The sequence below is a fragment of the Streptomyces sp. NPDC002588 genome, assembly GCF_040295925.1.
In the GTDB taxonomy this organism is placed as follows: Bacteria; Actinomycetota; Actinomycetes; order Streptomycetales; family Streptomycetaceae; genus Streptomyces.
The window spans coordinates 1-57,671 of sequence record NZ_JBEOWF010000006.1; the positions used below are offsets into that span (position 1 = coordinate 1).

Consider the following 57,671-nt stretch of genomic DNA (forward strand, 5'->3'; position numbering starts at 1 on the left):
GCCGCCGAGACGGTGGCGGCGAGCCACCCCGGGCTGAACGTCCTGGTCAACAACGCCGGCATCATGCTGCGGGAGAACCTCCTCGACCCGGCCGCGCTCCCGGTCGCCGAGGACCACGTCACGGTCAACCTGCTCGGCACGATCCGGATGACGTACGCCTTCCTGCCGCTGCTGATCGGCAAGGCCGACGCGGCCGTCATGAACGTCACCTCCGCGCTGGCCTTCGTACCGATGCCGGGCACCCCCACCTACAACGCGACCAAGGCCGCGCTGCACTCCTTCTCCGAGAGCCTGCGTGTGCAGCTCGCCGGTGCCGGCGCCGGCGTCCAGGTGATCGAGGTGGCCCCGCCGGGCGTGCGCACGACCCTGCTGGGGCAGCAGGACTCGGAGAGGTCCATGCCGCTGGACGACTTCCTCACCGAGACCCTGGACCTGCTGCGCGAGCAGCCCGACGCGAAGGAACTCGTCGTCGAGCGCGCCCGGTTCGTGCGCGACGCGGAGGCCAACGGCTCCTACGACCAGGTTCTGGCGATGCTCAGCGGCGTCTGAGCGACGCCCCCAGCCACTCGTTCCTCCCCGCGACACGGAGATCGGAAGAGCCGAGATGAAACTCACGAACGAAGACGCCCTCGAAATTTCCCGGGTGCTGGCTCTGTGGGGCCACATCATGGACGATCGCGAGCTGGACCGCCTGGGCGAGGTCCTCACCGAGGACGCGGTCTGGGACGCAAGCGCCTTCGGCCTCCAGCCGGCCGTCGGACTGGACGCGGTCACCGCTGTCCTGGGTGCCGAGGGGCACGCGCGGGCCCACCACACGACGAACATCGTCGTGTCGGACGGCCCGGGCGACGAGGCTCATGTCCGGTCCAAGGGCCTGGGCGTCGTGGACGGCGGTACCGTCATCAGCGCCGTGTACATGGACGACCTGCGGCACACCGCCGACGGCTGGCGCATTTCCAAGCGGGTCATACGCGTGAACTGAAGGGTCTGCGAAGACCCGGTCGTCGCGTCTGCGCCGGTCTTGCCACCCCGTACCGGGCCCCGTTACCTTGCGGCGGGGTTTCTGGCCAGGTACGCGGTGCGGTCCGGCGCATCGATGTCCCGCGCACGGAACGGACATCGGGTGACAGGTCGAGGCAAGGGCCGGCAGGAAGCGCAGTACGGTCTGCTGACGAGCATCGCCGCCGAGGCGGGGGTCTCGCTCAGCACCGTGTCCAAGGTGGTGCACCGGCGCCGGGACGTGGGCGAGGCGACCCGGGAACGGGTCGAGGAACTGCTCGCGCGCTGCGGCTACGTCCGCCCGTGGGAGCGGGATCCCGCGACGCCACGGCAGATCATCGTCGTCTTCCGCGACCTGTCCGGCCCGTACACGCTGGAGGTCGCCCGGGGCATCGTGGACGCGGCCGGGGAACTCGGCATCGACGTGGTCACCGGGACGACGAGCCGGCGCTCGATCTCCGGGTGGCTGGAGGAGTGCGTCGCGCTCGGCGCGGCGGGCATCGTGATCGTCATCTCGATGCTGGCCGAGGAGGACCAGCGGCGCATCGTCGAGCAGCGGCTGCCGGTGGTGCTGATCGACCCGCTCAGCGCGCCGTCGGAGGACATCCCCAGCATCGGGGTGACGAACTGGAGCGGGGCGCGGGAGGCCGTCCAGCATCTGCTGGGGCTGGGGCACACCCGTGTCGGCATGGTCGCGGGCCGCTCGCACTCCCTCGCCGGCGCGGCGCGCGTGCACGGCTACCGGGCCGCGATCGAGGAGGCCGGGATCGCCTACGACGCGGCGATCGTGCGCTCGACCGACTTCGACTTCGCCGAGGCGCTCGCCGCCAGCCTGCAGATCCTGCGGGCCGGCGACCCGCCCACGGCCGTATTCGCGGCCAGCGACGCGCAGGCGCTCGGCGTGCTGGAGGCCGCCCGGCAGCTGGGGCTCTCGGTACCGGAGGACCTGGCGGTGATGTCCTTCGACGACACGCTGGTGGCGGCCATGGCCTGCCCGCCGCTGAGCGCGGTGCGCCAGCCCTTCGAGGAACTGGGGCGGGAGGCGACCCGGGTGCTCATGGATCTCGCCCAGGGCCGCCCGCCCGCGTCCCCGCGGATCGAGCTGGCGACGGAACTCGTCCTGCGGACCTCGACTTCCGTCCGTCGCCGAGTCAATACCCCGTAACCCGCCGCCCTGCGAAACCCTTTCGCAATGTGCCGGTGACAGTGCGGTGTCCCCTGCGAATACTGGCTTCCTCCCCGCACCTCCCTTTTCAAAGGAACGCCGTTGAAACGATCCTGGGCGCGAAAGGCTTTCGCTTCGGCGACGGCCTTCGGCATAGGCGTGGCATTCGCCGTCGCCTCCGCGACAACTGCGTCGGCATATCAGCCGAGTACCGCGAATCTGTATACGGCGACCAACACCGCCGCGTGCAACAAGAGCCCCTGCGTGCTCTACCCGAAGTCGGCCCAGCTGCCGGACGGCCGGATCGTGGCCACGTTCGAGGACAGCGAGAGCGCTCCGGTGGGCCAGACGATGCCGGTCTACAAGAGCGACGACGACGGCACGACCTGGTCCAAGCTCGCCGACGTCAAGGCCCCCGCCTATCTCTCCGGCGACTCCGCGTACGCGAAGTACACGAGCAACTGGACCAACCCGTACCTCTACGTCCTCCCGCAGGACGTCGGCTCGCTGAGCGCGGGGACGCTGCTGCTCGCGAGCATCGTCTCGGGCGACGACTACTACTACGAGGAGCAGAAGGCCGCGAACTCCAGCTGGACGCCGTCCGGTGACGGTGACCGCAAGGACGTGGCGCTCGCCCTGTACGCCAGTACGGACGACGGCGCCACCTGGAGCTTCGAGAACATCATCGCGGCCGGCGGCTGGCAGGGCGGCAGCGCGGGCAGCGTCGGCCGCGTCTCGACCGCCAACACCGCCGCCCAGGTCGACCCCGTGTGGGAACCCCACCTGCTCGCCCACAACGGCACGCTCATCGCCTACTACTCCGACGAGAGCGACTACACCGGATACGACACCACCACCGGCGCCCCGGCCCTCGACCCGGACAACGACACGGCCACGGACTCCAAGGGCCAGGTCCTCCTCCACCGCACCTGGGACGGCGGCAGCGGCACCACCTGGAGCAGCCCGGTCGTGGACGTCCCCGGCGCCACGGTGAGCATGGGCAGCGGCAAGACGGAGATCGGCGGCGGCCGTCCGGGCATGACGACGATCGCCCCGACGACCGACGGCAAGTGGCTCATGACGTACGAGTACTGGGGCGGCGGGACGAACGTCCGCTATCGGATCTCCGACGACCCGACGAAGTTCTTCTCGGCCACCGACGCCGCGATCACCTCGCTGCCGGTGCCCTCGGGCGGCAACACGCTGTCGACCGGCGGCAGCCCGGTCCTCCTCCCGATGCCGGACGGCCGGATCGTGTACAACGCGGCCGGCAGCGGCAGTGTGTGGGTGAACGAGTCCGGGCTGAGCACCGGCACCTGGAAGCAGTACCAGACACCGATCGCCGCCGGGTACAGCCGCAACCTGCAGTACGTCGACGGCACGGGTCGGGTCCTGATCCTCCAGGCGTCCTGGAGCGGCGGCAGCGTCGGCCCCGTCAAGTACGCCGAGGTCGACCTCGGCCGCTCCGACGGCGCCTACTACAGCCTCGTCAACCGGCTGACCGGCCAGGTCCTGAGCACCGCCTCCGCGAAGACGCAGGACGCGAACCTCACCGGGAACACCCCCGACCTCGTCCTGAGCGCGGCGGACTCCACCGCCATCACCCAACGCTGGCACCTGGCGGCCAAGGGCAGCGACGTGACGCTGCTCAACAAGGCGGGGGGCCGCGCGGTCGCCATCTGGACCGGCACCGCGACGGCCGGGCAGAAGCTGGCCCAGTGGGTCGACGACGGTGCCACCGACAAGGAGTGGACGCAGGTCTCGTCGTCGACGAGCGGGTACTACAAGCTCCGCTCGGTCCGTAACACCAGCCTGTACATGACCGGAGCGACCGCGGGCGGCTCCGTCACCCTGGCGGCGTCGGCCGACGACGGCTCACAGGACTGGCTGCTGGTCCAGGACCCCCTTCCCACGGACTCGGCCTTCACCCTGAAGGGCACGTACTCCGGCCGCTGCCTCGACGTCCCGAACGGCCAGACGGGCGTCCAGGTCCAGATCTACGACTGCTCGGGCAACGCCAACCAGACCATCACACAGACCGCGGCCGGCGAACTGCGGGTCTCCGGCAAGTGCCTGGCGGCCAACGGCGACGGCACCACCGCGGGCACCAAGCTGATCCTGTGGGCCTGCAACGGGAAGACCAGCCAGCAGTGGGCGTTCCGGGTCGACGGCACCATCGTCAACCGCTCCAACGGCCTGGTCGTCGACGTGACCAACTGGGGCAAGTCCAACGGCTCGAAGGTCCAGCTGTGGACGGGCCTGGGCAACGCGACCCAGACCTGGACCCGGAGCCAGTAGCACCGGATCGACGAGAGGGCGGCGCCACCGGATCGAACCGACCGGTGGCGCCGCCCTCTCGTACCCGTCTCCCGTGGCTCACTCCCGCTCGACGGTCACGGGCACGCGGTGCTGCCGTACGACGGTCGCGTCCCGCTCCGTACCGACGAGCCGGACGGCGGCCCGCGCCGGAGTGTCCAGGCTGGAGGAGCCCGCCTCGAGCAGGATCTCGCCGGGCTCGACGACACGGCGGCCGTCCAGGCCGGTGAAGGCCAGGCGGTCGGTGTGGACGTGGAAACGGACCACGGCCTGCTCGCCGGGGGCGAGGTCGACCTTGACGAAGCCGAGCAGGAAACGCACCGGCCGGGTCACCTGGGCGACGGGATCGACGGCGTACAGCTGGACGGTCTCGGCGCCCGCGAGCGTCCCGGTGTTCCGCACCCGTACGCGCACCGTGAACTCCCCGTCCGTCGGCACCGGTTCGCGGTCGACACCCAGCGGGTCGACGGCGAAGGTGGTGTACGACAGCCCGTGACCGAAGGGGAACGCGGGCGTCGGGTCGAGGTTGGAGAGGAAGCTCTGCCGGTCGCCGAGCGGCGGGTGGAGGTAGGTGTAGGGCTGCCCGCCCGGCGTGGTGGGGATCTGCACCGGCAGCTTTCCGCTGAAGTTGGCTCCGCCGGACAGGAGTCGGGCCACGGCCCGGCCGCCCTCCTCGCCCGGCAGGAAGACCTGCACCATGGCCGCGGCGGTGGACGCGAACCGGCCCACGGCGTACGGCCGGCCGCTGCTGACGATCAGCACGACCGGCCTCCCGGTCGCCAGGACCGCCTCGACCAGCTCCTCCTGGACGCCCGGCAGCCGCAGATCCTCGACGTCGCAGCCCTCGCCCGAGGTGCCGATGCCGAACATGCCCGCCTTGTCGCCGACGACCAGGACCGTGAGATCGGCGGCGGCGCAGGCTTCCACCGCGGCCGGGATCCCGGTGCGGTCCTCGTCCCGGATCGGACACCCGGACGCGAACTCCCATTGTACGGACGGGAGTTCTTCGGCCAGAGCGGTGCGCAGCGAGACCGCCTCGACACCGTTGCCGAGGTCGTCGCGGTCGGCGAGAACGTGGTTGGGGAAGCTGTAGCAGCCGAACATGGTGCGGACGTCGTCGGCGCACGGGCCGATCAGTGCGATCCGGCCGCCGGACGGGAGGGGCAGGGTCCCGTCGTTCGACAGCAGGACGGCGCTCGCCCGGGCCACGGCATGGGCCAGTCGGCGGTTGTCCGGCTTGTCCAGGTCGAGTTCGCCCGCGCGCAGGGCCGGAGGCCGCGGGTCCCAGCCGGGGTCCAGGAGCCCGAGTCCGACCTTCTGCCGCAGTACCCTGCGTACCGCGCGATCGACCGACTCCTCGTCGACCAGCCCCTGTTGTACGGCGTGGACCAGGGCGTCGCCGAAGCCCCGCTGGTCGGGCAGCTCGACGTCCATCCCGGCGCGCAGGGCGAGCGCCCCGGCGTCGGGCAGGTCGACCGCCACCCGGTGGGCGTTGACCAGGAAGGGCAGCGACCAGTAGTCGGAGACGACGGTGCCTTCGAAACCCCATGCCTCGCGCAGGACTTCGGTCAGCAGCCACCGGCTGGCGGCGGGTGCCTCGCCGTCGATCTCGGCGTACGAGTTCATGACCGAACCGACGCCCGCGGCGACGAGCCGCTCGAAGGGCGGCAGGATGACGTCGAGGAGTTCGCGGCGCCCGGCGTGGACGGGGGCGTGGTTGCGGCCGCCCATGGAGGCGGAGTACCCGGCGAAGTGCTTGAGGGTGGCGTACACCCCGGCGCTCTGCAGACCGGTGACGTACGCCTCACCCATCTCGCCCACCAGGTACGGGTCCTCGCCGTAGGTCTCCTCGCAGCGGCCCCAGCGGTAGTCGCGGATCACGTCGACGACGGGGGCGAGGCCCTGGTGGACGCCGGCCTCGGCCAGGTCGGCGCCGATGGCCGCGCCGACCCGCCGGATCAGTTCCGGGTCGAACGTGGCCGCCATGGCGAGCGAGGTGGGGTAGATCGTCGCGCCGTAGGCGGTGAAACCGGTCAGGCACTCGTCGTGCGCCATGGCCGGGATGCCGAGCCTGCTCTGCCGGACGATCTGCCGCTGGCGTTCGGCCAGGGCGCGGGAGTGTTCCAGGGCGGGCCGGGGCAGGGTGCCGTACGGGCGGGTGAGCTGGCCGAGACCGTGCCGGGCGGTCTCGGTGAGGTCGCCGACGCGGTCGAAGATGCTGGTGCCCGGCGCCACCTCGGGGCCGGCCGGTTCGACGTCCTCCCAGGCGCTGCTGAGCTGCGCCGCCTTCTCCGGGAGGGTGAGCCGGGCGAGCAGGGCCTCGACCCGTTCGGGGGCCGGCCGGGCGGGGTCGGTCCAGGGTCGGTCGTCCTCGTGCTGGGGGACGCCGCCGTGGTCGGGCATGGTGGTCGTCATTCACGACTCCTCGGGGAGTTGTGCGGGCACGCCGACGGGGCCGGGCACCCGGCCCGGCCGTCGTCGGGGTGAACTGCCCGGTGGTATGGGCTACTTGGAGAAGCCGGCGGTGAGACCGGCGACGAGCTGGCGCCTGGCCAGGATGAACAGCGCGAGCATCGGCAGGGTGGAGAGCACCACCGCGGCCATGGTGGCCGGTACGTCGATGCCGAACTGGCCCCGGTAGAGGGTCAGCGCCAGCGGCAGCACGGCCTTGTCGCCGCTCTGGGTGAGGATGAGCGGGAAGAGGAAGCCGTTCCAGACCTGCAGTCCGTCGTAGACGGCGACCGTCATCAGGGCCGGGCGGGCCAGGGGCGCCGCGAGCGAGAAGAGCATGCGCCAGTCGCCGGCGCCGTCGACGACCATCGCCTCGAACAGCGAGCGGGGCACGTCGCGCAGGAAGCTCACCAGGATCATCACGGTGATCGGCAGCGCGAACGCGGCCGAGGGGAGGACGATCGCGAGCAGGCTGTCGTACAGCCGCATCCTGATGATCAGCAGGTAGACCGGAATGATCACCGCCTGCAGCGGGATCGCCAGGCCCAGCAGGTACAGCCGGAACGACAAGCGGGACAGGCGGCTTCCCGCGCCCCGGACGATCGCGAAGGCGGCCATCAGGGCGACGGTGACGGTCAGGGCGACCGTCGCCGCGGTCACGATCACGCTGTTGAGCAGGTAGGCCGTGAAGTCGCTCGCCAGGACCGTCCGGTAGTTGCCGAGCGTCGGGTGGCCGGGCAGGGCCAGTGGGCTGTCGGCGGTGAAGTCGGCGCGGCCGCGCAGGCTCGTCACCACCAGCCAGTACACGGGTACGACGACGATCGCGGCCCACAGGAGCGTGGCGCCGCCGGTGAGGGCGCGACGCAGCAGTCCCGGCAGGGGGTTCGGCCGGACGGGCCCGGGCGGTGTCGCTCCGCGTGTGCGGACCCGTGCCTGCCCGGCGGGGGTGGGCGTCCTGGTCACGGTGGTGCTCACATGCCCTCCTGCCGGCTGTCCATCCGGGTGAAACCGGACAGTCGGGTGGTCAGCAGCGACAGGCCGAGGCCGAAGACCACCAGGAGGGTGGCGACGGCGCTGGCCCGGCCCATGTCATGGGCCTGGAATCCGGTGATGTACATGGCGAGGGGGAGAACGCGGGTGGCGGTGCCGGGGCCGCCGGTGCCACCCGACAGGACGAAGATCAGGTCGAAGTAGGTCAGCGATCCGACGAGCATGAGCGTGCTGGACGTGACCATCGTGTACTTCAGCTGCGGCAGGGTGATGTGCAGGAAGCGGGCCGCCGGTCCGGCGCCGTCGAGGGCGGCCGCCTCGTACAGGGCGGTGGGGATCTGCCGTATTCCGGCCTGGTAGAGCAGGGCGTGGAACGGCACGAACTGCCAGGCGATCACGGAGATCACCGTGTACAGCGCCAGGTCCGGCGAGCCGAGCAGCGGCTTGGCCAGCCAGTGCAGGCCGGGTGTGGCGCCGATGCCGAAGGACGGGTCGAGCAGCGCCTGCCAGGTCAGGCCGATGGCCACCGCCGACAGCAGGAGGGGGAGGAAGAACAGCACCGCCAGCAGCGCCCGCACCCTCCCCCTCGGCGCCTGGAAGACACCGAGGGCGAGCGCGATCGGCGTCTGGACCAGCCAGCTCACCGCCATCACCTTGACGGTGAGTCCCAGTGCCTGCCAGGTGGCGCCGTCGGTCAGGACCTCGCCCCAGTTGGCGAAGCCGGCCCAGCCGACGGAGCCGAGGCCGTCCCAGCGGGCGAGGCTGAGGGCCAGCACGCCGACGAGGGGGACGAGACCGAACAGGCCGAAGAGCAGCAGGGCGGGGGCGGCCATGAGGAGGCCGGTGCCTCCTCTCCGGCGCGCGGGGGCGGTGAGCGTCACGACGACGCCTTGCTCATGTTCGTCCCGAACTCGGCGGGCGAGATCTGGCGCAGGAACGATTTGTCGGTGTTGGTCAGCAGCGGGTCGGCCTGGTCGGACGGCAGGGCCTGGTCCCAGGAGAGCTGGAAGCCCGGCGCGTTCTGCACCAGGTCGTAGACGAAGGTGAGCCACTCCTTGTCGGACGACGACTTCACCGCCGCCAGCTTGGACTCCAGGCCCTTGACCGGCGGCACGCTCCCGGCGGCGAGGTAGGCGTCGGTCTGGGAGGCGTTCAGGACGTAGTCCTTGAAGTAGGTGAGTGCGGCGCTCTTGTTCTTGGTCGCCGAGTTCAGCGACAGGAAGTTCGAGGGGTTGCCGACGATGCTGCCCGCGCTGCCCGCGCCGCCGGGCAGCGTCGGGAACGCGGTGTAGCCCAGGTCGCCGTTCTTCAGGAAGTCGGGCGCGGCCTTGGCGATGTTGGCGTACTCCCAGGTGCCCATCACCTCCATCGCCGCCTTGCCCGTGTAGAGCAGGGCCGTGGAGGCGCCCTGGTCGTAGCTGACGGAGGAGGCGTTGTCCCCGAAGGCGCCGGCCTTCGACAGGTCCTGGAGGTACTGGTTGGCCTTGGTGACCGACGCGTCCTTCCACGCCGAGGCGTCTCCGGAGGCGATCTTCGTGAACACCTCGGAGCCGCCCTGGCGGTCGAGCAGGTACTCCAGGTACATCAGCGTCGGCCACTTGGAGTTCGCGGCGAGGGACAGCGGGACGACGCTCTTGGCCTTCAGCTTCTTCACGGCCGCCAGCAGGTCGTCGTACGTCTTCGGCGGCTCGACGCCGGCGTCGGCCAGCACCTTCTTGTTGTAGTAGAGGACGACCGGGGCGAGGCCGTTGGCGGGCACGCCGTAGGCCTTGCCGCCGAAGGTGGCGCTCTGCATCACGCTCGGGGTGAACCGGTCCGTGTCCGCGTCGGTCTGCGTCAGCGCGTCGACCTTGCCGGCCTTGACGTAGTCGTTCAGCGCTCCGCCGCCCCAGCTGAAGAAGATGTCCGGGGCCTGGTTCGCGCCGAACGCGACGCGCAGCTTCTGCTTGTAGTCGTCGTTGGCGAACAGCCGCAGGGTGATCTTCGCGTCCGGGTGGTCCTTGTTGTACGCGTCGACGGAACTCTTGAGGATCGTCTGGTCGTTGAGCGCCCACATCGTCAGGCCCTTCCCGGACGACGCGGACGATCCGGACGGCCCCGAAGTCCCGCACGCGGCAAGGCCCATGGCCGCGGTGAGGGTGACGGCGGCCGCGACGAGACGTCGCGTTCTCGGGCTTCCGGGGTTTCCGTTGACCGGGACTCTCCGCATGGTGTGCCTCTCTTGTTTCCACATGCCGTCGGTGGGCCAGGCAGATCGGAGACCGGTACGAAAGGCTTTCGGGTGCCCTGCTGCCGACGGCCTGCCTGCTGGCGGGGACACTCGCACGGAATTCACATCCGGAACAAGGACCGGAAATGTCTCGGTTACGAAAGACTTTCGCCGACCCTTGCGGGCATCCACCTCACAGGGCAGCCCCAGGTCGGTGACCTGGGGCTGTCGCGCCCCTCCGGGCGAGCGGCGGTTCGGCGGGACCCTTCACGTCAGGAGCCGGCGGTCGCGTGCGGGAAGGCGACCACGGCCGCGATCTTCTCCGGGCGACCGGTGCGGCCGAGTGATATGGCATCGATCAACCCCGCTGCCCGTCCTTCCGGGACGGAAAAGAGTTCACCTCGCCTGAATTCTCGGCGGAAATACGCGCGTCAGGGAACCGGCGGAACACCGGCGGGACCGGCTTCTGTTTTCGAACAATGCGGCGGCGGGAATTCCCCCGAGATTCCTGCGGCGGATGCCGCTCGGGCAAGTGCGCTCTCCGCGGATTTCCTCACGAGCCCGCCCGCACGGTCAGTTCTCCGTTCCCGCGGCCCAGAGCACGGTGTCGCCGGACTTGATCAGGACGTTTCCGTCGGCCTGGAACACCAGGACCGCTCCTTGGTGGCCGTTTGTCCGTGAGGACCACAGGGGCTGCCCGCCGCTGTTGTAGACGACCAGGTTGCCGTCCGTCTGGAAGCGCGCGGAATTGCCCTCGCCCCGGGTCATCGCGGCCCAGCGGGCCTTGTGGTTCTCGTCGTAGATCACCAGGTTGCCGTCCTGCTGCATGATCAGACTCCGGTCCCCGGCCACCACGGACTCCCCGGTGGCCAGCTCGAACGTGGCCTCGATGACCTTGAGTTCCGCGTCCGGCTGCTGGGCCTCCGGGCTGTTGCCGGCTTCTTGGGACTGCTCGGTCTCCTGCGGCTCCTGGGCCGAGGCGGACGGCGTCTTCCCCGCGGTCGCCGAGGCGGCCGAGCCGGACGGCTGTGTCTGCGTGGACGGGGAGGACTCGGCGGAGGAACGCTGTGTACCGAAGTGGACGGTGGCCACCACGGCCACCGCGACCGCGGCCGCCGCGATGGCCGCGGTCAGCGGCCAGGCGGGCCGGCGGCTCCGGGCGGGCTCGGCCGGGGAGGCGGGGAGAGTGCCGGACCTCAGGGTCTCCGGGGCCGCTTCCTGGCCGGCGAGGACCGCGGTGGCTTCGTGCGCGAGGTCGACCAGGGTGCGCGCCGACTGCTCGGTCTCGGCGAGTTCTCCGGCGAGAACCGTGGGGCACTCCTCAGGCCAACGCCCGATCCGGCCGCCCACCTGCTCCAGCCATCCGCTCAGCCGGGCCGCCGTCGGGCGCCCGGCCGGGTCCTTGGCCAGACAAGCGGTGAGCAGCGGCACCAGCTCCGGGGGGACGCCCGTGAGGTCGGGTTCCTCGTGGACCACTCGGTACAGCAGGGTGGCCGCGGGGATCTGTTCCCCCGCGCGCGAGAAGGGGCCGCGTCCGGTCGCGGCGTAGACCAGCACGGCGGCCAGTGAGAACACGTCGGCGGGTTCGGCGGCGACACCGCCGACGGCCTGGTCCGGCGCGAGAAAGCCGGGGGAGCCCACGGAGACACCGATGCGGGTGTGCCGGCTGTCGTCGGCGGCCCGGGCGACACCGAAGTCGATCAGCCGTGGACGGTCGCGTGCCAGCAGGACGTTCCCGGGTTTGATGTCCCGGTGCGCGAGGTCGGCCTGGTGCACGGCCTGCACGGCGCCGCACAGTTCGGCGGCGAGTGAGAGCACCGCTGTCTGCGGCAGCGGGCCATGGGCCGCGACCCATTCGGCGAGCGACGGCGCGGGCACGTACTCGGTGGCCAGCCACTGCGGGCGCCGGCCCGGGGCGCTGTAGTCCACGAGGGTCACGGTCCACGGCGAACGGACCCGGTCGCTGTTGCGTATCTCGCGGGCGAACCGCTCCTCGAACCCCGGCTCGGAGCTGAGATCGTCGCGGATCGTCTTCAGTGCGAGCAGCCGACCCGAACCCGTGCGGGACAAGAACACCTGCCCCATGCCGCCCGCGCCGAGCCGGCCGAGCAACGGATAGCCGCCTATGGACGTCGGGTCCGAAGGCCGAAGGTTATTCATGACGACTGTTCCCCGGAGGTTCGCATCAGCGCTTGAACTGCTCGCCGTGCCGTGGCTTGCGTGGTGGTGGGCAGGGTGGTCCGCAGCTCGCAAGTATGCCGGACGAGTACGTCCCTCGCCTTTCTTTCCGACGTGTCGGAGCCTGCCGGAACTGTGCCCGGCAGGGAAATTCCCAGAACCGTCGACGCGGAACGCAAAAACCCGGCAGACATTGCAAAACCGGCGGATATCCGCACCGCAACGGGAACATGCCGGACGGCCGCCGCCCTGCTCCGGGCACGGTGTTCCGGGGCCTGGCGCGGCAGAACGACTGCCCGTCACCCACATCGGCACAGGGGCGGTTCGGGAGTGGCCCGGGGGACGAGACCGTGTGAACCATATGTGGGGATTCGCTGCGCGATGTCGGTGCCATGGTGCATGGTGATTATCGGTGCACAGCAGGCGGCGGAGCCGTGTGATCCGCTCAGGTGAAGGCTGCCCGAGGGACCGGGCGCCGCACTCGCCACACCGTCCGCACGGACGGCACCTTCGCTTATCGGTCGCGTGCCCGACAGCCCTCATGGGCCGGCATGCCCACCAGCCTTCAGGGAGGCCTGACCCATGCCGATCGAGGAACTGAGCGGCGCCGTCCAGTACGTGATGGATCTCTTAGGCATCTTCGCCTTCGCCCTCTCAGGAGCGTTCCTCGCGGTACGCAAGGACTTCGACATCTTCGGGACGGTCATCCTCAGCGAGACGGCGGGCCTCGGCGGCGGACTCTTCCGTGACCTGGTGCTCGGGGTCACCCCCGTCGCCTTCACCGATCTCGGCTACTTCTTCACCCCCTGCGCCGCCGCGGCGATCGTGTACTTCGGCCACCGGCTGCGCCATGACGACACGGTGCACGACGGCAGGCTGTTCGACATCTCCGACGCGGCGGCGCTCGGACTCTTCAGCGTCACCGGCACGATCAAGGCGCTCTCCCACGGCTTCAACTCTCCCGCCGCCGTCACGCTCGGCAGCGCCAGCGCCGTCGGCGGCGGCGTGCTCGCCCATCTCCTCGCCCTCGAACAGCCGGCGCTGCTCCGCTGGAACCGCGACCTGTACGCGCTGCCCGCCCTCGCCGGCGCGACCTCGGCCGTCCTGCTCCACGCCACCGGACTGCTGAACGTCGGCACCGCCATAGGCACCTCGCTGTTCGCCTTCGGACTGCGGCTCCTCGCCATCCGCTACAACTGGCGAACCCCGCGTTCCCACTTCTGGCGCCATCCGTTCGCGGGTATGCGGCAACAGCCGCCGACGGCGAAACCGGCCCCGCACCGCGCACCGGCCATGGACGCCGATACGGTCACGCTGCCCTCCCTCACGGCCGATACGCCCACGCCGCCCCCCTCAGCGCCCGGCACGGTCACCCTGCCGGGCATCGACGCGGGGCCGTTCACCCCGCGCAGGGGCCAAGTCGGTCAGTAGACCGTGGGTCAGGAGAGGGGTACGGGGGTGAAGCGGGACGCCACGTGGAGGTCGGATTCCATCAGGCTCGCGGTGGCGGCCAGTTCGGGGAGGATGTCGCGGACGCACTCCTCGGCCGTCCTGCGCGCCGCGTGCGTGGCGACGCCGACCGCCGCGACGACCCGGCCCGTGCGGTCGTGGACGGGTACCGCGATCGAGCGCAGGCCCTGTTCCAACTCCTCGTCGACGAGGGCGTGATCCCCGCCGAGGCGCAGCACCCGTCCCGTCGCCGTGAGCCGCGCCGGGCGCCGGCTGCCCACCGTCACGTCCACGCTCATCAGGTGCTGCGCGGCCACCCCCGCCGTGTACTGGATCTCGTCGCCCTCCTCGGTGAGGACCGCCAGGGCCGTCGACTCGTGGACCCGCTGCGCCAGCGCCGCCAGGTGCGGGCCGGCGATGCGGGGGAGGGTCGTACGGGACAGGGGAGGGAAGCCGAGGGAGAGGATCCGGGGGGTGGGGGCGAAGGTGCGGGGCGGGGCGCCGGGGGTGACCAGGCCCAGGTGTTCGTAGGTGATCAGGGCTCGGCGGGCCGTCGCGCGGGCCAGGCCCGTCGCCTTCGCGACATCCGTCAGGGTCAGCTCGGACCGGCCCTCCCCGAACGCCGTGAGGACGGTGAGCCCGCGCGCCAGGGACTCGACGAAGCCGCGGCCCAGTTCCTGTTTCGACGCGCCCGTCCAGAGGGCGAGGCCCGCGGGCGGCGGCCCGGGGGCGGGGGTGGGGGCGTGCCGCAGGTCCGACTCCATCGTCCTCACCGCCGCCCGCAACCGGGGCAGCAGGGTGTCGCGCAGATCCGCCGCCGTGTGGCGGCTGGTGTGGCTGACGACGTTCGCCACACAGGCGACACGGCCCGTGGCCGGGTCCCGTACCGGGACCGAGACCGCGACGAGGCCCGGCTCGATCAGCTGGTCGTCCAGGGACCAGCCCTCCGCCGCCGCGTGCCGGGTGCGTCGTACGAAGTCCTCGTCGTCCTCGTCCGGGGTCCGGTGCGGGGCGGGCGGTATGGCGGGGAAGGTGCGGGACTGCGGGTCCGCGGCGCGGCGGGCACGCCACGCGGCCCAGTCCGTCTCCGTCCAGTCCGCGGCGAACAGGGGGCCCGGCGCGGTGCGTTCGGCCGGCAGCAGGTCGCCGATGCGGAAGCTCAGGGACATCGCGCGGCGGCGGGTCGCCTGGTGGATGAAGCGGATGCCGTCGCGGTCGGCGACCGCCAGGGACACCGACTCGTCCAGTTCGTCGGCGAGCGCGTCCGCCCGTGCGCCCAGCAGGGACGGCAGGCGCAGGGCGGCCAGGTAGGCGTTGCCCAGTTCCATCACCCGAGGGGTCAGGGCCGCGTCCCGGCCGTCCAGGCGGACGTATCCCATGCGGGCGAGGGTCGCGGTGACCCGGTCCACGGTGGAGCGGGCCAGGCCGGTGGCCCGTTCCAGTTCGCTCAGCCGCATCGCCCCGCCGGCCCCGGTCAGCTGCCGCAGCACGGCCACCCCGCGCATCAGCGGGACGACGGCCTCCTCGGGAGCGGCCGTCTCCCCTTCGGGGGTGGTGGTCATCTTCGCGGGCATCGGTTCTCCGGTACGGCGGTCTCCGGTACGGCGATCTGGGCAGCCCTACGGTAATCCGGACCCCCGGTCGTTCGGACGCGTGGGCGGCTGCTCAGCCCCGGGTGACCCGCACCCGGTACTCCTCCTGCGGGTCCTTCCCCGTCACCGAGATCCGGATCTTCCGCTTCGGATCCTTGAAGGTCTCGCCGGGGACGAACGCGGCGTCGGAGAGTTCCGCGTGGACGTTCGGGCTGCGGGTGCAGCCCCCGCTGTCCTTGCGGGAGTCGTACAGCGTCATCGGCCCCATGCCGGTGTCGACGTCCGCGTCCACCCGGTACACGAGCACGCCCGGCCGGCACACCGTCTCGTCGTTGCCGCCGCGGGCGCGCAGTTCGACGGCGTAACCGGTACGGCCGTCGAGGGGGACGAAGACGAGCTTCGGGCCGCCGGACCGCCACAGCGGGGTGAGCGGGTACTCCGTCGTTCCCCGCGCCGCCGCGCAGGAGATCTGGGAGGGGTCCAGCCAGCCCAGTTTCCACTTGTGCCAGCCGAGCAGGTCGTTGTTGGCTCCCCAGTCCTCGCTCATGATGTCCCAGTGGCCGACCGCGCCGCCGCCGTCCTGGGTGTAGAGGTCGGGCAGGCCGAAGACATGGCCGTTCTCGTGCGGCAGGACGCGGTAGCCGGTGCGGCCGTAGGAGCCGGAACCGTCGTCCTGGCGGGAGTAGACGAAGGACGCGTTGGCGACCGACACCCCGTCGGCGACCGGGGCCTCGGTGTTCCCGGCGAAGGTGACGGACAGCACCGTGTCCAGCGCGGAGGGGCCCGCGTTCGGGGTCACCAGCACGTTCAGCAGGTCGTACGCGCGGAAGTCCACCGTCGGGTCGGCGGCGGCCACGATGTCCTTGACGAGGGCGCGGTAGCCGGGGTCGAAGGGTGCGCCGCGGTCTATGCGGTACGCCCGGAACGACTTCGGCATGTGCAGCCAGCGCCGGACGGGCGTGTCGGAGCGGTAGTCGAGACGGCCGTACGACGCCGTGCGGAACCATTCCTCGGTCTGCGGGAAGAACTCGCGGTAGCGGGCGAGCGCGCTGCCCCGGCCCGGGGTGCCCGGGAAGTCGATCATCAGGGTGAGGGCGCGGACGGTGCCGGTCGAACGGACGTATCCGCCGGGCGTCGGGAAGCCCTCGGACATCTGGACGGCCGGGCCGCCGCTGATCATGCAGGGGGCGAGGGCGGAGGAGCGGCCCAGGAAGACCGGGCCGGCGCCCGCCCTCGCCGGTCCTGGGGCGGGGGCGAGGCGGCCGTTGCCGGCCGACGTGCTGACCACGAGGGTCAGCGCGGTCATGGAGACGAGGGCGGCGAGGCGGCGCGGGCGTATCCGGCGGCGGAGCGGCTCGCCCGCGCGGGCCGGGGCGGCGGGGCGCACGGGCTGCGGCTGCATGCGAGACCTTTCGCTCCGGGCAGCCGCCGGCAACCGGCTGCACCCCTGCGATCACCCTGTGCCGGGGTGCGGACGGACGCGCGCTGGAAGCGACCGATCGGGGATTACCGGGCGGTACGGGAGGCTCCGTTTACCGCGGCCTCGCGCGTGACTCAGGTCACATGGGAAAACTTTCGGGTTCGGGAAATATCCGGGGACCGTTTCCCCGTTTAGCCAGGTGTCCGAGCGAAACGGGGACAGCTTCCCCGGATCGCCGCAGTCCTTCGACAAGGAGTACGACCGTGCAGACCGCGATCGCCGCAGAGCGCAAGGCGCCCCGGCCGCGCGCCGACGCCCTGCGCAACCGCGAGCGGATCGTCACCGCCGCCCGCGAGATGTTCACCGAGCTCGGCCCCGACGTGCCGCTCGACGACATCGCCCGCCGGGCCGGCGTCGGCAACGCCACGGTCTACCGTCACTTCCCCGACCGCGACGCGCTGGTCCGCGAGGTCGTCTGCTCGGTCATGGACCGTACGGTCCAGGCCGGTCAGGCCGCCCTCGCCGAGACCGGCGACGCCTTCGCGGCGCTGGAGCACTTCGTGCACGCCTCCGCCGACGAGCGGGTCGGCGCGCTGTGCCCGATGGTCTCCAGCACCTTCGACCGGCACCACCCCGACCTGGAGGACGCCCGCAAGCGCGCCGAAAAGATCATCGAAGAGGTCATGGACCGCGCCAGGGCGGCCGGACAACTGCGGTCCGACGTCGGCGTGGGTGACCTGATGATCGCGGTGGCCCAGCTCAGCCGGCCCCCGGCCGGCACCGGATGCCTGAACGCCGACCGCTTCGTCCACCGCCATCTCCAACTGTTCCTGGACGGACTGCGGGCCCCGGCCTCCTCCGTCCTGCCCGGCACGGCCATGACGATGGAGGACCTGCGCCAGGCCTGAGCGATTAGACGGCAGTACCTCAGCAGTCCATACGTGTGCTCGACACGTCACCTGTGCTCGGCACGTCCTTTTCCCTTACGAAGTTCCGACGAAGTCCCGAAGTGGGTACCCCCATGTCTCAGACAGTTCCGGCAACTCCGGACGCCAACCGCTGGAAAGCCCTGGCGTTCATCGCCATAGCCCAGCTGATGGTCGTCCTCGACGCCACCATCGTGAACATCGCGATGCCCTCCGCCCAGCAGGACCTGGGCATCTCCGACGGCAACCGGCAGTGGATCGTCACCGCCTACGCCCTCGCCTTCGGCGGTCTGCTGCTCTTCGGCGGCCGCATCGCCGACCTGTGGGGCCGCAAGCGCGCCTTCGTCACCGGTCTCGGCGGCTTCGCCGCGGCCTCCGCGCTCGGCGGCGCGGCCACCAACGAGGCGATGATGTTCGGCGCCCGCGCACTCCAGGGCGCCTTCGGCGCGCTCCTCGCGCCCGCCGCGCTCTCCCTGCTCGCCGTGATGTTCACCGACGCCAAGGAGCGCGCCAAGGCGTTCGGCATCTACGGCGCGATCGCCGGCGGCGGCGGCGCCGTCGGCCTGATCCTCGGCGGTTTCCTCACCGAGTACCTGGACTGGCGCTGGACGTTCTTCGTGAACATCCCGTTCGCGATCGTCGCCGCGGCCGGCGCGTACTTCGTCATCCGTGAGCCCGAGGGCGGCCGCAACCGCTCCTCCCTCGACATCCCGGGCGTCGTCCTCTCCACCCTGGGCCTGGTCTCCCTGGTCTACGGCTTCACCCGCGCCGAGGCGGACGGCTGGAGCGACTCCCTGACCGTCGGCATGTTCGTCGCGTCCGCCGTCCTGCTCGCCGCCTTCGTGATCGTCGAGTCCAAGGTCAAGGCGCCGCTGCTGCCGCTGCGCGTCCTCACCGACCGCAACCGGGGCGGTGTCTACCTCTCGCTCGGCCTGGCGGTCATCGCGATGTTCGGCCTGTTCCTCTTCCTGACCTACTACCTGCAGGTCGTGAAGGGCTACTCGCCGGTCAAGACCGGCTTCGCGTTCCTCCCGATGATCGCGGGCATGATCACCGGTTCCACCCAGATCGGCGCCCGTCTGATGACCCGGGTCCCGGCCCGGCTGCTGATGGGCCCCGGCTTCCTGGTCGCCGCGCTCGGCATGCTGGTGCTGACCCGCCTGGAGATCGGTTCGTCGTACGCGGCCCTGCTGCTGCCCGCGATGCTGCTGCTCGGCCTCGGCATGGGTACGGCGTTCATGCCGGCCATGTCGCTGGCCACGTACGGCATCGAGCCCCGTGACGCCGGTGTCGCCTCCGCGATGGTCAACACCTCGCAGCAGGTGGGCGGCGCGATCGGCACCGCCCTGCTGAACACGGTCGCCGCGTCCGCGACCACGTCGTACATCAAGGACCACATCGCCGGTGCCGCCGGCAAGCCCCAGCAGCAGCTGGTGCAGCTGGAGGGCATGGTGCACGGCTACACGATCGCCATCTGGTTCGCCGTCGGCATCCTGGTCACCGCCGCCACGATCGCCCTGACGCTCATCAACGCCGGCAAGCCGGACATGGGCGGCTCGGTCGCGGGCGCGGAAGAGGGCGCCGAGGAAGCCGTACACGTGCCGGTGGTCGCCCACTGACGCGCGTAGCGCCGGCTGTCTAGCGCAGCCAGGGAAGGTCGGCACCCGCTTCGTTGGGCTCGAGTCCCTCGGCGACGATCTGCATGATCTCGCCGAGGGACTTCTGCTGTTCCGGGCTGAGCCGGTCGAACACCGCGTTGCGCACGGCGGTGACATGGCCGGGCGCCGCCCGCCTGAGTACGTCCAGGCCCTGGTCGGTGAGGACCGCGAACTGCCCGCGCTTGTCCGAGTCGCAGTCCTCGCGGCGCACCCAGCCGTTCTTCTCCAGCCGGGCGATGGCGTGCGAGAGCCGGGAGCGGGTGATCTTCGCGTACATGGCCAGCTCGGTCATCCGCAGCCGGCGGCGGGGCGAATCGGCGAGCTTGACCAGGAGACCGTAATAGATGTGGGGCATGCCCGCGTCGCGCTGGAGCTGTCGGTCCATGTGGTCCTCGAGGAGGGTGGTGGCGTGCACGTAGGAGCGCCAGACGCGCTGCTCCTCGTCGGTGAGCCACCGGGGCGCTTCAGCGGATGTGGATGCCGTATTCATGTACTCCACTGTAAAGGTCTGCTCCTTGAATCTTGAACTAGTCGGGAATATGCTCTTGGACGTTGACGTTTTAGATTTCAAGCAACCTGGTTCCGGACACCACGGTCCCGGGCAAACCGGCCCGCGGCAACACCGTTGCGGGAAACAAGGCCCTCAAAGGCAAGGTTCCGCGAACCCAGGTCCCCAGAAACAAGGTCCCGGAGGGAGTCGTCGTCATGTCCGCCGCCACTCAGGAGCGCATGCCCGCCCTGTATCTCAGCCATGGCGCCCCGCCGCTCGCGGACGACCCGATCTGGCCCGGAGAGCTCGCGGCCTGGTCCGCCGGCCTGCCCCGCCCCAAGGCGATCCTGATGGTCTCCGCCCACTGGGAGGAGGCCCCCCTCGCCCTCGGCGCAGTCGACCCGGTCCCCCTCGTCTACGACTTCTGGGGCTTCCCCGAGCACTACTACCGGGTGACGTACGACGCCCCGGGCGCGCCCGGGCTCGCGGAGAGCGTACGCAAGCTGCTGCGCGCTCCCGGGACCCCCGTCCAGGACATCCCCGACCGGGGCCTGGACCACGGCGCGTACGTACCGCTCGTCGAGATGTTCCCCGCCGCCGACATCCCGGTCCTGCAGATCTCGATGCCGACCCTCGACCCGGTCCGCCTCATGGAGATCGGCCGCAAACTCGCGCCCCTGCGCGACGAGGGCGTCCTCATCGTCGGCTCCGGCTTCTTCACCCACAACCTGGCCGCCCTGCGGCAGGTCGGGATTCCCCGCTGGTCCGTGGAGTTCGACGACTGGGGGCGGCGCGCCATGGAGTCCCGCGACTGGGACTCCCTCCTGGACTTCCTCCACAAGGCCCCGGCCGGCCGCTACGCCCACCCGCGCACGGAGCACTTCGCCCCGCTGTTCGTGACCATGGGCGCCGCCGAGGTCTCCGGCGAACTGGACGCGCAGAAGTCGGTGATCGACGGGTTCTGGATGGGGCTGGCCAAGCGGTCGGTGCAGTTCGGCTGACCGTCGGGTCGCCCTGGAGCTGCCCCGGAGTTCCCCTAGAGTTCCTTCTCGTACCAGGCCACGTCCCAGTAGCGGCCGAACTTGCGGCCCACCTCGCGATAGGTGCCGACATGCCGGAAACCGAAGCGTTCGTGCAGGCGCGCGGACGCTTCGTTCGGCTGGGCGATCCCCGCGTACGCGCGGTGCAGGTCCTCGCCCGCCAGCGCCTCGAAGAGCGCCTTGTAGAGCAGCGTGCCGATGCCGCGGCGCCCGGCCCGCGGCGACACGTACACCGTCACCTCGACCGACGTGGAGTAGGCCGCCTTCGGCCGGTAGGGGCTGGATGTGGCGTACCCCAGAATCTCCTGTGAGTCCGTGTCCACGGCAACCTTCAGTCGGTACGGTCCGTCTTCAGGGTGGGAGAGCAGCCACGAGCGGCGCTCCTCGGAAGTGAAGACCGCGGTATCGAATGTGATGGACGTCTCACGTACGTAGTGGTTGTAGAGGTCCGTGAGGGCTTCGAGGTCTGCCTCGATTCCTGGCCTGACCTGCACCTCGCTACGTTCCGGCGACATCATGACTCCCCGTGTGGCCTGACGGTGGCCGGACAGGGTACTGCATGATCAGAAAATTCGAGGCACGGGTTGGGAATTCTGTCCTGATTCCAGTCGTTGTTTCCATCGGATGCAGGGCACCCGAGCAGAGTCCCGAAAACAGTCCGGGGACGACGTGAGCGAGTGCCTGGTGTCCAAGGACCACCCGCTGACCCCACCATCGCAAGGGAGCACGCATGGCAACCCGTGCCGTCGCCCGTCGTAAGTCCGCCACCGGCGAGACGGCCGACGCGGCAAGCAGTGTTCGCGTCCACGGCGGCGAGATCGCCGACCGCGATCTGGTCGGCATGTACCTCGATGAGATCGCGCGCACACCGCTGCTCGACGCCGCCAAGGAGGTCGAGCTGTCACAGATCATCGAAGCGGGTGTGTTCGCTCGGCAGGTCCTCGACGGGTACGAGGAGTCGAAGGCCCGAGCCACCCGGGAGGAGCTCGAGGCCCTCGTCGCCGAGAGCGAGCGGGCCAAGGACGTCTTCATCCGCTCCAACCTCCGGCTGGTCGTCGCGGTCGCCCGCCGATACCCCCGCAGCGGCCTGCCCCTTCTCGACCTGATCCAGGAGGGCAACGCGGGCCTGGTCAGGGCGGTCGAGAAGTTCGACTACCGCAAGGGCTTCAAGTTCTCGACGTACGCCACCTGGTGGATCCGCCAGGCCATCACCCGGTCCATCGCCGACCAGTCGCGCACCATCCGCCTGCCCGTCCACCTCGTGGAGGAGCTCGGCCGGATCCGCCGCGTCCAGCGCGAGTTCAACCGGGAGCACGGCCGCGACCCCGAGCCCGCCGAGATCGCCGCGGAGCTCGCCTCCACCCCGGAGCGCGTCATCGACGTCCTGGACTGGGCCCGTGACCCGGTCTCCCTGAACATGTCGGTGGACGACGAGGGTGAGACCCAGTTCGGTGACCTCCTGGAGGACACGTCGGCGGTGTCGCCGGAGCAGTCGGTCCTCACCCTGCTGCGCAGCGAGGAACTCGACGGCCTCATCGACCGCCTCGACCCGCGCACGGCGTCCATCATCAAGATGCGCTACGGCATCGAGGACGGCCGCGAGCGCACCCTGACCGAGGTCGGCAAGCAGCACGGCCTGACGCGCGAGCGCATCCGCCAGATCGAGAAGCACGCCCTGCTGGAGCTGAAGAAGCTCGCACGGGACACCGGCTTCGAGGCGGCGGCCTAGGGTGTGACAGGTCCTGAGCCCTGCCGGGTCACCACCCGGGCGTACCGGTTCCGCCCGCGTACGCCGGGTGGCCGGCCCGGCGCGAACATGGCGGTACAACGCTGCTTCAAAGGAGGGACCCGGGGGAACAAGTCTTCAGGGCACGGGAGTTCGGACCGCTACGACCCGGACCGCCGTCGAGACGAACCGACCCTGAAGCCCCGCACTTCCCAGGACCACGTTCCAGTACCAGGTTCCAAGACCACGTCCCGACGCAGCCATCCCCCCGGCGCCGGGACTTTCCCCGAGCCGGGCTTCGGTGCCTCTCCCCCCAGGCGCCGGAGCCCGGCTCGCTTTTTCGCGCCGATGGGGGTGGGCGGGGCACCCCGTACCTGAACCACGGGGTGGCCCGCCCGAATGGCAGATTGTGCCACATGGGCATAGCCTGCCGTGGTGAGCAGCTCCACCCCCGCCGCGGCCTCCCTGACCGAGCGGCGCAAGGCGGCGACCCGGATGGAGATCGCCAGAGCGGCCGCCGGCCTCTTCGCCGCCCGTGGCCCGAGGGCCACCCGCGCCGAGGACATCGCGCAGGCCGCGGGCATCGCCCCCCGCACCTTCTACCGCTATTTCGCCACCAAGGAGGAGGCCGTCGCCCCCCTCTACGCGGCGGGCGCCCAGCGCTGGACGGAAGCGGTACGCGAGGCTCCGCCGGAACTTCCCGTCCCCGCGGCCCTGGAGCGCGCCGTGCACCACACCCTCGTTCCCGGCGAAGGCGTCTCGGCGGCGTCCTGGCAGTGGGTGCGCACCCTGATCCGCATGGCGGGGACGAACCCCGGCCTGGGCAAGGTCTGGGCGGAGGTCTGCCAGGCGTCGGAGGAGACCCTGGCGGAGGTACTGGCGGCACGGCTCTCGCGGGGTGACGGCCCACGGGAGGGTGTCCCGTCCGACAACGTTTCCCATGACTCCGGCAGCGGCGGTGGTGGCGGTTGTGGTGGCGGAAACGAGTCTCGTGGGATCACCCCGCACCAGCGCTTCGCCGCCGCCGTCGCGAGCGCCGCGGTCCGGGTGGCGATGGAGAGCTGGGCCGCGGCGGAGACGCCGGCCGCCGGGCCCGACGGCCCCGCGGAACTGGCGCTGCGCAATCTGCGGGCGCTGCGGGGGTTCGCCTGGGAGGACGACCGGAACCGGGGTGGCCGACAGTAGGGCGAGGGCCGGACCGACGGTTGGCAGGGCGCGCGGGTGTGTTTCGCAGGCGCGCATGTGCGTTTCCGCGGCCCGCGTGCGTACCCGCGTTTCAGTGGACGCCCCCACCATCCGCCGCCCGCCCCAGCCGCTCCCCCAACTCCCTTACGCACTCGACCAGTTCCACCGGTCCCCGGACCGAGAAGTCGGACCCCACCGTCGCCAGCCGCATCGCCAGCCACTCCACGGGGCCGCTGGTCGACCCGCGCAGCCGGCAGCCGCCCCCGTCCTGCTCGACCGTCTGCGCCAGCCACACCGGGAGCCGGGTGGCGACGGACTCCGGTGAGTCCGCGAAGACGACGTCGTACTCGTACTCCGCTGTGTCCGGGCGCCACTGGATCGACCGCCGGAGGTATTCCGCCGCGTCGCCCGCCGGCAACTCCCGCGGAGCGAACCGCGCCCCCGTGGCGAACGGCTCCCGCACCCGGTCCACGCGGAAGGTGCGCCAGTCGGCCCGGTCGAGGTCGTACGCCACCAGGTACCAGCGCCGCCCCGTCGACACCAGCCGGTACGGCTCGGTCAGCCGCCGGGACTCCGTGCCGTCCTTCGCCCGGTAGGCGAACCGCAGCCGCTCCCGCCCGGCCACCGTGGACGCCATCACGGTCAGTGTCTCGGGAGCGATGCTCGCGCCGTCCCCGCTGGTCAGCGGCATGGTCGCGGCCTGGAGGGTGGAGACACGATGCCGTAGCCGGGCCGGCAGTACCTGCTCCAGCTTGGCCAGCGCCCGCACCGACGCCTCGTCCACCCCCTCGAGCGCGTGCCCGGCCCCCGCCCGCAGTCCGACCGCGATCGCCACGGCCTCCTCGTCGTCCAGCACGAGCGGCGGCATCGCCTTGCCCGCGACCAGCCGGTACCCGCCGTCCGAGCCCTTGGAGGCCTGCACGGGATAGCCCAGTTCGCGCAGCCGGTCGATGTCCCGGCGCACCGTGCGCCGGGACACTCCGAGCCGGTCGGCGAGCTCGCCGCCGGGCCATTCCCGGGGCGTCTGGAGGAGGGAGAGGAGCTGGAGCAGCCGAGCCGGGGTGTCCGTCGTCATACGTTCGAGGATGCCGCACCACTAGGACGTGATCTGACCTAATGAGGTCCTACCGTCACACCATGACCTCAACCGAACCGCTTGCGGACAGCACGGACCGGACGGCCGAGGCGGCGGACCGCCGTCGTTGGTTCGCCCTCGCGATCGTGATGACCGCTGCCTTCATGGACCTCGTCGACGTCACCATCGTCAACATCGCGATCCCGTCCATCCAGAAGGACGCGGGCGCATCCGTCAGCCAGATCCAGTGGATCACCGCCGGTTACGCCCTCGCCTTCGCCGCCGGGCTGATCACCGGCGGCCGGCTCGGCGACATCCACGGACGCAAGCGGCTGTTCCTCATAGGCATCGGCGGCTTCACCGTGGCCTCCGCGCTGTGCGGATTCGCCGCGGACCCGGAGATGCTCGTCGCCTCCCGCATCCTGCAGGGCGGTATGGCGGCGATGATGGTGCCCCAGGTGCTGTCGATCGTGCACGCCACCTTCCCGGCACACGAACGCGGCAAGGTGTTCGGCCTGTTCGGTGCGATCGTGGGCCTCGGCGCCGTCACCGGTCCGCTGCTGGGCGCACTGCTGACGGAGTGGAACCTCTTCGGGCTCGAGTGGCGGCCGATCTTCCTGATCAACCTGCCCTTCGGCATCGCCGGCCTGATCCTCGGCAGCCGTTTCATCACGGAGTCCAGGGCGCCCAAGGCCGTGCGGCTGGACCTGGTCGGCGTCGCGCTGGTGACCCTGGGACTGCTGATGCTGCTCTACCCGCTCACCCGGGGCCGTGAGCTGGGCTGGCCGCTGTGGGGGTACGTGTCGATGGCGGGCGCGTTCGGAGTCTTCGGGGCGCTCGTCGCGTACGAACGGCGCAAGAGCGCGCGGGACGGCTCGCCGCTGATCGAACTCTCCCTCTTCCGAGTGCGGAGCTTCGCCGCGGGGATCCTCATCCAGACCGTCTTCGGCCTCGCGCTCGGCATCTTCTTCCTGGTCTGGACGCTGTATCTGCAGGTCGGCCTGGGCTGGAGCCTGCTGCGGGCAGGCCTCACCGGCGTCCCGTTCTCGCTCGCCGTCTCCACGGCCGCCGGACTGTCCGTGCAGAAGCTGGTGCCGCGCTTCGGCCGCAAGGTGCTGCAGGCGGGTGCGCTGACCATGGCCGTGGGCGTCCTGCTCTACATCTGGGAGTCCGAGCGCTACGGCCTCGGCATCGCTCCCTGGCAGATGGCGCTCCCGCTGGTCGTGATGGGAGTCGGCATGGGCCTGATCGTCGCCCCCCTGACGGACGCCGTGCTGTCGGGAGTGCCGCGCGAGCACGCGGGTTCCGCGTCCGGGCTCATCAACACCGTGCAGCAGATGGGTAATGCGCTCGGTCTCGGCCTGGTCTCCGTGGTCTTCTTCGGCGTGATCCCGGACCGGCCGGCCAGCACCGAGGTGGGCCCCGCCTTCGTGAACGCCTTCCAGCACGCGCTGGTGTGGGTGGCCGCGGTGCTGGTGGCGATCTTCCTGCTGATGTCGGCCCTGCCGAAGCGGCCCGCGGTGCATCAGGAGGGGGCGGCGGGGGAGGAGTCCCCGGGGTCTGCGGACTCGCCCCGGGAAGGGCGTGAGCCGCAGCTCGTACCGTGAGCCGAACGGACCCGGTGCCCGGCACTCACCCCTGGTGCCGGGCACCGACTCTTGGGCCCGACCAGGGCCGAAAGTCCGTTCATGCCCGAATAACGTCCGAACCTGTTTACTTTCCGGAAATCCGGGCGTAGCCTCCGATCGAAACCACAGGTTCGGGCATCGGTCGGAGGTAAACGGACATGTACGCACCGGAGCGGCAGCAGGAGATCCTGCGGCTCGCCCGTGACGGCGGCCGGGTCGACGTCCTGTCGCTGGCCGAGGAGTTCCAGGTCACCGCGGAGACGATCCGCCGCGACCTGAAGGCCCTCGACCGTGCCGGACTGGTGCGCCGGGTCCACGGCGGCGCCATACCGGTCGGACGCCTCGACTTCGAACCGGACCTCGCCGAACGCGAGGGCACCTCCACCGACGAGAAGGACCGCATCGCCAAGGCGGCCCTCACGGAACTGCCCGCCGAGGGCACGATGATCCTCGACGCCGGCACCACGGTCGCCCGCCTCGCTGCCGCGCTCCCGCTGGAGGCCGAGCTCACCGTCGTCACCCACAGCCTGCCGATCGCCGCCCGCCTCGCGGACCACCCCGGCATGCAGCTCCACCTCGTCGGGGGGCGTGTACGGCACCGTACGCGCGCCGCCGTGGACGCCTGGGCGCTGCGGGCTTACGGCGAGATCCGTGCCGACGTCCTGTTCGTCGCCGCCAACGGCTTCTCCGCCGAACACGGGCTGACCACCCCCGACCTCGCCGAGGCCGCGGTCAAGCAGGCGGCCGTCGCCGCCGCCCGCCGGGTGGTGCTGCTCGCCGACTCCTCCAAACACGGCCAGGAGCACTTCGCCCGCTTCGGCGACCTGAGCGACGTGGACCTGCTGATCACCGACAGCGGGCTGAGCGACGACGACGCGGCCGCCATCGAGCGCGGCGGCACGGAAGTAGTACGAGCATGAGCGGCACCGACATGAGCAACGCGGGAGTGATCCTCACCGTCACCCCCAACCCCTCCCTGGACCGCACCTACGAGGTCCCCTCCCTCGACCGCGGCGAGGTCATCCGGGCCACCGGCGAGCGGATGGACCCCGGCGGCAAGGGCGTGAACGTCTCGCGCGCCGTCGCGGCCGCCGGACGGCGTACGGTCGCCGTACTGCCCCTGGGCGGTGCGCCGGGCGCGCTCGTCGCCGACCTGCTCGACGCGCAGGGCATCGAGGTCGCGCCGGTGCCGGTCGCCGGAGCCACCCGCTCGAACATCGCGCTCGCCGAGTCCGACGGCGTCCTCACCAAGATCAACGCCCCCGGGCCGGAGCTGTCCCAGGAGGAGCAGGAACTCCTCCTGGAGACGGTGCGCGAGCAGTCCCGCGACGCCGGCTGGATCGCCTGCTGCGGCAGCCTGCCCCGAGGACTCGCGCCGTCCTGGTACGCCGAGGTCGTCGCGCGGGCGCACGCCGGGGGCGCGCGAATCGCTCTGGACACGTCGGGGCGCGCGCTTCTCGAAGCCCTGCGCGAGCGGCCCGACGTGGTGAAGCCCAACGCCGAGGAACTCGCGGAAGCCGTCGGGCGGCCCCTGGCCACGGTGGGCGACGCGGTGAAGGCGGCCGAGGAACTGCGCGGAATGGGGGCCCGAGCGGTGCTCGCCAGCCTGGGCGCCGACGGACAACTGCTCGTGGAGGACACGGGCACCTGGTTCGCGAGCGCGCAGGTGGACGTCGTACGCAGCAACGTGGGCGCGGGCGACTCCTCCCTGGCCGGCTTCCTCATCGCCGGCGGCAGCGGCCCCGCGGCGCTCGCCTCGGCCGTGGCCCACGGCGCGGCCGCCGTACAACTCCCCGGCAGCGTGATGCCGACCCCGGACGACCTGGACCCGGCGGCGGTGACGGTCACGGCGCAGGTGCCGGTGGACCGCGAACTCAGGGAGCCGGTGTCATGACGGAGCCGAACGAGCCGGGTGCCATGACGGCTCTCCTGTTACTCGCTGCTCTCCCCTCTCCCTCTCCCCATCTCCCTCCCCACCCCACTCCCGTCCCCATCCTCACCCCCGCCCACCCCACGCCCCGGGCGATACGCGTGCGAAGGAGCCCGCGATGAGCGACATGATCACCGCGGATCTGGTCGATCTCGACCTGTCCGCCGACACCAAGGAAGCCGCGGCGCGGTCCCTTGCCACCCGCATGGTGGCCCTGGGGCGGGTGACCGACCTCGAGGGCTTCCTCGCGGACGTGGCCGCCCGCGAGGCCCAGATGCCCACCGGCCTCGACGGCGGCATCGGCATCCCGCACTGCCGCAGCGAACACGTCACCGAGCCCACCCTCGCCTTCGGGCGCAGCGCCGCCGGTATCGACTTCGGCGCCGCGGACGGCCCCGCCGACCTGGTCTTCCTGATCGCCGCACCGGCCGGTGCCGACGACGCCCATCTGACGATCCTGTCGTCGCTGGCCCGCCAGCTGATGAACAGCGAGTTCACCGACGCGCTGCGCTCGGCGGGCGACCCGGCGGCCGCCGCGGCCCTGATCCGGGGCGACCAGGGCACCTCCGAGGAACCGGCGGAAGCCGTGGACGCCTCGGGATCCGCAGACTCCGTGGTGGCGCCGGCGGCGGCCTCCGCCGACGCCACCACGGCCACCACCCCTCCCACGTCGCAGGCTCCGGCCCCGGAGCCCTTCCGGATCGTCGCCGTCACCTCCTGCCCCACCGGCATCGCCCACACCTACATGGCGGCCGAGTCCCTGGAGAACGCCGGCCGTGACGCGGGCGTCGAGGTCACCGTCGAGACACAGGGCTCGGCCGGCTTCACCCGGCTCGACCCGGCCGTCATCGCCGCCGCCGACGCCGTGGTCTTCGCCCACGACGTCCCCGTACGCGAGAAGGACCGTTTCGCCGGCAAGCCCACCGTCGACGTCGGCGTGAAGGCGGGCATCAGCCGCCCCGCCGAGCTGATCGCCGAGGCGCGCGCCAAGGCGGAGCGCGGCGAGGTCACCGCGGCCGCCAAGGGCGGCACGCCGGTCGAGCGGACCGGGGAGTCCGGCGACAGCTACGGCACCAAGCTCCGCAAGTGGCTGATGACCGGCGTGAGCTACATGGTGCCGTTCGTCGCCGCGGGCGGTCTGCTGATCGCTCTCGGCTTCGCGATCGGCGGCTGGGAGATCAACAAGGCGCCCTCGGTCATGGAGCACTTCTCCTGGACCCAGGTCGACAGCTGGGGCGCTCTGTTCTTCCAGATCGGCGGAGTAGCCTTCGGCTTCCTCATCCCGGTCCTCGCCGGATACATCGCGTACGGCATGGCGGACCGTCCCGGTCTCGTCCCCGGCTTCGTCGGCGGAATGATCGCCTCCAACATCGCCGCGGGCTTCCTCGGCGGTCTGGTCGCCGGTCTGCTGGCGGGTGGCGTCGTCCTCGCGATCCAGCGGATCCAGATCCCGCCGGTGCTGCGCGGCATCATGCCGGTCGTCGTGATCCCGCTGATCTCCTCGATCGTCGTCGGCTTCCTGATGTTCGTCGTGGTCGGCAAGCCCATCGCCGAGGCCCAGAAGGGCATGACGGACTGGCTCGCCGGACTCTCCGGCACCAACGCCGTCCTGCTCGGCGTCCTGCTCGGCCTGATGATGTGCTTCGACCTCGGCGGACCCGTCAACAAGGTCGCGTACGCCTTCGCCACGGCCGGCATCGCCGTCCAGGACCCCAGCGACTCCGCGATGAAGGTCATGGCCGCCGTCATGGCCGCCGGCATGGTCCCGCCGCTGGGCATGGCGCTCGCGACCACCGTCCGCAAGAAGCTGTTCACCCCGACCGAGCGCGAGAACGGCAAGGCCGCCTGGGTGCTGGGCGCCTCCTTCATCTCCGAAGGCGCGATCCCGTTCGCCGCGGCCGACCCGCTGCGCGTCATCCCGGCCTCGATGGCGGGCGGCGCCGTCACCGGCGCCCTGTCGATGGCCTTCGGCGCCACCCTGCGCGCCCCGCACGGCGGCATCTTCGTGATCCCGCTGATCGGCAGCCCGTTCCTCTACCTGATCGCCATCGCGGCGGGTGTGTGCGTGACCACCGCCCTGGTCGTCGTCCTCAAGGGCCTGCGGGGACGGTCCGCGGAGGGCACGGCAGCCGAGACGGCAAAGGACGGCTCCGCCGCCGCGGAGTCCGGGAAGAAGCAGCCGATCGCCGCGTAACGGCAGCAGACGCGCCCGAGCGGCCGGTCGTCACAGTCCTCGAAGCAGGGGCTGCGGCCGGCCGCTCGGCTTTGCCCGGAGACCTGGGAGCTCCTCCGGCGACTCCACGAGCTCGGCGTGGGTCTTCAGCCCGCTGCCGGGCCGGGCGGGAAAGCCTGCATTGCCCACCCTGCCTGGTTCTGGTGCATTCTGTCGCTGTTCGAACGAACGCACAGGGAGCGACAGTGGACGACGCCTTGCGGATCAGTGTGCTGGGCGAGGTGCGGGCCACGCTCCAGGGCCGGGCCGTGGACCTCGGGGGCCGCCGGCAGCGCGCGGTGCTGGCCCGGCTGGTGGTGGCCGACGGGGCGAGCGTGAGCGCCGAGCGGCTGGTGGAGGCGGTATGGGCGAAGACCCCGCCGCCGAGCGCCCCCGGGGCTCTCCAGACATACGTCTCACGTCTGCGGCGCGGACTGGAGCCGGGCAGCAGGGCCAGAAACCGCAGCGGGATCATCGTCCGCGAGGGATCCGGCTACGGCCTGTGCGTACCGGAGGAGGCGGTGGACGCCCGGCGGTTCGAGCGGGCGCTGCGGCGGGCCGAGGCGCTCGCCGATCCCGCCGAGGCGGTCCGGGTCGTCGGGGGCGCGCTGGAGCTGTGGCGCGGGCCGGCGTTCGCCGAGTACGCCGCCGAGCCGTGGGCCCGGGCCGAGGCCGCCCGCCTGGCCGGCCTGCACGAGACGGCACGGGAGCGGCTGCTGGCGGCGCGGCTGGACAGCGAGGACAGCCCCGTGCTCGTCCCGGAGGCCGAGGCACTGGCCGCCGAGGACCCGCTGTGCGAGGAGCGCTGGCGGCTGCTGGCGCTCGCCCTGTACCGCGCGCACCGCCAGGCCGACGCGCTCGGCGCCCTGCGGCGTGCCCGGCAGACGCTGGCCGAGGAGCTGGGCGCCGAACCGGGCGCCGCGCTGCGCGCCCTGGAGGCCGATGTGCTGGCCCAGTCGCCGGCGCTCGACCGGGTGCCGCGTTCCGCGCCGGCCGCGATCCACGTCCGCCCCCCGTCCGCCGGAAACGCCCTGGTGGACCGGGACCGGCAACTCGCCGAGGTGGAGGCGGCGTTGACCGGCGCCGCGCGCGGTGAGGCCGCGGTCGTCCTCCTGGACGGCCCCGCCGGCATCGGCAAGAGCAGCCTGCTGGCCGAGGCACGTCGGCTGGCCGCCGAACGCGGCATGCTGACCCTGACCGCGCGCGGCAGCCGCCGTGAGCAGGACTACGGCTTCGGCGCGGTACGCCAGCTGCTGGAGAGCCTGGTCGCCAGACGCGGCGGTGAACTGCTGACCGGGCCGGCCGCCCCCGCCTCGGTGGTGTTCGACCACGACGGCCCCTCCGTCCCCGCCGCCCCCGCCGCGGCACCCCAGGGCTTCGCCGTCCTCGGCGGCCTCCACCGGCTCACCGAGCGACTCGCCGCCGAACGCCCCCTGCTGCTGGCCGTGGACGACCTCCAGTGGTGCGACACCGGTTCGCTGCGCTTCCTCGCCCACCTCGCGCGCAATCTGCGAGGCCTGCCCGTCCTCGTCGTCGCCACCCTGCGCACCGGCGAGCCCCACCACCACGGACCGCTCCCGTCCGAACTCACCGACGCGCCCTCGGTCCTGCGCATCCGGCCCACGCCGCTCACCCCGGCCGGCGTCGCCGAGCTGGTCGGCCGCTCGCTCGGCGAGACCCCGCACGACGACTTCGCCGCCGCCTGCCACCGGGCCACCTCGGGCAACCCGCTGCTCCTGCGGCAGCTGCTGCGCGCCCTGCGGTCGCGCGGCGTCCGGCCGCACGCGGCACAGGCCGCCACCGTCACCGACGTGGGATCCCGCGCCGTCTCCCAGCTCGTCCTCGGCCGCCTGACCCATCTGCCCGCCCTTGCCACGGAGGTGGCCCGCGCCATCGCCGTCCTCGGGGACGGCGCCGCCGTGCGGGACGTCGCCATCGTCATGGAGGTGCCGGACGGCATCGTGGCGGACGCCCTGGCGCCGCTCGTACGGGCCGAGATCATCCGTGACCGGTACCCGCTGGGCTTCGTGCACCCCCTCGTCGGCGACGCCGTCTACCGCGACCTTCCCCCCGGCGAACGGCAGCTGCGGCACGAGCGCGCCGCCCGCGCCCTGCACACCGCGGGCGCCCCGCTGCAGCAGGTCGCCGCCCATCTGCTGCTCACCCCCCGCCGCGCCGACCCCTGGGCCGTGGACCTGCTGCGCACCGCGGCCCGCGAGGCCGTCGGCCGGGGCGCCGCGGACGCCGCCGTCACCTACCTGACCCGGGCCCTGGACGAGCCGCCCGGCCCCGACCGGCGCCCCGATGTGCTGCTGGAGCTGGGGCGCGCCGAGACCCTCGGCAACGGCCCCGCCGCCGTGGAGCACCTGGGCCAGGCCTACGAGACCCTGCCCGACCCGGCCCGCCGGGCCACCGCCGCCCTCGCGCTCGCTCGCACCCTCGTCTTCGCCGGCGGACCCGGCCAGGCCACCGCCTTCGCCCGCCGCGCGGCCGGCGAACTGCCCGCCGAGTTCACCGACGCGCGGCAGGGGCTGCTGGCGCTGGAGCGGACCAGCGGCTTCATGCACGGGCTGCACCCGCGGCAGTGGCGCTCCGACGAGACCCCGGTGATCAGCGGTGACGGCCCCGGCGCCCGGATGCTCGCCGCCAACCTGGCCCGGGAGGCGGCCCACGACGGCAGCAACCGCACCCGGGCGGTCGAAATGGCCCGTTTCGCCCTTGCCGACGACGTGCTGCTGGACGCCGGCGAGGAGATGCTCTGGTACACCGCCGCGATCGTGCTGCACCTGGCCGACGAGGAGGTCGGCGAGCTGTGGGACGCCGCGCTGGCCAGGGCCCGTCGGCGCGGCTCGCTGTTCTCCGTGCTCGCCACCCACCTGTGGCGGGGCTGGACCCAGTGGAACCACGGCGACCTGCGCGCGGCGCACACCTCGCTGGCGACCGCCATCGAGCACTCCGAGACCTGGGGCCTGGCCCCCGGAGCCCCCCAGGGCCGGACCTTCATGACGGCGTTGCTGCTCGACCTGGGTGACGTGGCGGGCGCACGCGCCTGCCTCGAACGGATGCGCGGCTGGATCGTCGGCACCGAGGGCACCCGTCTGCTGGGCGAGACCCAGGCCAGGGTGCTGATGGCAGAGGGACGCCCCGACGAGGCACTGGCCAGCCTGGACGGTGTCCGCCATCTCCAGCCGCCGGTCGGCAACCCCGCCTGGTGGCCCTGGGGTTCCCTGCGGGTGCGGGTCCTGGCCGACCTCGGTGAGCTGGCCGAGGCGGAGGCACTGGCCGAGGAACAACTACGCGTGGCCCGCGGCTGGGGCGCCCCCAGCTCCTCGGGCCGCGCCCTGCGGATGCTCGGCGAACTGCGCGGCGCCGACGGCGTGCCCCACCTGCGGGAGGCGGTGGCACTGCTGGCTCCCGGCCCGGCCCGGCTGGAACACGCCCGGGCCCTGTACGCCCTCGCCCTGCACGGCCCCGAGGCCGAGGCCGGCCCGGCGCTGCGCGAGGCACACGACATCGCTGCACGGTGCGGGGCCGAGGGGCTGCTGCGATCCGTGCGGAAGCTTCAGGGGCAGCGGTAGGCGAACTCCGTCGACGCCCTCACCGGATCCGGCGAGAGCACCTCCAGGGTCGCGGTGGCCCGGAGGGTGCCCCGCCCGTCGAAGCTCCAGCGCAGCACGACGTCCGTGTGCCGGGTGCCGTGGGCGATGTGCTGGCGCAGGACGCCCGACACGGTGCCGTCGCTGCGCTTCCAGCGGTAGCGCACGTCGCCCGCCCCGCCGTTGGTGCGCAGGGTGCCGGTGATGACTGCGGTGCCGTCGCAGGGCGGCCCGTCGGGATCGGTGCGGACCGTGGCCGATGTCACCGTGAGCGGCGGCCCGTAGTGCTGCCAGGCCAGGTAGGCCAGTACGGCGATCAGCACGACCAGCGGCAGCAGCCAGCCACCCAGCAGCCGGCCTCTGCGCCGCTTGCGCCGTTCGCCCCGCGGCGGCCCGTCCGGACGGGCGGCGCCGTGCCAGACCTCGGCAGCGGTGGATCCCCCCACACCGGTCGGAACGGGGGAGGGGACGCCGGGACCGAAGGAGATCCCCGGTGCCGTCCGGGCGGTGTCGTCCTCGGTGAAGGTGTCGTCCTCGGTGAAACGGAGCGTGGCGGCGATTTCGCGGGCGGCGTCGGGGCCGTCCAGCCGTACGGTCTCCATCTGGTCCGGGGGCGGCAGCCATACCGTGAAGGCCTCGTCGGGTGACGCGGGGCCGCCCTGCGGGCCGGTGCCGTCCCCGGACGGCAGGGCGAAATACCGCCGGGGGTCCTGACGGGGGTCCTGAGGTGCCGTCATGGTTCCTCTCGGGTGCGGGATGTCGGGCGCGGTGGCAGCAGCCGGAGTCTCAGCGGACGGGGTCGCAGCTGCTGGGAGCGGCGATGGTGGCGATGGAGCCGTTGCCGGAGTCGGCGGCCGGGCTGGTCGACACCTTCACACCCAGATAGGGGTAGGGGTCCGGGGTGCCGAAGGTGTGGGTGTAGCGGCCCGAGATCTGGGTCTGCCCCTTGGCGAGCGTGACCGACTGGGTGCCGTCGGCCGGGCCGGTCTGGCCGTCGGTCATGCTGTTGAACCAGGTGAGGGTCATCGTGCCGTCGGCGGCGCCGTCGGTCTTCACGGTGACCGAGACCACCATGGCGCAGCCCGACCCCAGCGGCCCGCTCGCCTGGATGGTGACGGACTCCACGTCGAGCTGCGGTGCGGCGGTGGCCGTGGGGTCGGCGGTGGGCGTGCCGCCGCCCCCGGCGGTCGTACCGCCCCCGGTCGTGCCTCCGCCGGTCGTGCCGCCACCGGTAGTTCCCCCGCCGGTGGTGCTTCCTCCGGTGCCGCCCCCGCCGGAGGAACCGGTCGGCGTGCCGCCCGTCGCCCCGCTCGCCGATCCGCCGGTCGTTCCCCCGGCACCGGCCTCCTCCGAGGCGGACGCCGACGCGGAGGCGTCTGCCGACGTGCTCGGGCTCGCCGAGCCGGAGGCGTCGGCGCTGCCGGACACCGTGCCGGACGGAGTGGACCCGGCGGGCCCGGTGGACTCGGTGGACGATGCGGAGCCCGCGCCGCTCGACGCACCGGCCGTGGTCCGGGAACCGGCCCTGTGATCGGACGGATCACCGCTCGCGATCGCGGTCAGCGTGAGCGCGCCGGTGAGTACCGCGCCCGCCGTGACCCCGGCCACGATCTTGCCCCGGCCCCGCAGCGGACGCCGTCCGCGCACCTCGGCCCCCGCCCCGAGCGTGGTCGTCGCGAGCGCGGTGGTGCCCGAGGCGCCGGGCTCGTACAACGGGAACAACAGCGGCAGGAGCGCGGCCAGGGCGGCGAGCTTGCGCTGCCCGCGCTCCTCCCAGTCCTCCCCGTACGCGGCCGTGGCGAGCGCCTCCAGTTCGGTGACGAAGTCGGCGGCGGTGGCCGGGCGCTGCTCGGGGTCCTTGGCGAGGCCCCTGCGGATCAACGGACGTACCGGCTCCGGGACGAGCTCGTCCGGGATCGGCGCCTCCATGTGCTGCACGGCCAGCTCTATCGCGGTCGTACCGGAGTACGGCCTGGCGCCGGTGAGGCACTCGAAGAACGTGGCGGTCGCCGCGTACACGTCCGAGACCGGGCTGGCGGGCCGGCCGGTCCACTGCTCGGGCGCCATGTACAGCGGAGTGCCCGCCACCTCCTCGGCCCGGTAACCGCTGCGCACGGCGATACCGAAGTCCACCAGCTTCGACGAGCCGTCGGCGGCGACCAGGACGTTGTCGGGCTTGTAGTCCCGGTGCACCACCCCCGCCGCATGGGCGGCGGCCAGCCCCAGCAGCGAGCCCTTGAGCACGGTGAGCGCCGCCTCGGGCCCGGTGGCGCCCTCCTCCCGCAGCAGCGCCCCCAGCGGGACGCCGTCCACCAGTTCCATCACGATGGCGGCGCCCTGAGGCGTCTCCGCGTACTCGTACAGCCGGACCACGTACGGCGACTCCAGCGTGCTCAGCAGCCGCGCCTCCGCACGGAAGCCCGCGCGGAACCGTTCGTCGTCGCGGAGCCGCTCGGAGAGGTACTTGACGGCGACCGGTGTCCCCGTCTCCTCATGCCTGGCGAGCACCACCCGCCCGCTTGCTCCCGACCCCAGCTCCCGTATGCCCCGGTAGCCGCTGACCGTCCACTCCGGCACTCCTGCCGTCCCGCTGCGTCGCTCTCGTTCCACGAGAGGGATGATCCGGGGCCGTCTTGCAGTGCACTTGCAAGTGCGCTGCAAGAGGTGCGCCACACCCTGGCCGGTACGTACTCAAAGCCTCGGGCACCGTCTCCGCCCCTCGGGGACGCCACGGTCACCGGCAGTTTCACCTGCTGAGCCGCCTCCGGCCGGACTACCCGAGCAATCCTTCCTGCCCGGTCCGCCCAGCCGCGGGCAGGCGGTCGGAGGCGGCGTTCACGGTGCGCAGCAGACCCTCCGCCCCGCACCGCCCGGCGACGGCCCCGGCTTGGCGCAGGGCCCGGCCGGCGTCGTCCGGCGGGCTGTGCAAAGCCAGGGCGTGGAGCGCGCGGGCGTACTCCAGCACGGCCAGGGACGGGGCGAGGAGGGTGACGGCCTCGCGGAGTTCCGCCAGCCCCTCCGGGCCGCGCAACTCACCGAGCAGACGCAGGTTCCTGCCCAGCAGGACCGGCGCCCCCCACTTACGGGTACGGGTGAGTTCCTGCTCGAGCACGGCGACGGCCTCGGCTCGCCGCCCCGCGGCGGCCAGCACCTGGGCTCGCAGCGAACCCCCCGGCCACCAGGTGAGGCTGCTCACGGCCTGGGTGCGGGCGAGTTCGTCGAGCACCGCGAGCGCCTCGGGGTGGCGTTCCTCCGCCAGCAGCACCGCGGCCCTTGCCTCGGCGAGCAGGCGTGAGCCGGGCCCCGTCGCGGGCAGCGTGCCGAGCCGGTCCAGGTGCGCACGGGCGCCGGCGGTGTCGCCGAGGTCGATCAGGACCCCGACGGTGAAGGCATGCCGCGCGTACGGCACGTCGGACACGGTCGCCCGCAGGTCCAGCGGCTCCTGCGCCGAGGTCAGGAGAGCGAGGGCTTCCCGCAGGTAGCCGTGACACCACTGGGTGTAGCCCTGCCAGGTCCGCGCGATGTTCCCGGTGTACAGGGATCCCTGCCGCTCCGCATGGAGCCGTACTTCCGTCCAGAAGCCGCTGACGTCGTCACCGGCCATGTGCAGCACGACTCCGGCCATGCTCCACAGCGGGCCGCTGCCGGCGGTCAGCAAGGCCCGGTCGGCCAGGGCGAACCGGGCCAGCTCGACGGCCCCGGCACGGTCGACGCCGTCCATGAACGCCTCCATGGCCAGGGCAGCGGCCAGCATGCGGGCACCGGGACCCTCTCCTTCGACGGCCGGGTCGGCGCCGCCCCGCCACCGCGCCGGGTCAAGGCCGTGAAGATAGCCGCTGATCCGGGCCAGGGCCTCCAGGGCCTGCCGGTCGTCGGCCAGGCCGGCGGGCAGCTCGCCGGCGGCCTGGCGGGCGAACTCGGTGGGTTCACCATGTCGTCCGGCCAGCAGGAGGGCGCCGGTGAGCAGCCGTGCCGCCGCGGCGCGCCGCACCGGATCGGACAGTGTCCGGTAGGCCTCCCTCAGGTGGGGCAGCGCGGCGGTGGGTCCGTCGCCGAGGAAGGCCGCGCGGCCGAGTGCCAGCCGCAGGCCGGGGCGGAGGTCCGGGTGCGGCGGCTCCCGCAGGGCCCGCTCCAGATAGATGGCGGCGGAACCCGTGGCACCGCGGCCGGCCGCGGCGGCCGCCGCCGTGCACAGGGTCTCCACCACCCAGGCTTCGCCCCGGTGCGGAGCCAGCAGCAGCTGGGCGGAGATCCGTTCGGGCACGGCGTCCAGGTCGTACAGAGTCCGTGCCGCCCGCTCATGGAACGACCGACGCTCGGCGGACGGCAGGTCGCGGTAGACCGCGTCGCCGATCAGCGGGTGGACGAAACCCAGCGGGTACCGGTCGCGCAACACCTCTGCCCGCACCAGCGGGGCGACGGCTTCGGCGGCGGCGCTCTCCGACAGGCCGACCAGCCGGGCGACGGCGGGCAGTTCGGCACCGTCGCCGAGAACCGCGACCGCTCGCGCCGCCGTGGCGGAGGCCGGGGGAAGCCGCGACAGCTGGGCCAGGACCAGGCTGGTCACGGCCCGTGAGCCCAGTTCGGTGACCATGCCGACCTGGTCGGCGCGCGGCCGGACGTCTTCGGCCCGCAGGGCGCGCAGCAGCAGGTGCAGCAGCAGCGGATTGCCGGCGGTGGTGCGATGGCAGGCCTCGGCGAACGTGTCGTGAGCGGTCTCGCCGAGGCTTCGGCGGACGAGGGCGGCGACACCCTCGGGACCGAGCGGCGCCGGATGGACGTGCACGGCGGCGGCGTCCTGGGTGAGTTCGGTGAGCGCCGTGTCGTCCGGAGCGGGCTCGCCGGTCCGCACGGCCACCGCGATCAGGACCGGCTGATCGTCCAGGCGCTGGGCGAGGTGGGCGAGGAAGTGCAGGGAGGCGGTGTCACACCACTGGAGATCGTCGACGCAGAGCAGGACGGGGCGCCCGGCCGCCAGGGCGGTGACGACCCGGCACAGGCCGCTCAGGACCGCGAAGTTCTCCGGGACCGGCGGGCCGGGGAGGCCCGCGTCGGCGTCGAAGACGCGGGCCGCCGCGGCGGCGCCGGTCAGCAGCCCGTCCTCCGCCCCGGCCACGGCGTCCTTCAGCAGCTGGCGCACGGCGCCGAATCCGTACGCACTCTCGCGCCGGCTGCCGCGTGCCTGCAGCACCAGGACGTCGTGGAGGACGTCCCGGTCGTCGGCGAGCCGCCGCAGCTCGGCCAGCAGACGGCTCTTGCCGATCCCCGCCGGGCCCTCGATCAGCACCAGCCCGGACTCCCCGGCCGACAGCCCGGCCACACAGTCGCGGAGATCGGCGAGTTCCCGGTCGCGGTCGAGGAGTTCCTCGGCGGGCTGCGGAGCGGGCTCGGGGGGAGAGGAAGGGGAGGAAGTCGCGGAGGCGGCCGACGGCGCGGGAGCGGCGGCGCGGTCGTGGGCCGGGAGGTCGTGGGCCGGGCGGTCGGTCGTGGGTGTCATCAGGGCGGGGGCCCGGTCCAGCACAGCGGCCTCAAGGGTGAGCAGCGCGGGCCCGGGGTCTATGCCGAGTTCGCCGACCAGCAGCGCCCTGGCGCGGCGCAGGGAGCTGAGCGCCTCGCTCCGGCGCCGCGACCGGTAGAGGGCGAGCGCCAGCAGCCGCCAGCGCTCCTCCCGCAGCGGGTCCTCCGCGACCAGCGCCTCCGCCTCCGGGACGACCGGGCCGCTCTCCCCGCAGTCCAGGCGCGCGGCGAGCAGCCGCTCCCGGGCCACCTCCCGCAGCTCGGCCATCCGGGCCGCCTCGGGCACCGCCCAGGGCTGTCCGGTGTACTCGGCGAGCAGCGGCCCCCGCCACAGTGCCAGTGCCTCCCGCAGGGCCACCACGGCCCGCGCGGGATCGCCCTGCGCGGCGGCGCGGCCTATGGAGTGCTCGAACCGCCAGGCGTCGACGGCCTCGTCGGCGATCCGCAGGGCATAGCCGGAGCCCTCGCGGACGATGAACCCGGTACGGCTCTTGGCCGCCCTGTCCGGTTCGAGGCGGCGCCGCAGATGGGACACGTAGGCGTGCAGCGCGTTCAGTGCGCTGGGCGGTGCCTCGTCCCACAGAGAGTCGATCAGCCGGTCCGTGCTGACGATCCGGCCCCGGGCGAGCAGCAGAAGGGCCAGGACCGCGCGCTGCCGTCGGCCACCGAGTTCCAGCGGTGCGCCCTGTCGGGTGGCGGTGAGCCTGCCGAGGGCACCGATCCGCAGTCCCGGCTCCCCGCCGCCCCGGATGTGCTCGGCCTGTCCCGTCCCCGCCCCGTCCGCCATCCGCCGCCCTCCTCCGCATGCGTCCGCTTCCGTGTGGAACTGCGTTGAGGACGAAGTATCGCCGGATTCCGGTTGCGAGGCGAGATGAGGTGAGGCGTTCGCGGATGGTCCTGTGCGCACGGAGGATCCGGACGATCTGCGTGCTCTGCTCGGGCGGCCGCATATCGCCCGCTGGGGAGAACCGGACCGAGCGCGGCGTGCCGCGAAGCTGGAGTGGAGGAAGTACGGCGCCCAGCTCGCCGAGCTGCACTTCCCGTGATTCCTCGCGGCGCTCGCGCGCCGTGGGCTTGACGGCGCCGGCGCGGACCATGCGCAGTGCGCGGATCGCCCCGAGGGTCAGGAGACCTGGGCCGCCCGCCGCTCCATCGCCTCGCGTGCCTCCGCCTCCGACGGATACACCTCGCACATGTGCCGCCCGTCCGGGGTGGCCGTGTGCTCGACCTCCCACAGGGAGATCTCCTGGCCGTCACGCAGCAGGAACGCGTGTTCGTAGAGCGAGAAACCCAGCCCGATCCGGCCCGCCCGGCAGGGACGCCCGAAAGCCTGGGTGATCTGGTGCGCGAACGCCGTCGCCAGCAGGTCGGCGATGTCCAGGCCGGGACTGTCGGTGTTCTCCGCCCGGCGCAGCAGCCGACGGGCGTGGTCCGCCGAGTCGTCCGGCGCGTACACGTGCCGCGGCAGGGAGACCTGCGCCAGCGGCACCAGCACCGGCAGCTCGAAATCCGCGGTGTCCGGGGGTAATGGCAGCCGTGCCGTGGCCGTGCGCAGCTCCTCCTCGTCGACGTACACCTCGTGCTGCGGCTCGCTGCCCGGCGCGGTGTTGTGCACCAGCTCCCACAGGGTCAGCGCGCACCCGTCGGCCAGCAGCCAGGTGTGCCGGTAGGTCTCGCGGTGCATACCCGCGCTGTGGTGCGCGGAGTGCAGCGAGCTGTCGTGCGCCAACGCGCAGTCGAGCCGCCGCAGGGCCTCGTCGGGCAGCTCGAACGAGTTCAGGGCACGACCGAGGAGTCGCGCGAGGTGCTCCTCCGGAGACTCGGGCGACTCGGCTGGTTCGTACGCTGCGGTCTCGTACGGAACGCTCAAGGTTTCTCCCGGCGTTGCTGCATGTCACCTTGTGGGTGCATACCGTAGCCCCTCGGTCGGACATCATGTCCCGGAACCGAGAAAACCTACGCAGGGAAAACGGCCGGGCCGCGCGAAATGTTCCTGCGCGGCCCGACGATCTGTCAGAAAGTGCCGGTCGAGGACCGGTTCGCCGATCTCAGGAGGCGCTGCCCGCCGTCCACTCCGCCCACGACATGTTCCACCCGTTGAGCCCGTTGTCCGGAGCCACCGTCTTGTCGGGCGAGTTCTTCACGATCACGACATCCCCGATCAGCGAGTTGTCGTAGAACCACTTGGCGGGCGTGTCCCCCTGCGCCCCCTGGACGTCCGCGAGGCCTACGCAGCCATGGCTGGTGCCCTCCCGGCCGAACGGCGGATTGCCCTTGTTGTACCAGTAGTTGCCGTGGATGAAGGTGCCGGACGTCGTCAGACGCATCGCGTGCGGCACGTCCGGGATGTCGTACTCCCCACCCAGACCCACCGTCTGGCTGTTCATCCGGGTCTGCACGAACTTCTCGGAGATCACCATCTGCCCGTTGTACGTGGTGTGCTCCGGGCTGCCCGACGAGATCGGCTGATTCCGCAGCACCTTCCCGTCCCGTACGACCGTCATCATCTCCGTGTCGACGTCGACCGTGGAGACCTGCGACCGCCCGATCGTGAAGGTGACCGTCTTCTTCTGCACCCCGTAGACACCGTTCGCGCCTTCGACGCCGTCCAGGTCGATCTTCATCGTGACCTTGGAACCGGCCTTCCAGTACTCCTCGGGCCGGAAGTCGAGCCGCTGCGCCCCGAACCAGTGCCCCACCACCTGCTGGCCGCTGCTCGAGGTGACCGTGATGTGCGACTGCACGGCCTTCTTGTCACCGATGACCTTGTCGAACGTGAACGACACCGGCATCCCCACGCCGACCGTCGTGCCGTTGTCCGGCGTGTACGTCCCGATGAAGCTGTTCGACGAAGTGACCGTGGTGAAGATCGAGTTGGCGGCGGACGTCTTGCCGTTCGAATCCTTCGCGGTCGCCGATATCTGGTACTTCGTGCCGCGCTCCAACTGCTCCTTCGGCTTCCAACTGCTGCCGTCGGCCGCCAGCGTGCCCGCCACGACCTGCCCGCTGCCCGCCACCGTCATCTTCACGTCGGTGAGCCGGCCGTCGCTCACCTTCACACCGGTGGTGTTGATCGACGCCCCCGTCGAACCGTCCTTCGCCGAGATGGCGATCTTCGCGGTGGACGTCTTCGCGCCGACCTCCTTGCCGTTCTTGCCTTCGTCGACCTTGGCGTTGGCGCTGCCCCCGCAAGCGGTCAGGGTCAGGGCGCCGACCACGAGGACGGCACAGGCTCCCAGGGTGCGACGCACTGTTGTGTCCGGCGTTGTCACGGGCTGCTCCAGCTTCATGAGACGTTGCGAGATCCGCTGCGGTACGCGGAGTACGTGGAGAAGGAGAGACCGGACGGCCGCCGGGGTTCCCCCTCTGGCGCAACGGACACGATCACGTGACAGAACCAGGACAATCGCTCGGCCCAGCCCCTCGGTTCAGTTCCCAGGTCAGCTCCTGGCGGCGCTGCGAGGGGGCACCGACCTGCGGGGCGACAGGGCGATGACGGACCGGGAAGTACCCGGCGCACATCACCACCGGCACGGTCCGAGGCGAACCCGTGCGGCCCGAGGACGACCGGAACCTCCCGTCACCCCCCGTACAACTCCGTGTACGACGGCCACGCACCCCCCGGCCCCACCACCGGCGTGGCCGCGCGCACCGCACGGATGATCGCCCGGGTCACCACGTCCGCGCCGGCGGCCAGAAGGTCGTTGAGAGCCAGCGGATGGTCGGGGACGAGCGGGCGGGCGCCCGTGGCCAGGGCGAACACCGTGTCGCCGTCGTGCAGGAGGTGGACCGGGCGTACCGCGCGGGCGATCCCGTCGTGTGCGGTGCCCGCCAGCTTCTGCGCCTGCGCCTTCGTGAGGTCGGCGTCGGTGGCGACCACCGCGAGCGTCGTGTTCAGCGGCGGCGGCGCGTTCTGCGCCGCCGTCTCGGCGAGGCGGAGCCGCGCGGCCTCGTGCACCCGCGCCTCCGGATACTCCACACGCCCCTGGAACAACTCCCCGTACAGCACCCCCGTTTCCGGATCCATGACCGAGCCCGCCGCGTTCGCCACCACCAGCGCGGCGACCGTGATCCCCGAGTCGAGGCGTACGCCGGCACTGCCCACACCGCCCTTCATCGGCCCGACCGCCGCCCCCGTCCCGGCGCCCACGCAGCCCTGCGGCACCGGTGCGCCGGGCGCGCTCGCCGCGGCCTCCTCGACCGCCGCCCGGCCGAGGGCCGCGTCCGGGCGGGCCCGGAAGTCTCCGCCCCGCCCCAGGTCGAAGACACAGGCGGCGGGCACCACCGGCACCACGTGCGCGGGGTCCCGGCCGACCGGCACACCGCGCCCCTGCTCCTCCAGCCAGGCCATCACCCCGGACGCCGCGTCCAGCCCGTAGGCGCTGCCGCCGGTCAGCACGATCGCCTCGACCCGCTGCACCAGGTTGCGTGGGTCCAGCGCGTCGGTCTCCTTGGTACCGGGACCACCACCGCGCACATCCACGGCGGCGACCGCGCCGCCCTCCGGTGCGAGTACGACCGTGGTGCCGGTGAGCCAACCGTCGCCGGTGCGGGAGGCATGCCCCACCCGCAGACCCGGCACGTCCGTCAGAGCGTCAACTGTCATGGGAGCCAGTCTCACCCGGCCCGCGCCGCCGGCGGCCGCAGTCACACGGCCGCGCTCGAAGCCCGCTAGCCCGCTCGCCCGCGCCGCCGCCCGCGCTGCCGGCGTCGTGCCGGTCGCCGCCGCCAGGGTCCTGGTCCGCAGGGCCGCACCCCGCAGGGCCGTACCCTGGAGGCATGAGCACCACAGCCGCCCCCGAGCCGCGCGACCCGAAGGCCGCGCTGGTCTTCGACGATCCGCTGGACCAGCAGTCCTCGGACGACACGGACCGCGGGTGGGGCGAGCGTCCGGCCGCCTCCGGCGACAGCGCGGCCGATCTCAGGCGCTTCCTCGACGAGAAGCCGCCCCACCACCTCTGAACCGCCGACGGCACCCGGCCCCACCCGCCGCGGGTCGAAACACGCCCTAGCGGTCCATGGGGCCCGCGCCGCGCTGAGCCACTATCGCGTCGCGGATCTCCTTGAGCACCTCCAGCTCGGTCACTTCGAGGACCTCCTGCGTGCCCTCCTTCGCCTTCCTGCGGGCCTCCATCCGGGCCAGGTACTTCGCCATGGGCAGCACCATCAGGAAGTAGACGACCGCCGCGGTGATCACGAAGGTCAGGGTCGCGCCGAGGACCGAACCCCACAGGAGCCGCACGCCCGTCGCGCTGTCGCCGGTACCGGTGCAGGGGCCCTTGATGCAGGAGCTGTAGCTGTCGAGGTTCTGGGTTCCGATCGTCCCGATGACAGGGTTGATGATCCCCTTCACCACCGAGTTGACGATGTTCGTGAAGGCCGCGCCGATCACCACCGCGACTGCCAGATCGACGACGTTCCCGCGCATCAGGAAGGCCTTGAAGCCCTGCCAGATGCTCGGATCCTTCTTTGTCTCGCTCACCTCGGGGACTCTCCTCATCTCCACGGGTCGTGGCACGTGCTGTGGAAGGAACAGCTCCGCAACCTACGTGAACGTGAGGCGGTCGTGGTCCTTTCGTCGGCTCCAACGACGGACTTGACTTCTTCTTCAACTTCTTCTTCACCACAACGTCACCACCAGCCGGTCCGTCGCGCTCGCGCCGGCCAGGCGGGCCGCGGTGGAGCGGGGCACCGACAGCAGGAGCAGCGCGCCACCGTCGGCGCCCACGGAGGAGCCGGAGGAGTCCAGCGGCTCGGGCACCTTCGTCACGAGCGCTCCGCGTGCGACCACCCGCGCCTCCCCGCCCGTCGCGGTCCGCCCGAAGGCAGAGGCGGCCGAGGGGGTCGCGGCGACCGGGACGGCGATGACGTCCACCCGGTCCCCGGGCCTCAGCAGCCGGACGGTCCCGGCGTCGGCGATCCGTACGGGCACTGTCGTTTTTTCGGCGGCCCGACGCCCGCGGGACGGGGCGCCCGCGGAAGAGTGCGCGCGGGCATGGGCGTCCCCGACCGCCTGCCCGCGCGCCGGAGCCGGACCGCCGGTCCGCGGTCCGGCCGCCACCAGCGCGGCGGCGGTGACGGCGAGGCCCAGCGCGAGGGCCCGCTGCCGGGTGCGGACGAGCCGGCGCAGCCCGTAGCGGCCGCCCGTCACCCGCACGGGAGCGAACTGCGGCACCTCGCACGGGGGAGGGACCGGGGGAGGGGGAGGACGAAGGGACAAGGGGAACCACCACCTGCGGCGAGGGATCGGATTGCAAGGCCACGATGACCCCTCGCGCCGCCGTCCGCCGGAGCCGGTGGACAGCCCACGGCTTGTGGACAACTCCGTCACCCGAAGGAGGAGTTCCGCTCGGCGGATCCCGGACTACGGCAGCTCGAAGCCCGGATCCATCCCGCCCAGCGCGTTCGTGCACAGGCAGTCCCGGTCCTCGTTCGCCGGCAGTGCGGCCACCGCGTCGAACAGCACGCCCCGCAGCCGGTCCACATTGGCGGCGAACACCTGCAGCACCTCGTCGTGCGAGACGCCCTCGCCGGTCTCGGCGCCCGCGTCGAGGTCGGTGACCAGAGTCATCGACGTGTAGCAGAGCTCCAGTTCACGGGCGAGAGCCGCCTCGGGATGGCCGGTCATGCCCACCACGGACCAGCCCTGCGCCCGGTGCCACAACGATTCCGCACGGGTCGAGAAGCGCGGCCCCTCGATCACGACCAGCGCGCCGCCGTCGACGGGCTCCCACTCCCGGCCGCGTGCCGCCTTCGCCGCGGCCGCACGGCCGGTGGGGCAGTAGGGGTCGGCCAGGGACACGTGCACCACGTTGGGCACGGTGCCGTCGGGCAGCGGCAGCCCGTCGAAGTACGTCCCCACCCGGGACTTGGTGCGGTCGACCAGCTGGTCGGGCACCAGCAAGGTGCCCGGCCCGTACTCGGGACGCAGCCCGCCCACGGCGCACGGGCCGAGAACCTGCCGTACGCCCACCGATCGCAGTGCCCACAGATTGGCCCGGTAGTTGATCCGGTGCGGAGGCAGGTGATGACCGCGGCCGTGACGCGGCAGGAAGGCGACCCGCCGTCCGGCGATCTCGCCGAGGAAGAGGGAGTCGCTGGGAGAGCCGTACGGGGTGTCCACCTGTACCTCGGTCACGTCCTCGAGAAACGAGTAGAAGCCCGACCCGCCGATGACACCGATCTCTGCGTTCGCCATGGCCAGCACAGTATCCGCCCCCGGTGGCGCGCCGGGAGCGGCCTCCGGAAAACACCGAGGACCCCGCCGTCGTACGACGGCGGGGTCCCGGGGGGAGTCCTTACGCGGCGGAGGTGCCGGCCGAGGTGCTGGAGCTCGACGACTTCGAGTCCGAGGAGGACGAGGAAGAAGACGTGGAGGTCGAGGACGACGACGAAGAGCTGTCCGAGGACGAGGACGACTTCGATGCCGACGCCGGCGCGCTGCTCGACGAGGAGCCGCGGCTGTCGTTGCGGTAGAAGCCCGAGCCCTTGAAGACGATGCCGACCGCGGAGAACACCTTCTTGAGGCGGCCACCGCAGTTGGGGCACTCGGTCAGGGCGTCGTCGGTGAACTTCTGCACCGCCTCGAGGCCCTCGCCGCACTCGGTGCACTGGTACTGGTACGTCGGCACTGTCTTCCTCCTGGCACTCTTACTCGATGAGTGCTAACGACGGTCCATAGTGACGCATTCCCGAGGATCAGTCCACTGTCACCGGCACGCGGTGACCGACGCCACGTGCGACGGTACGGCCCCGGGGACGCGCCACCAGCCGTGAACGCAACGCCAGAAGCACCGTCAGGGCCAGCAGCGTGCCGCCCATCGGCACCAGGAAACCCGCCCCGCCCCGGAAGCGGTCCTCCAGCTGTCCGGCGACCGTGACCGCCGCCGCCTGCCCGAGCGCCACCGCGCCCGTCAGCCAGGTGAACGCCTCGGTGCGCGCCCCGGCCGGGACCAGGTCCTCGACCAGGGTGTAGCCGGTGATCAGCGCGGGCGCGACGCACATGCCGACCAGAAGCCCCAGGCCTGCCAGGACCGGTACCGAGTGCGCGGCCCACAGGCCGGAGGCCGTCAGCGCCAGTGCGCCGTACCCGACGAGCAGGCGGTGCTGCGGGGCGGTCTTCCACGCCACGGCGCCGCAGACCAGGCCCGAGAGCATGTTGCCGGCGGCGAAGGTGCCGTAGAGGACGCCGTTGAGGCCCGGTTCGCCGATCGACTCGGTGAACGCGGCCAGTGAGACCTGCATGCCGCCGAAGACCGACCCGATGCCCAGGAAGGCCGCGATCAGCACCCGCACACCGGGGGAGCGCAGGGCGGAGACGTGCTCCACGCGCGCGTGGCCGGCGGCGGAGACCTGCGGCTGGGTGCTCTTCCGCGCGGCGAACAGCAGACCACCGAGCAGGGTCAGGGAGGCCTCGGTCAGCAGGCCTGCGGCCGGATTCACGGCGGTGCACAGGGCGGTCGCCAGCAGTGGTCCGACGACGAAGGTCAGCTCGTCCGTGACGGACTCGAAGGCCGCTGCCGTGGTCAGCAGGGGCGAGTCCGCCAGCCGCACGGCCCACCGGGCGCGCACCATGGGCCCGATCTGCGGCACCGAGGCGCCGGTGGGCACGGCCGCCGCGAACAGCGCCCACAACGGCGCGTGGGCGAGGGCGAGCCCGGTGAGGGCGAGGCCGGACAGCGCGTGCACGAGCACGCCGGGGACGAGTACCGCGCGCTGTCCGTGGCGGTCGGCGAGGCGGCCGCTCCAGGGGGCGAACAGGGCCATGGAGACGCCGGTGACGGCCGCGGCGGCGCCTGCCGCCCCGTAGGAGCCGGTGGTGTGCTGCACGAGCAGCACGATGGAGATCGTGAGCATGGCGAACGGCTGGCGCGCCGCGAAGCCGGGGAGCAGGAACGTCCATGCGCCGCGCGTGCGCAGCAGCTGTCCGTATCCGATGGAGACCGTGGACGCCACGGCCCGTGCCTTTCTGCCGCCTGGTAGCGCGACCCCACTGTGCGGGCGAGGGGCGCCGAGAGCTGTCCTCTTGCGCTACTGCGGTGGATACCGGCGCCACTGAGGGAGGGCGCTCCGGCCGCCATACGGTCGCGCCAGCTCTGCGTCAGACAGAGTTGGTTCGATCAAGGTGCGCGTTCATCGTACAGGGGGCGGTGTGTGTCTGGGCTGTGAGAGTGAGCACTGTGAAACCCGGCCTTAACGTGTGCCGTCGGTGCCCAGCCAGCTCGCCAGCTTGCCGCCGTGGCCGACCGCGCGCAGACGCTTCTCGGCCGCGTCCCGGACCGGGTCGGTGGCGACGACGAGGAGTTCGTCACCGTGCCGCAGCACCGTCGTCGGCAACGGAACGAACGATTTTTCATCGCGGACGACGAGGGTGACGGCCGCCCCGGCCGGCAGTCGCAGCTCATTGACCTCGACGCCGTGCATCTTCGAGCCCTCGGGGATCGCGACGGACAGCAGATGGCCGCGCAGCCGCTCCAGGGGCGCCGACTCGACCCCGAGGTCGGCGGCCTCGGAGTCCTCGCCGAGGCGCAGCTTTCCGGCCAGCCACGGCAAGGTCGGCCCCTGGACCAGGGTGTAGACGACGACCAGGACGAAGACGATGTTGAAGACGCGGTGGCTGCCCTCGATGCCGCTCACCATGGGGATCGTCGCCAGGATGATGGGGACGGCACCGCGCAGTCCCGCCCAGGACATCAGTGTCTGCTCCTGCCAGGGCACCCGGAACGGGGTCAGGCACAGCACCACGCTCAGCGGCCGCGCCACCATGGTCAGCACCAGGCCGATGACGAGCGCGGGTACCACGTCGTCGCCCAGTTCGTGCGGGGTGACGAGCAGGCCGAGCAGGACGAACATGCCGATCTGGGCGATCCAGCCGAGCCCGTCGGCGAAACCGCGGGTGGCCGGCCAGTGCGGCAGCTTCGCGTTGCCCATGACCATCGAGGCGAGGTACACCGCGAGGAAGCCGCTGCCGTGTGCCAGCGCGCCCGCCGCGTACGCGGTGACCGCGATCGCCATCACGGCGATCGGGTAGAGGCCGGAGGCGGGCAGCGCCACGTGCCTGAGGCCCCAGGAGCCCAGCCAGCCCACCGCGAGGCCGACGGCCGCGCCGATGGCCAGCTCCAGGGCTATCTCGCCCAGCAGCAGGTACCAGTGCTCCACGGGGCCCGTCGTGGAGAAGGCGACCACCAGGATGACCACGGGGGCGTCGTTGAAGCCGGACTCGGCCTCCAGCGTGCCCGTCACGCGCGCGGGGAGCGGGATTCTGCGCAGGACGGAGAAGACCGCCGCCGCGTCCGTCGAGGAGACCACCGCGCCGATGATGAGTGCCTGCCGCCAGTCCACCCCGCTCAGGTAGTGCGCGCCCGCGGCGGTCACGCCCACGCTCACCGCGACGCCGGCGAGGGCGAGCGCGGAGGCGGCCGGGAGGACCGGCCCGACCTCCTTCCACTTCGTGCCGAGGCCGCCCTCGGCGAGGATCACGACCAGGGCCGCGTAGCCGATGACCTGGGTGAGTTCCGCGTTGTCGAAGTGGATGTGGCCGATGCCGTCGGTGCCCATGGCGATGCCGATGCCCAGGTACACGAGCAGGCTGGGGAGTCCGCTGCGCGAGGAGATCCGGACCGCTGCGACGGCGACGAGCAGGACGAGCGAGCAGACGAAGAGGAGCTGGTTGAGGCGGTCGACAGTCAGTGGCGGTTTCCTTCCCTGGCGCGCACGACTCGCGCGCGGGCGCACATGTACATGGGACACGAGGCGGTGCGTCGCGTACCCAACTACTTCGTTACCTTACCTAACTCTTGACGATTTCTTGACGCTCGAGGAGGCAAGATCGAACATCCTTCCGTGCTGGTACCCGACTCCGCGTCAAGTGGCGCGAGGCCCTGCGCCTATGGTTGCTCCAGCGCTCATTCAAAAGGACAGCCCGCCCTGCCGCTCGCGTTAGGACAGCAAGGACAGCGATGCCCCCGAACACCACCGCCACAACGGGTGACAAGCCCGGCAAGTCCGGCAGGAAGAAGGGGCGCAAAGCCCGTCTTATCGTGCTCGTACTGGTCCTGGCCGTCATCGGCGGCATCGCTTTCGGGGCCTACTGGTCCATCAGTACCGTGCGCGCCTCCTTCCCGCAGACCAAGGGTTCGATCACCCTCCAGGGACTGTCGGGACCGGTGGACGTGAAGCGGGACGGCTACGGCATCCCGCAGATATACGCCTCCTCCGACGAGGACCTGTTCATGGCGCAGGGCTACGTTCAGGCGCAGGACCGGTTCTACGAGATGGACGTGCGCCGGCACATGACCTCCGGCCGGCTGTCCGAGATGTTCGGCAAGGGCCAGGTCGACAATGACGAGTTCCTGCGCACCCTGGGCTGGGACCGCGTCGCGAAGGAGGAGTACGACAAGAAGCTGTCGGCCTCCACCAAGAAGTACCTCCAGGCGTACGCCAAGGGAGTCAACGCCTACCTCAAGGGCAAGGACGGCAAGGACATCTCCCTGGAGTACGCGGCGCTGGGCTTCACCAACGACTACAAGCCCGCCGAGTGGACGCCCGTCGACTCGATCTCCTGGCTGAAGGCGATGGCCTGGGACCTGCGCGGCAACATGCAGGACGAGATCGACCGCGCCCTGATGACCAGCCGCCTCGGCCCGCAGCAGATCGCCGACCTCTACCCGGACTACCCGTACACCGTCGACGGCGAGTCCAACACGATCGTCCAGCAGGGCGAGTACGACGAGCTCACGCAGGCGTTCGGACAGAGCGACGGCACCAGCGGCTCCGGCGGCACCTCCACGAACGGCTCCACGGACGGCACGGGGACCTCCCAGGCGTCCTCCGACACCGCGGGGCTGCAGGGCCAGCTCGAGGGCCTCTACAACGTCCTGGACGACCTCCCGACGGCCGTCGGCGTGAACGGCAACGGCATCGGTTCCAACTCCTGGGTCGTCTCCGGCAAGTACACGATCACCGGCAAGCCGCTGCTGGCCAACGACCCGCACCTGTCGGCCTCGCTGCCGTCCGTCTGGTACCAGATGGGCCTGCACTGCCGCACCGTCTCCGGCAAGTGCCAGTACGACGTCACCGGCTACACCTTCGCGGGCATGCCCGGCGTGGTCATCGGCCACAACCAGGACATCGCCTGGGGCATGACCAACTCCGGCGCCGACGTCACCGACCTCTACCTGGAGAAGCTCTCCGGCGACGGCTACCTCTACGACGGCAAGGTGAAGCCCTTCACCTCGCGCACGGAGACCATCAAGGTCGCCGGCGGGACCTCCAAGAAGATCGTCGTCCGGCAGACCGAGGACGGCATGCCCCTGCTGTCCGACCGCAACAAGGAACTCGTGAAGGTCGGCCAGAAGGCCACCGTCGACAACGCGGCACCCGACCGCGGCGACGGCTACGGCGTCGCCCTGAAGTGGACCGCGCTCGAGCCGGGCACCACCATGGACAGTGTCTTCGCCATGGACAAGGCGAAGGACTGGGACGGCTTCCGCGACGCGGCCAAGTCCTTCGACGTGCCCTCGCAGAACCTGGTCTACGCCGACACCGAGGGCAACATCGGCTACCAGCTGCCCGGCAGCATCCCCACGCGCGCGAAGGGCGACGACGGCTCGGTCCCGGTGCCGGGCTGGGAGTCCAAGTACGAGTGGACCGGCACCATCGGGTTCAATGAGCTGCCCTACGAGTACAACCCCGAGCGCGGCTACATCGTCACCGCCAACCAGGCCGTGGTCGACGAGGACAAGTACCCCTACACGCTCACCACGGACTGGGGCTACGGCACCCGCAGCCAGCGGATCACCGACCTGATCGAGCAGAAGATCAAGGGCGGCGGCAAGATCTCCACCGACGACATGCGGCAGATGCAGATGGACAACAGCAGCGAGATCGCCAAGCTGCTCGTCCCCACCCTGCTGAAGCTCAACATCGACGACCCCGACGTGCGCGCGGCCCAGGACCTGCTGCAGGGCTGGGACCGCACCCAGGACGCCGACTCGGCGGCGGCCGCCTACTTCAACGCCGTCTGGCGCAACATCCTCAAGCTCGCCTTCGGCAACAAGCTGCCCAAGGAGCTGCGCGTCGAGGGGCAGTGCCTGTGGGTCGACCCGGCCAAGTCCACCAGCCCCGTCGACGACACCGGCAAGGTCCGTGAGTGCGGCCAGCGCGACGCCGACCAGGCACAGCCGGACGGCGGCGACCGCTGGTTCCAGGTCGTGCGCAACCTCATGAACAAGCCGGCCAGCGACTGGTGGACGACGCCCAAGTCGGCCAGCGGCCGCCCCGAGGCCGTCCACAACCGCGACGACCTGTTCAAGCGCGCCATGATCGATGCCCGCTGGGAGCTGACCGCGAAGCTCGGCAAGGACATCGACACCTGGAGCTGGGGCCGGCTGCACCGCCTGTTCCTGAAGAACCAGACCCTGGGCACCAGCGGCCCCGGCTTCCTGCAGTACATCCTCAACCGCGGCCCGTGGAAGCTGGGCGGCGGCGAGGCGGCGGTGGACGCGACCGGCTGGAACGCGGCCGGCGGCTACGGCGTCGTCTGGGTGCCGTCGATGCGCATGGTGGTCAACCTCGACGACCTCGACAAGTCGAAGTGGATCAACCTCACCGGCGCCTCAGGACACGCCTTCAGCGCCCACTACACCGACCAGACCGGCAAGTGGGCCAAGGGCGAACTGCTCGACTGGTCCTTCTCCGAGAAGGCGGTCGACAAGAACACCAGCGACACCCTCGTGCTCAAGCCCTGACTCGAGCCCTGAGAGCGAGCGACTGATGAAGGGGCCCTCCACGCGCGCGTGGAGGGCCCCTTCATCACGTCCCCGTGCCTCACTCTCCGGGGAAGCGCCGCACGCGCGAAGGCGTCACCACCGCCCGCACCGGCCGGTCGTGCGGCTCGTCGGGGACACGTTCGACGATCTCGGTGTCGTACAGGAGCACCACCAGCGCGGGACGCGCGTCCGCGCGTTCCAGACGGGCCAGGACCCGGTCGTACGACCCTCCGCCGCGCCCCAGCCGCATCCCGCGCGTGTCGACCGCGAGTCCCGGCAGCAGGACCACGTCGGCGCTCGTCACGGCTTCCGGGCCGAGTCGCTCCCCGGCGGGCTCCAGCAGCTCCATCCGGCCGCCGTGCCGGACGCGGACGAGGGAACCCTCGCCCGCGTACTCGCCCCAGTCCAGGTCGTGGTCCGGCAGCAGAGCGGGGAGCAGGACGCGCACCCCCCGCGCGTACAGCGCGTCCAGCAGCTCCACCGTGCCGGGCTCGGTGCCCACGGAGACGTAGGCCGCCACCGTGCGCGCGTGTGCCACTTCGGGAAGCTCCAGGGCGCGCGCGGCCAGCGCGGCGCCGGCGGCCCGTACGTCATCCGCCGTCAACCTGTTTCTCACATCCAGGAACGCTCGCCGCAACGTGCGTTTGCCAGAGTCCCGACTGTCGTCGCGGTGGCCCATGTGCGGCATCTGCATTGCTCCAATGTGTTCATATGGGCACCTATTAACCGGAGCTACAGATTCCTCTCAAAGCCACCGGATAAGGTGCGGGCATGACTCAGTCGCTCCCCAGGATCAGCAAGGCTGTCATCCCCGCGGCGGGCCTCGGTACCCGGTTCCTCCCGGCGACCAAGGCGACTCCCAAGGAGATGCTGCCGGTCGTCGACAAGCCCGCGATCCAGTACGTGGTCGAGGAGGCGGTCTCCGCCGGCCTCGACGACGTCCTCATGGTCACCGGCCGCAACAAGCGCCCTCTCGAGGACCACTTCGACCGCAACTACGAACTCGAGTCGGCGCTGGAGAAGAAGGGCGACGCCAACCGGCTCGCCAAGGTCCAGGAGTCCAGCGACCTCGCCACCATGCACTACGTCCGGCAGGGCGACCCCAGGGGCCTCGGCCACGCCGTCCTGTGCGCCGCCCCGCACGTCGGGCAGGAGCCGTTCGCCGTCCTGCTCGGCGACGACCTCATCGACCCCCGCGACCCGCTGCTCCAGCGGATGATCGAGATCCAGGAGCTGTACGGCGGCAGCGTCGTCGCGCTCATGGAGGTCGCCCCCGAGCAGATCCACCTCTACGGCTGCGCGGCCGTGGAAACCACCCCCGACAGGGACGTGGTCAAGGTGTCCGGCCTGGTGGAGAAGCCGGAGCCGGCCGACGCCCCCTCGAACTACGCGATCATCGGACGCTACGTCCTCGACCCGGCCGTCTTCGACGTGCTGCGCGAGACCGAGCCGGGCCGCGGCGGCGAGATCCAGCTCACCGACGCCCTCCAGCTCCTCTCCCAGGACGAGAAGGTCGGCGGCCCGGTGCACGGCGTCGTCTTCAAGGGCCGCCGCTATGACACCGGCGACCGCGGCGACTATCTGCGTGCCATTGTCAGACTCGCGTGCGAGCGTGAAGATCTGGGTCCGGACTTCCGGTCCTGGCTTCGCAGTTACGTCACCGAGGAGATGTAGCCACTTTGAGCACCGCCGCGCCCCGCCCCACCGGCCAGGACCACCTGTGGTCGGTGGACGAGCACCTGGAGGACATCCTCGCCACCGTCCGCCCCCTGGAGCCCATCGAGCTGCAACTGCCCGACGCCCAGGGCTGCGTCCTGGTCGACGACGTCACGGTGCCGGTCTCGCTGCCGCCCTTCGACAACAGCTCCATGGACGGGTACGCGGTGCGGGTCGCGGATGTCGCGGGCGCGAGCGAGGAGTTCCCGGCGGCCCTGGAGGTCGTCGGGGACATCGCGGCCGGCCAGGCCGCCGACCTGCTCCACGTGGGACCGGGGCAGGCCGCCCGCATCATGACCGGCGCCCCCCTGCCGCCGGGCGCCGAGACGGTCGTCCCCGTGGAGTGGACCGACGGCGGCCTCGGCGCGGGCCCCGTCGGCGGCATGCGCGCCCGCAGCCTCGCCCCCGAGCAGGCCTCGGGACACGTGCGCGTGCACCGCCCCGCCGAGGCACGCGCGCACGTACGCGCGAAGGGCAGCGACGTACGGGCCGGCGACCGCGCCCTCGAGGCCGGCACCGTCCTCGGACCGCCGCAGATCGCGCTGCTCGCCGCGATCGGCCGGGGCACGGTCCGGGTGCGGCCCCGCCCTCGCGTGGTCGTCATGTCCACCGGCAGCGAACTCGTCCAGCCCGGCGAGGAGCTCGGCGCCGGGCAGATCTACGACTCCAACAGCTTCGCCCTCACCGCCGCCGCGCGGGACGCCGGAGCCATCGCCTACCGGGTGGGCGCGGTCGCCGACGACGCCGAGACGCTCCGCTCCACCATCGAGGACCAGCTCGTGCGCGCCGACCTCCTCGTCACCACCGGCGGGGTGAGCGTCGGGGCGTACGACGTCGTCAAGGAGGCCCTGTCGTCCGTCGGCGACGAGGACGAGGCGGGCAGCGGCATCGACTTCCGCAAGCTCGCCATGCAGCCCGGCAAACCCCAGGGCTTCGGCTCCATCGGCCCCGACCACATCCCCCTGCTGGCCCTGCCCGGGAACCCGGTGTCGTCGTACGTCTCCTTCGAGCTGTTCGTCCGCCCCGCGATCCGCACCCTCATGGGCCTACGGGACGTCCACCGGCCCACCACGCGCGCGCGACTGACCGCCGACAAGGCGCTGACCTCCCCCAAGGGCCGCAGACAGTTCCTGCGCGCCACCCACACCGACGGCACCGTCCGCCCCGTCGGCGGCGCCGGCTCCCACCTGGTGGCCGCCCTCGCGCACGCCGACGCGCTGATCGTGGTCCCCGAGGACGTGGAGTCGGTCGACCCGGACACCGAGGTCGAGGTGGTCCTGCTCGGCTGAGCCCTCCTGGTGGGGAGTACCGTGTCGCGCACAACAGGCCCGACCGGAAGCGCCGACAGACCATGACTGTGCCTTTCCGGGGGGAGACCCCCGGACCCCCTGAGCAGGATCGACTCACGCACATCGACGAGGCGGGCGCCGCCCGCATGGTCGACGTGTCCGGCAAGGACGTGACCGCGCGCACCGCGCGCGCCAGCGGCCGTGTCCTCGTCTCGCCCCGTGTGGTCGAGCTGCTGCGCGGCGAGGGGCTCCCCAAGGGGGACGCCCTCGCCACCGCCCGGATCGCGGGCATCATGGGCGCCAAACGGACCCCGGACCTGATCCCGCTGTGTCACCCGTTGTCGGTCTCCGGTGTGAAACTGGACCTGTCGGTCGCGGACGACGCCGTGGAGATCGCCGCCACGGTGAAGACGACGGACCGCACGGGCGTGGAGATGGAGGCGCTCACCGCGGTCTCCGTCGCCGCGCTGACCGTGATCGACATGGTGAAAGCGGTCGACAAGGGAGCGGTCATCACGGACGTGCGCGTGGAGGAGAAGACGGGCGGCAAGTCGGGCGACTGGAGCCGGGCATGAGCGCGGTGCCGTACCGGGCGCTCGTCGTGACCGCCTCCAACCGGGCGGCCGCCGGGGTCTACGAGGACAGGGGCGGCCCGCTGATCACCGACGGCCTCAAGGGCTTCGGATTCGCGGTCGACGGCCCTCGGGTCGTCCCGGACGGCGACCCCGTGGCGGCCGCCCTGCGCGCCGCGGTGGACGCCGGGTACGACGTCGTCGTCACCACCGGCGGTACCGGCGTCTCGCCCACCGACCGCACCCCCGAGGCCACCCGCGCGGTGCTCGACCACGAGGTGCCGGGCATCGCGGAGGCCATCCGGGCGTACGGCCGGGAGAAGGTGCCCACCGCGGCGCTCTCCCGCGGTGTGGCCGGGGTGGCGGGACGCACACTGATCGTCAACCTGCCGGGTTCGACCGGCGGGGTGAAGGACGGCCTGGCCGTCCTGGAGCCCCTGCTGAAGCACGCCGTGGACCAGCTCCGCGGCGGTGACCACCCGAGACCCGGGGCGAGTGCCGGGGGTGCGAGCTGAACAGCGCATCCTGGCCGGTCGAACTGACGGAGGGCGACGTCGTCCTACGGCCGATAAA

At 71.8% G+C, this 57,671-nt stretch carries 45 protein-coding genes and 1 pseudogene (1 of these 46 running past the window's edge); 23 read left to right on the top strand and 23 right to left on the bottom strand.

All coding sequences use genetic code 11. The features are described from left to right. The 4 genes from ABT057_RS08350 to ABT057_RS08365 form a co-directional block, all read left to right on the top strand. A partial coding sequence (locus tag ABT057_RS08350; protein ID WP_352341678.1) for an SDR family NAD(P)-dependent oxidoreductase occupies positions 1–549 on the top strand: 549 nt, incomplete at its 5' end. Positions 550–604: 55 nt separating this feature from the next. Further along, positions 605–982 (top strand): nuclear transport factor 2 family protein, encoded by a 378-nt coding sequence (locus ABT057_RS08355; RefSeq protein WP_352341679.1) that lies wholly within the window; start codon positions 605–607, stop codon positions 980–982. A gap of 141 nt (positions 983–1,123) precedes the next feature. After that, positions 1,124–2,164: a LacI family DNA-binding transcriptional regulator gene (locus ABT057_RS08360; RefSeq protein WP_352341680.1), complete on the top strand. Its 1,041-nt coding sequence runs from the start codon at positions 1,124–1,126 to the stop codon at positions 2,162–2,164. A 264-nt stretch (positions 2,165–2,428) separates the two neighbouring features. Next, entirely contained in the window at positions 2,429–4,462 is a 2,034-nt protein-coding gene (locus tag ABT057_RS08365; protein WP_352341681.1) for an RICIN domain-containing protein, read from the top strand. 78 nt (positions 4,463–4,540) lie between these two features. Here the strand turns inward: ABT057_RS08365 and ABT057_RS08370 are convergent, their stop codons facing one another. From ABT057_RS08370 to ABT057_RS08390, 5 genes are all read right to left on the bottom strand, one after another. Beyond that, positions 4,541–6,895, bottom strand: a complete 2,355-nt coding sequence (locus tag ABT057_RS08370) for a glycoside hydrolase family 3 N-terminal domain-containing protein (protein WP_352341682.1) — start codon at positions 6,893–6,895, stop codon at positions 4,541–4,543. Positions 6,896–6,985: 90 nt separating this feature from the next. Then, positions 6,986–7,906: a carbohydrate ABC transporter permease gene (locus tag ABT057_RS08375; RefSeq protein ID WP_352341683.1), complete on the bottom strand. Its 921-nt coding sequence runs from the start codon at positions 7,904–7,906 to the stop codon at positions 6,986–6,988. Further along, positions 7,903–8,754, bottom strand: a complete 852-nt coding sequence (locus ABT057_RS08380; RefSeq protein WP_352341886.1) for a carbohydrate ABC transporter permease — start codon at positions 8,752–8,754, stop codon at positions 7,903–7,905. The genes ABT057_RS08375 and ABT057_RS08380 overlap by 4 nt, the downstream gene beginning before the upstream one ends. Before the next feature lie 44 nt (positions 8,755–8,798). Then, on the bottom strand, positions 8,799–10,130 hold the full coding sequence (locus tag ABT057_RS08385) for an extracellular solute-binding protein (RefSeq protein WP_352341684.1): 1,332 nt from the start codon (positions 10,128–10,130) through the stop codon (positions 8,799–8,801). 573 nt (positions 10,131–10,703) lie between these two features. Then, a complete protein-coding gene (locus ABT057_RS08390) occupies positions 10,704–12,290 on the bottom strand; it encodes a protein kinase domain-containing protein (protein ID WP_352341685.1) in 1,587 nt (528 codons plus the stop codon). 600 nt (positions 12,291–12,890) lie between these two features. Here ABT057_RS08390 and ABT057_RS08395 point away from each other — a divergent pair. Further along, positions 12,891–13,526 (top strand): annotated as a pseudogene (locus ABT057_RS08395) (trimeric intracellular cation channel family protein); the annotation flags it as partial. A gap of 221 nt (positions 13,527–13,747) precedes the next feature. On the opposite strand, the gene ABT057_RS08400 reads toward ABT057_RS08395, so the two are convergent. Next, entirely contained in the window at positions 13,748–15,331 is a 1,584-nt protein-coding gene (locus tag ABT057_RS08400; RefSeq protein ID WP_352341687.1) for an IclR family transcriptional regulator domain-containing protein, read from the bottom strand. A 91-nt stretch (positions 15,332–15,422) separates the two neighbouring features. After that, positions 15,423–16,751: a M6 family metalloprotease domain-containing protein gene (locus ABT057_RS08405; RefSeq protein WP_352341688.1), complete on the bottom strand. Its 1,329-nt coding sequence runs from the start codon at positions 16,749–16,751 to the stop codon at positions 15,423–15,425. A 281-nt stretch (positions 16,752–17,032) separates the two neighbouring features. Between ABT057_RS08405 and ABT057_RS08410 the strand changes: the two genes are divergently transcribed. Both ABT057_RS08410 and ABT057_RS08415 read left to right on the top strand, forming a co-directional pair. Further along, positions 17,033–17,677: a TetR/AcrR family transcriptional regulator gene (locus ABT057_RS08410; protein WP_352341689.1), complete on the top strand. Its 645-nt coding sequence runs from the start codon at positions 17,033–17,035 to the stop codon at positions 17,675–17,677. A 113-nt stretch (positions 17,678–17,790) separates the two neighbouring features. Beyond that, positions 17,791–19,314 carry an MFS transporter gene (locus ABT057_RS08415; RefSeq protein WP_352341690.1) on the top strand — a complete coding sequence of 508 codons (1,524 nt, stop codon included), beginning with the start codon at positions 17,791–17,793 and terminating at the stop codon, positions 19,312–19,314. A gap of 19 nt (positions 19,315–19,333) precedes the next feature. Here the strand turns inward: ABT057_RS08415 and ABT057_RS08420 are convergent, their stop codons facing one another. After that, the gene (locus ABT057_RS08420) at positions 19,334–19,843 is read right to left on the bottom strand and encodes a MarR family winged helix-turn-helix transcriptional regulator (RefSeq protein ID WP_352341691.1); all 510 of its coding nucleotides are present in this window, start codon (positions 19,841–19,843) and stop codon (positions 19,334–19,336) included. Between the two features lie 215 nt (positions 19,844–20,058). Here ABT057_RS08420 and ABT057_RS08425 point away from each other — a divergent pair, with 215 nt between their 5' ends. Beyond that, entirely contained in the window at positions 20,059–20,844 is a 786-nt protein-coding gene (locus tag ABT057_RS08425) for a dioxygenase family protein (RefSeq protein ID WP_352341692.1), read from the top strand. Positions 20,845–20,879: 35 nt separating this feature from the next. Here the strand turns inward: ABT057_RS08425 and ABT057_RS08430 are convergent, their stop codons facing one another. Then, positions 20,880–21,398 carry a GNAT family N-acetyltransferase gene (locus ABT057_RS08430; RefSeq protein WP_352341693.1) on the bottom strand — a complete coding sequence of 173 codons (519 nt, stop codon included), beginning with the start codon at positions 21,396–21,398 and terminating at the stop codon, positions 20,880–20,882. 215 nt (positions 21,399–21,613) lie between these two features. Between ABT057_RS08430 and ABT057_RS08435 the strand changes: the two genes are divergently transcribed. Together ABT057_RS08435 and ABT057_RS08440 are read left to right on the top strand one after the other, a co-directional pair. After that, positions 21,614–22,612 carry a sigma-70 family RNA polymerase sigma factor gene (locus ABT057_RS08435; RefSeq protein ID WP_352341694.1) on the top strand — a complete coding sequence of 333 codons (999 nt, stop codon included), beginning with the start codon at positions 21,614–21,616 and terminating at the stop codon, positions 22,610–22,612. A gap of 492 nt (positions 22,613–23,104) precedes the next feature. Beyond that, on the top strand, positions 23,105–23,794 hold the full coding sequence (locus ABT057_RS08440; RefSeq protein ID WP_352341887.1) for a TetR/AcrR family transcriptional regulator: 690 nt from the start codon (positions 23,105–23,107) through the stop codon (positions 23,792–23,794). A gap of 91 nt (positions 23,795–23,885) precedes the next feature. Here the strand turns inward: ABT057_RS08440 and ABT057_RS08445 are convergent, their stop codons facing one another. Continuing rightward, complete coding sequence (locus ABT057_RS08445) at positions 23,886–24,869, bottom strand: helix-turn-helix transcriptional regulator (protein WP_352341695.1); 984 nt, start codon at positions 24,867–24,869, stop codon at positions 23,886–23,888. A 62-nt stretch (positions 24,870–24,931) separates the two neighbouring features. Between ABT057_RS08445 and ABT057_RS08450 the strand changes: the two genes are divergently transcribed. From ABT057_RS08450 to ABT057_RS08470, 5 genes are all read left to right on the top strand, one after another. Next, complete coding sequence (locus tag ABT057_RS08450) at positions 24,932–26,476, top strand: MFS transporter (protein ID WP_352341696.1); 1,545 nt, start codon at positions 24,932–24,934, stop codon at positions 26,474–26,476. A gap of 179 nt (positions 26,477–26,655) precedes the next feature. Next, positions 26,656–27,417 carry a DeoR/GlpR family DNA-binding transcription regulator gene (locus tag ABT057_RS08455; protein ID WP_352341697.1) on the top strand — a complete coding sequence of 254 codons (762 nt, stop codon included), beginning with the start codon at positions 26,656–26,658 and terminating at the stop codon, positions 27,415–27,417. Positions 27,418–27,443: 26 nt separating this feature from the next. After that, positions 27,444–28,391: a 1-phosphofructokinase gene (gene pfkB / locus ABT057_RS08460; protein WP_352341888.1), complete on the top strand. Its 948-nt coding sequence runs from the start codon at positions 27,444–27,446 to the stop codon at positions 28,389–28,391. 154 nt (positions 28,392–28,545) lie between these two features. Further along, positions 28,546–30,621: a PTS fructose transporter subunit IIABC gene (locus tag ABT057_RS08465; protein ID WP_352341698.1), complete on the top strand. Its 2,076-nt coding sequence runs from the start codon at positions 28,546–28,548 to the stop codon at positions 30,619–30,621. A 224-nt stretch (positions 30,622–30,845) separates the two neighbouring features. Next, positions 30,846–34,217, top strand: coding sequence for an ATP-binding protein (locus ABT057_RS08470; RefSeq protein ID WP_352341699.1), 3,372 nt, complete (start codon positions 30,846–30,848; stop codon positions 34,215–34,217). Here the strand turns inward: ABT057_RS08470 and ABT057_RS08475 are convergent. The 3 genes from ABT057_RS08475 to ABT057_RS08485 all read right to left on the bottom strand — a co-directional run bounded on the left by ABT057_RS08475 (position 34,202) and on the right by ABT057_RS08485 (position 40,539). Next, positions 34,202–34,972 (bottom strand): hypothetical protein, encoded by a 771-nt coding sequence (locus ABT057_RS08475; protein ID WP_352341700.1) that lies wholly within the window; start codon positions 34,970–34,972, stop codon positions 34,202–34,204. The genes ABT057_RS08470 and ABT057_RS08475 overlap by 16 nt on opposite strands. 49 nt (positions 34,973–35,021) lie before the next feature. Further along, positions 35,022–36,845: a serine/threonine-protein kinase gene (locus ABT057_RS08480; RefSeq protein WP_352341701.1), complete on the bottom strand. Its 1,824-nt coding sequence runs from the start codon at positions 36,843–36,845 to the stop codon at positions 35,022–35,024. Positions 36,846–37,008: 163 nt separating this feature from the next. Then, entirely contained in the window at positions 37,009–40,539 is a 3,531-nt protein-coding gene (locus tag ABT057_RS08485) for an ATP-binding protein (protein ID WP_352341702.1), read from the bottom strand. 112 nt (positions 40,540–40,651) lie between these two features. Here ABT057_RS08485 and ABT057_RS08490 point away from each other — a divergent pair, with 112 nt between their 5' ends. Next, on the top strand, positions 40,652–40,798 hold the full coding sequence (locus tag ABT057_RS08490; RefSeq protein ID WP_352341703.1) for a hypothetical protein: 147 nt from the start codon (positions 40,652–40,654) through the stop codon (positions 40,796–40,798). Positions 40,799–40,875: 77 nt separating this feature from the next. Here ABT057_RS08490 and ABT057_RS08495 read toward each other — a convergent pair whose 3' ends face one another. The 3 genes from ABT057_RS08495 to ABT057_RS08505 all read right to left on the bottom strand — a co-directional run bounded on the left by ABT057_RS08495 (position 40,876) and on the right by ABT057_RS08505 (position 44,358). Then, a complete protein-coding gene (locus tag ABT057_RS08495) occupies positions 40,876–41,622 on the bottom strand; it encodes a DUF6227 family protein (protein WP_352341704.1) in 747 nt (248 codons plus the stop codon). A gap of 178 nt (positions 41,623–41,800) precedes the next feature. After that, entirely contained in the window at positions 41,801–43,024 is a 1,224-nt protein-coding gene (locus tag ABT057_RS08500) for a L,D-transpeptidase (protein WP_352341705.1), read from the bottom strand. Between the two features lie 308 nt (positions 43,025–43,332). Next, positions 43,333–44,358, bottom strand: coding sequence for a P1 family peptidase (locus ABT057_RS08505; protein WP_352341706.1), 1,026 nt, complete (start codon positions 44,356–44,358; stop codon positions 43,333–43,335). Between the two features lie 173 nt (positions 44,359–44,531). Here ABT057_RS08505 and ABT057_RS08510 point away from each other — a divergent pair, with 173 nt between their 5' ends. Beyond that, complete coding sequence (locus ABT057_RS08510) at positions 44,532–44,714, top strand: hypothetical protein (protein ID WP_352341707.1); 183 nt, start codon at positions 44,532–44,534, stop codon at positions 44,712–44,714. 46 nt (positions 44,715–44,760) lie between these two features. Here the strand turns inward: ABT057_RS08510 and mscL are convergent, their stop codons facing one another. The 6 genes from mscL to ABT057_RS08540 form a co-directional block, all read right to left on the bottom strand. Beyond that, the gene (gene mscL, locus ABT057_RS08515) at positions 44,761–45,252 is read right to left on the bottom strand and encodes a large conductance mechanosensitive channel protein MscL (RefSeq protein ID WP_502973825.1); all 492 of its coding nucleotides are present in this window, start codon (positions 45,250–45,252) and stop codon (positions 44,761–44,763) included. Positions 45,253–45,372: 120 nt separating this feature from the next. Then, the gene (locus ABT057_RS08520) at positions 45,373–45,927 is read right to left on the bottom strand and encodes a hypothetical protein (protein ID WP_352341709.1); all 555 of its coding nucleotides are present in this window, start codon (positions 45,925–45,927) and stop codon (positions 45,373–45,375) included. Positions 45,928–46,116: 189 nt separating this feature from the next. Then, positions 46,117–46,950 (bottom strand): S-methyl-5'-thioadenosine phosphorylase, encoded by an 834-nt coding sequence (locus tag ABT057_RS08525; protein ID WP_352341710.1) that lies wholly within the window; start codon positions 46,948–46,950, stop codon positions 46,117–46,119. A 100-nt stretch (positions 46,951–47,050) separates the two neighbouring features. Beyond that, complete coding sequence (locus ABT057_RS08530) at positions 47,051–47,383, bottom strand: FmdB family zinc ribbon protein (protein WP_352341711.1); 333 nt, start codon at positions 47,381–47,383, stop codon at positions 47,051–47,053. 67 nt (positions 47,384–47,450) lie between these two features. Beyond that, on the bottom strand, positions 47,451–48,707 hold the full coding sequence (locus tag ABT057_RS08535) for an MFS transporter (protein ID WP_352341712.1): 1,257 nt from the start codon (positions 48,705–48,707) through the stop codon (positions 47,451–47,453). Between the two features lie 237 nt (positions 48,708–48,944). Continuing rightward, a complete protein-coding gene (locus ABT057_RS08540; protein WP_352341713.1) occupies positions 48,945–50,501 on the bottom strand; it encodes a potassium/proton antiporter in 1,557 nt (518 codons plus the stop codon). Positions 50,502–50,710: 209 nt separating this feature from the next. Between ABT057_RS08540 and ABT057_RS08545 the strand changes: the two genes are divergently transcribed. Next, complete coding sequence (locus tag ABT057_RS08545) at positions 50,711–53,500, top strand: penicillin acylase family protein (RefSeq protein ID WP_352341714.1); 2,790 nt, start codon at positions 50,711–50,713, stop codon at positions 53,498–53,500. A 79-nt stretch (positions 53,501–53,579) separates the two neighbouring features. On the opposite strand, the gene ABT057_RS08550 is transcribed toward ABT057_RS08545, so the two are convergent. Then, positions 53,580–54,200, bottom strand: a complete 621-nt coding sequence (locus ABT057_RS08550; RefSeq protein ID WP_352341889.1) for a 5-formyltetrahydrofolate cyclo-ligase — start codon at positions 54,198–54,200, stop codon at positions 53,580–53,582. A gap of 92 nt (positions 54,201–54,292) precedes the next feature. Between ABT057_RS08550 and galU the strand changes: the two genes are divergently transcribed. The 5 genes from galU to ABT057_RS08575 all read left to right on the top strand — a co-directional run. Beyond that, complete coding sequence (gene galU, locus ABT057_RS08555; protein ID WP_352341715.1) at positions 54,293–55,195, top strand: UTP--glucose-1-phosphate uridylyltransferase GalU; 903 nt, start codon at positions 54,293–54,295, stop codon at positions 55,193–55,195. Between the two features lie 5 nt (positions 55,196–55,200). Further along, complete coding sequence (gene glp, locus ABT057_RS08560; protein WP_352341716.1) at positions 55,201–56,526, top strand: molybdotransferase-like divisome protein Glp; 1,326 nt, start codon at positions 55,201–55,203, stop codon at positions 56,524–56,526. A gap of 62 nt (positions 56,527–56,588) precedes the next feature. After that, entirely contained in the window at positions 56,589–57,101 is a 513-nt protein-coding gene (moaC, locus tag ABT057_RS08565; RefSeq protein ID WP_352341717.1) for a cyclic pyranopterin monophosphate synthase MoaC, read from the top strand. After that, positions 57,098–57,613: a MogA/MoaB family molybdenum cofactor biosynthesis protein gene (locus tag ABT057_RS08570; RefSeq protein WP_352341718.1), complete on the top strand. Its 516-nt coding sequence runs from the start codon at positions 57,098–57,100 to the stop codon at positions 57,611–57,613. Before moaC ends, ABT057_RS08570 begins: the two co-directional genes overlap by 4 nt. Further along, positions 57,610–57,671: the beginning of a GNAT family N-acetyltransferase gene (locus ABT057_RS08575; RefSeq protein WP_352341890.1), read on the top strand. 565 nt of this gene lie beyond the right edge of the window; the window shows 62 of its 627 coding nt (coding positions 1–62); its start codon is at positions 57,610–57,612; the stop codon falls past the right edge of the window. Before ABT057_RS08570 ends, ABT057_RS08575 begins: the two co-directional genes overlap by 4 nt.

Bases quoted from the DNA above. Each gene is read 5' to 3' on its own strand.
- ABT057_RS08385 (WP_352341684.1), bottom strand. From the start codon at position 10,130: ATGCGGAGAGTCCCGGTCAACGGAAACCCCGGAAGCCCGAGAACGCGA.
- ABT057_RS08570 (WP_352341718.1), top strand. From the start codon at position 57,098: ATGAGCGCGGTGCCGTACCGGGCGCTCGTCGTGACCGCCTCCAACCGG.
- ABT057_RS08420 (WP_352341691.1), bottom strand. From the start codon at position 19,843: ATGAATACGGCATCCACATCCGCTGAAGCGCCCCGGTGGCTCACCGAC.
- ABT057_RS08415 (WP_352341690.1), top strand. From the start codon at position 17,791: ATGTCTCAGACAGTTCCGGCAACTCCGGACGCCAACCGCTGGAAAGCC.
- ABT057_RS08465 (WP_352341698.1), top strand. From the start codon at position 28,546: ATGAGCGACATGATCACCGCGGATCTGGTCGATCTCGACCTGTCCGCC.
- ABT057_RS08505 (WP_352341706.1), bottom strand. From the start codon at position 44,358: ATGACAGTTGACGCTCTGACGGACGTGCCGGGTCTGCGGGTGGGGCAT.
- ABT057_RS08390 (WP_352341685.1), bottom strand. From the start codon at position 12,290: ATGAATAACCTTCGGCCTTCGGACCCGACGTCCATAGGCGGCTATCCG.
- ABT057_RS08450 (WP_352341696.1), top strand. From the start codon at position 24,932: ATGACCTCAACCGAACCGCTTGCGGACAGCACGGACCGGACGGCCGAG.
- ABT057_RS08545 (WP_352341714.1), top strand. From the start codon at position 50,711: ATGCCCCCGAACACCACCGCCACAACGGGTGACAAGCCCGGCAAGTCC.
- ABT057_RS08550 (WP_352341889.1), bottom strand. From the start codon at position 54,200: ATGGGCCACCGCGACGACAGTCGGGACTCTGGCAAACGCACGTTGCGG.
- galU (WP_352341715.1), top strand. From the start codon at position 54,293: ATGACTCAGTCGCTCCCCAGGATCAGCAAGGCTGTCATCCCCGCGGCG.
- mscL (WP_502973825.1), bottom strand. From the start codon at position 45,252: ATGAGGAGAGTCCCCGAGGTGAGCGAGACAAAGAAGGATCCGAGCATC.
- ABT057_RS08405 (WP_352341688.1), bottom strand. From the start codon at position 16,751: ATGCAGCCGCAGCCCGTGCGCCCCGCCGCCCCGGCCCGCGCGGGCGAG.
- ABT057_RS08355 (WP_352341679.1), top strand. From the start codon at position 605: ATGAAACTCACGAACGAAGACGCCCTCGAAATTTCCCGGGTGCTGGCT.
- ABT057_RS08510 (WP_352341707.1), top strand. From the start codon at position 44,532: ATGAGCACCACAGCCGCCCCCGAGCCGCGCGACCCGAAGGCCGCGCTG.
- moaC (WP_352341717.1), top strand. From the start codon at position 56,589: ATGACTGTGCCTTTCCGGGGGGAGACCCCCGGACCCCCTGAGCAGGAT.
- ABT057_RS08435 (WP_352341694.1), top strand. From the start codon at position 21,614: ATGGCAACCCGTGCCGTCGCCCGTCGTAAGTCCGCCACCGGCGAGACG.
- ABT057_RS08400 (WP_352341687.1), bottom strand. From the start codon at position 15,331: ATGCCCGCGAAGATGACCACCACCCCCGAAGGGGAGACGGCCGCTCCC.
- ABT057_RS08475 (WP_352341700.1), bottom strand. From the start codon at position 34,972: ATGACGGCACCTCAGGACCCCCGTCAGGACCCCCGGCGGTATTTCGCC.
- ABT057_RS08425 (WP_352341692.1), top strand. From the start codon at position 20,059: ATGTCCGCCGCCACTCAGGAGCGCATGCCCGCCCTGTATCTCAGCCAT.
- ABT057_RS08525 (WP_352341710.1), bottom strand. From the start codon at position 46,950: ATGGCGAACGCAGAGATCGGTGTCATCGGCGGGTCGGGCTTCTACTCG.
- ABT057_RS08485 (WP_352341702.1), bottom strand. From the start codon at position 40,539: ATGGCGGACGGGGCGGGGACGGGACAGGCCGAGCACATCCGGGGCGGC.
- ABT057_RS08430 (WP_352341693.1), bottom strand. From the start codon at position 21,398: ATGTCGCCGGAACGTAGCGAGGTGCAGGTCAGGCCAGGAATCGAGGCA.
- ABT057_RS08440 (WP_352341887.1), top strand. From the start codon at position 23,105: ATGGAGATCGCCAGAGCGGCCGCCGGCCTCTTCGCCGCCCGTGGCCCG.
- ABT057_RS08380 (WP_352341886.1), bottom strand. From the start codon at position 8,754: ATGGCCGCCCCCGCCCTGCTGCTCTTCGGCCTGTTCGGTCTCGTCCCC.
- ABT057_RS08445 (WP_352341695.1), bottom strand. From the start codon at position 24,869: ATGACGACGGACACCCCGGCTCGGCTGCTCCAGCTCCTCTCCCTCCTC.
- ABT057_RS08455 (WP_352341697.1), top strand. From the start codon at position 26,656: ATGTACGCACCGGAGCGGCAGCAGGAGATCCTGCGGCTCGCCCGTGAC.
- ABT057_RS08370 (WP_352341682.1), bottom strand. From the start codon at position 6,895: ATGACGACCACCATGCCCGACCACGGCGGCGTCCCCCAGCACGAGGAC.